The sequence below is a fragment of the Rhodococcus sp. KRD175 genome, assembly GCF_017168275.1.
Classification (GTDB): domain Bacteria; phylum Actinomycetota; class Actinomycetes; order Mycobacteriales; family Mycobacteriaceae; genus Rhodococcoides; species Rhodococcoides fascians.
The window spans coordinates 168,195-222,244 of sequence record NZ_JABFAQ010000011.1; the positions used below are offsets into that span (position 1 = coordinate 168,195).

Below are 54,050 nucleotides of genomic sequence, written 5' to 3' on the forward strand. Positions count from 1 at the left end.
GTGCAGGGGGCGGGGTGGGAGCCGGCGCGTCGTCCACGGAGACACCGTGATCGGTCACCAGTGCAGCGAAACCACCCGCGTAGCCCTGCCCCACGGCGCGCACTTTCCAGCTCCCCTGGCGGCGGTAGATCTCCAGCGCGATGACGATGGATTCGGAGCTCAAGCCGTCGATCGTGTACTCGTACAACACGTTTCCCGCTGTGTCGCTGACTCGTGCGACCGGGGGTGCCGATCGGCCGAAGTTGCTCGACGCGTCGTCGAGGGTGATGACCGCACGGATCTGCTCGATGTCGGACGGAACGGCGCCGAGCGAGACGGCGAGCCGCGCCGGCCCGCCCTGCCCGGGTTCGAGGCGGACACCGGGACCGGTCGGCTGATTGAAGAACACGAAATCGGCGTCCGTGCGCACCTTTCCGGCGTCGGTGACCAGAAGTGCAGACAGGTCGGCCGGCACCGCCAGGGCGATGGACACGACGACGTCGCCGACGGTGAGGGGGCCGTTCTGACCCTTGGACAACGGTTGACCGGCCGGAGCAGACAATGTGGTGGACTCTCTCTCGAAGTGCTGGTTACCGTTATCCAATGTACTTGGTCGATTTGTCCGGCTGATGTGACCGCGAAGGCCTATCGGTCAGATCTGACGGAGGGTGAACAGGTCGCCAGGGGTGCAGCCGAGCACCCGGCATACGGCGGTCAAGGTGGAGAATCGGATGGCCTTGGCGCGGTCGTTCTTGAGTACCGACAGATTCACGACGCTGACCCCCGCCAGACGCGACAGCTCGGCGAGCGTCATGCCGCGGGCTTCGAGGATCTCGCCGAGATGACACACGACGAGATGGTCGACGAATTCCTCGGCCATCAGACCAGACCATCGGCGTCGCGAGCAAGCTTGGAGCCCTGACGGAGCACTGCGTAGACGAACTGCAGGACCACTGCGACGATCACGGCAAGCCAGAATGCGCCGAGGCTCCCTGCGGTATCGGTGACATCGGTCGTTTCGAGCGCGCTCTGAATGGCATTGGTACTCATCACCCGTAGGCCCCCGGTAATGACCGGGTACAGAACCAGGCAGACGGCAACCACAACCAGGTCGATGCTGGCGCGGGTGCTGAACGGAGTCTCCTCGATCACGTTGAGAAAGAACCGGTACGCGAAGAAGATCCCTATCAGAATGACGATTCCGCCGGCCACGATCTCGCCGTATCGCATGAAGTCGATCATCCCGATGAGCCTCTGGACATCGCTCTTGGCAACAGCGAGTTCGACGGCGTTGCCCGGCTGCAGCCGGCCGCCGAGCAACTCGATGGTCGGCGAGTTGTAGCGCGGCGTGACCACTGCGCTGACGTAATCCGAGGAGTGGTATTCCCAGGCCTTCCAGCCGGACCAGACCACTGCCGCCCCTGCGTAGAACACCATTGCCCATTTGTTGGCTCGTGCCGAACCCAGTCCGTATGCCATCCCGCCGCCTCCATATCGATAGTCGATAACAACGAATATCGATAACCTATCGAAAATCGATACGGTGTCAAGGGGTGGGCTGTGTCATCGGCGTAAGGCCGACTCCAACTGTCGCCCAATCTCGGCAACCAATCGGGTGGAATCGGCGGGCACGACGTCGATCGACGCGTGGGACCGAACGAGGTAGCGGCCGTCCCCGTCGAAGTCCATCCAGAAGAACGAGACGGCATCGGTATCGCGGCGGTGGTCGTAGGTGGCGCCGCGCGCGACGATCACCTCGCCGACTGCCGATCGCGGTCGGGCGAAGAACGCCTCGAATTTCTCGTCCGCAGTCGCGTTTCGAGTGGCCGTGGACAGTATTGCTCCGCTCGATGTGGTTGCAGTGCAGGGATGTTCGAGGGTGGCTGCCGCACGGCGTCCGGCCTGCACGGTCGGCACGGACTCGGCGATCCGTACGGGGGCAGATGCCGGGGTCGCCGTGTCGATCGTGACCGAACAGTCCGGCCCAGGTCGTTGGGTGAGGACAACCGCGAGATCGTGGGTCACCGCTGCATGAACGCGCACCGGGCTCTGCCCGAGAGCGTGTGTGTCGCTTCGGCATTCGATGCGTACAGCGGGGTCGATCACCACTCCGATGGCCGCCTCGAGCCGCTCGTCCACCAGCGCGTCGATCCTCGCCGACGCTTCGCGCCGCAGCCGTCGGAGCTGATCCTCGGTATCGACGTCGACGGTGACGGCCAGAGGGTAGGGCAGCCGATCCCGTCCGAAACGACTGCAGAGCATCGCGAAATCCATGCCGCGCACGGTCCATTGCGTCACCGTCAGCCGCCGAGCACAGGGGGTGCGACGAGTGGCAGGTCGCCGATCAGTTCGCTGCCGTTGCCGACGTCGATCAAATAGCCGGGGGTGGTGTGTTCTCCGTCGTTGTCGCCGGTGCCACGACCTCCCGCCGCGCCCATACCGCCCACTCCGGGCATACCGTGAGCCCCTGCTCGACCGGCCGCCGCCGCACTCGCGCCGCCCGGGCCGCCGCTGGAACCGCCGGAACCGATCGGAGACCCGAGAACAGATCCGCCGTAACCTGCACCGGAGCCCACACCGCCACCGGATCCGTTGTAGCCCGAGCCGCCGTAGTTGGAGCCGCTGTAGCCCGAGCCGCCGTAGCCGGAGCCCGGGGAGCCTGTCCCCGAGGAACCGCCGCCTCCCACGTTGCTTCCGAGTCCCCCGGGAGCATTTCCGGGGCCACCGGCTGCGGCGGCCCGGGTTTCCCCGGACCGATCTGCAGGCGGCAGCGGTCCGGATGGACTCGAACCCGGTTGCCCGCGGCCCGATTGTCCAGGCGTCGCGGTGCCGGCATCGGTCTGCTGCGCAGCCGACTGCGCTGCGGGATCGACGGCTCCTGCCGAGCCTGCGCCCCCACCGGACGTCGCACCGCCGCTCCCACTGGCGGCCGGGAAACTGCCCGGCGGGAAACCGCCTGCCCAGCCGCCGGTGGAACCACCGCCTCCGCCGTCGACGGGATTGTGCGCCGTCGGCAGCACCGGAACGTTGGTGTCAGACAGCACCACGCCCGGTACGTACACCGATCGCATGATGCGACGTGCTTCGTTCTGCTGCTCCTCCTGCACTGCCGTCGCCGTTTTGGTAGCGAACGGAACGGGGAGCAGGGAACCGATCAGGGTGTTGGCCTCGGACGCGACCACCGGCGGCATTCTCGACTTGGTCTGCTCGAATCCCGCGTGTGCTTCGAGCAGCTTGTTCCCGATCAGGCTCATCGACGTGGCCAGCGCGGACGCCGACGAGACGTAATCGCCTACGCCGCCGCGCACGGCGTCGGACATCGGCCCGGACCAGCCCGACGCCATGGCCGCCTCGATTCCCGTTCGGAAGCCGTCGGATCCGGAGCCGGCGGCGGCCGAGAGGTCGTTCCAGTTCTTCGACGAAGTCGCAATGGGACCGATGGCCAACGACCCGACCATGCCCGCGATGTCCTCGTGTGACATCACCTCGAACGGTTCGGTGATCGTCACTTCGTTGGGTTCGTAGTCACCGCGGTAGTCGAATGCCCCGTTCGCTTTCTCGAACGCCTCCCCGAGCATGGTGCCGACCAGCTCGGGCCCCACCGGGGTCACGAATATGTTGGTGACTATCCCGTCGATCGTCGCTTCGAGTTCCTCGTACGGATTCGCCATGCCCACCCCTTGCCACGCGCCTGTCCCCCCGACGAACTGTTAGACGCGGTGCGCTGTGGTTCGGTTCCGCAGCCACTCGAGAATTTCCTCGCTGGCCCGCACGCCGGAGGAATCGGTGACGGTCAACCCGGGGCGGGTGAACCCCAGCAGTTCGAGCTCGCCGTGCCGCGGCCGAACGGCCTCGTCGGCGGCCATGAGCATCTCGGCGTCGAGCGCGCCGTCACCGGCAGCGAACACGCCGGCCTCGGCATCCAGGGAACCGTCCTGAACCAGCCTGGAACGGACCTCGGCCACGGCGGAGCTCTTGCACACCGCGTTGGGCATCGTGTAGATCTTGCGGCCTTGCTGGGACACGTTCCAGTCGCGTGCCGCGCACCACTGCGACCAGTCCGAGACGAAGTCCGGCGGTACGGCGGTGACGTCGACGACGAGGTAGCAGAACAGGCCGTCGGCCTCGCGGTACTTCAGTACCCAGTCTTCGGAGACCCTCGATCTCAACTCTGCGCCGATGCCGGCCAGGTCCAGATCGAAGCCCTTGCGCCAGGCCGTATCCGGCTCACCGTCGACGAGAATGTTGCCACCGTTGCTGGTGATGGCGTACCGCCACGGGGCACCCGGCAGGTCGATACGCTGGAACTGTTCGATGGTCCGCGTCGTCGTCGGAACCACGGTGACTCTCTCGCTCAACCCGCGGAGCAGCGACATCGACCGAATGCTCATGTACGACAACGGTTTACCCTCGTACACCTCCACGCACTCGAACGTCTCGTCCAGGGGCACACCGAGCGCGCCTTCGGAGAAGATTATCGTGCGATCGAGGTCGACGGCGACGAGGGCGCTCACGAGGCATCCTCGGTCGAGACGTTCTTGATCAGACCCATGCACGAGTAGGCGAGGTCGGGTACCACGTCGACCGGTACTCCCCTGGCCTCGGCGAGCATCCGAATATGTTGGTGCTCCGGAGCATTCGCGTCGCGCACCAACACGCGCCACGGTACTCGGCGTAGCAGCACCCGCGTGGTCTCGCCGACGCCGGGCTTGACGAAGTTGACGTGCGAGATGCCGTACTCCTGGCGGACCTTCTCCACCGATGCCCATCCCGACCAGGTGGGAGTTCTGTCGGACGCGAGCACCGCCGACACAGTCTCCGCGACCTCGTCACGCACGTCGTCGAATCGAGCTGCCACCGCGTCGAGTAGATGCCGTGAGACATCGTCGGGGGCGAGGTCCGAGTAGTACTTCGCGCCGTGGAAGTCACCCGGCCGGATGAGACTCTCGTTGAGGACTGTTCGCGAAACAAGGCCCGAGACGGTCGAATTCAGGCAGGCCGACGCAATGAGAAAGTCGTCTCGGGTGCCGTAGGTGCGAGCGCAGTGTCCGGGATCGGCGAGCACGGCCAGATCGTCGTCGAAGTCCGCCCCAGGGAAGTCGCGCAGTGCCGCTGTGAGTTCGCGTGCGATGGCACCTTTGCCGGTCCAGCCGTCCACGAACACCACCGAGCGTGAATCGTGGTGCTCGGCGAGGTAGCGCAAAGCGACGCTGTCGATACCCCGATCACGCACGATCGATACGGCGTAATGCGGTATCTCGATGCCGTGGGCGGCGAAAGCCCAGCGCCGCATCAGAATTCCCACCGGAGTACCGGCCCGGGCCAGTGACGCGAGCACGATGTCGTGTCCGCGCTCGGCGAGCACCACCTCGGTGACGGTTCCGACGGCGACCGCGAGCCGCGCCGCACTCTCGTGCAGTACCTTCTCGAACAGTTCGCGATACGCAAGATCGGGTTGGTATTCCACCGGCAGCGATTCGGCATAGTGTGCCGTGCCGGCCTGAATCGCCTTCTCGCGCTCTGCCGTTGCCGCTTCCAGCGAGATCCCCGACAGATCTCTGAGTAGCCAGGTCACCTCGTCCGGCGCGTACGAGCCGAACTCGGGCCCACGCAGTGGACGGGCGCGTCTGGCGATCTCGAGCGCCTGCGGATCGGCACCGGTCACGACCACGACCAGCACGTCGGTGCCCGCCGCCGCGAGTTTCTCTGCCGCGGCGGTGAGTGCGTCGGTATCCGCGGGGGCATCGGCGACGAACACCAGGGTCGAGCCGGCCGGCGCGTCGGCGTTGTAGAGGTAGCGCAGAGAGGATTCGTCCTCGGGCGCTGCGAATTCGAAGCCCCGGCGCAGTGGGTAGCCCGCCACGTCGAGTACGTAGGCGGGCGAGCGGGTGGTCGTCTGGAACAGGGCGCTGTGTCCGCGTCGTTGCAGCGCTGCCGCCAGGCGTAACGGCAGGTACATCAGCTCCTCGTGGCCGACGACCACGACGGCACCCGAGTCGGGGAGCGACGCGTCGACGGTGGCCGCGACTGCTTCGATAGCGTCGGCGAACCCGGGTGCATCGGACCCGAGGAAGCCGTGGCGGCCGCCCTCGGGTAGAGCTGCGGGCCAGGGCGCGTCGATGCGGCGTACCGAACCGGGTTGTGTAGCAACCGGATTGAACGTCGGATCGGGGAGGCTCAGTACCGTCTCCACGAGCCCGGGTTCCAGCTCGACCGATCCCTGAGCGAGGCTGACGTTGTCGATCACGACGCCCAGTTCGGTGGCCGTTGCTGCGGTCGCGTCGAGATGCTCGGCGGTACGCATGTCCACCAGGGATGCGATGACGTAGTGGGAACGCGCAGCCGTGGAATGGATCTGGCGGAGCGCATCGAGCGCGGTGGCTCCGGTCGAGATCTCGTCGTCGACGAGAACGAGGGGTAGTTCGCCGCCGAGCAGGTCCGCCGAGGTCGGCATCAGCAGATGGTCGGTGGCGTGCGAGTGCCCTTCCTCGAACTCACCGTGCACCGTCATGCCCGGTACCGTGCGGCGGGTCGAGTGCACATAGCAGCGCGCATCGAGGGCGGTTGCCACCGTGTGACCCAATCCCGTTGCCGTCTCCGCGAATCCGAGAACATCGACGTCGGAGCCGCCGACCGCCGCAGCGACCAGGCTGGCCAATTCATCGCCGGCACCGATGACGACGTCCGGATCCACGGGTATGTGTTTGCCGAGCACAGTGGACACCAACAGGTGTGCCCGTCGGGGATTGCGACGTAGGCCGGGACGCACCAGTTGTCGTGCCGTCCACGACGACGAGGAGCCGGTGTCGGTCAGGACGATGCCGTCGGCCGGGTTGTCGGTCATCGCTGAGCCAGCGCCGTCAGGAGGTCCACGAACGTGATCCCTTCGTTGGTGACCCCGAATGCCCGGGCGCGAACCATCGTCTGTTTCGCCCAATTGCGATGTGGTCCCAGCTCGTTCATCTTGTTCCGGTATCCGGAGGCCTGCGCGCCGCCCTGGTCGGAGGCCAGAATGTCGAGGGCGTCGTGGTATTCCTCGTGCGTCACTGCGGACAATGCGTGCACGGCAGGAACGTGGGATGGATGGATGACCGTCTTGCCCTGGATACCGTTGGCGCGGTCGAGGGCGACCTCGCGCAGCAGTGCGTCCAAGTCGCTGCTGACCAGTTGCTGCCGGAAGCGCACGGCCTCCTGGTCGACGAACGGCGTCTGGCGCAGCAATGGCCGGAACATGCGTTCGTGGTCTGCGAAGTACTCCCACACCGGCCCGGTGATGACGAATCCCGATCCGTCGTTGCGGCCCAGATGATTGACGATCGCGCTGATCACGTCGGCTACGACGCGGACGTCGTAGATCGTCAGGTCACGGTCGCGGCGAATGCCGAAGGTGCCGCACATGTCGGTGGCTCCGATGCGGACTGCCAGCACGATGTCTCGGTATTTTCCCAGTAGTTCTCGGATGGCAACGAGTTCGGTGTCGCGTGTTTCGCGGTGGACCACCTCGGCCGACTCGAGAACCGGCATCGCCAACAAGCGGGTGTCGTGCGCGGTGGACGCGGCGAGAATCTCGTCGAGGTACTCGGCTCCGGTTGCCGAGGTGAACTTCGGTACGACGAATCCGGCAAGTCCAGCGGCCCCAGGAGTCAGACCGGCGCAGACCGTCCGAATCTGTTGGGCCGTGCGGGCTCGGACGAACACCAGTGCATTCGAACCCGAGAGTTCGTTCAGAGTTCGGATGGTGTTCTCCACCGCGTACTGCAGATCATGATCTGCGACTGCATCTTCGAGATCGATCACGATCGATCGAACGCCCTCGTCGGTGCGCTTGTGCACCGTCGCGGTCAGGTCCGCACGGGTCGCGGGAATGTACAGCGTCGCACCGAGTGCTGTTGCTACGACGTTGTTTCCGTCACTGACCGCGATGTCCTCCGGTTGCAGGAAGAACATGCGTTCGCGGGTGTCGGCGTCGAGATGGCGAAAGTGTTGCACCATGATCCTTCGTGTGAATGCGGTCGGTGCTAGCTGCGCATGCGTTCGATCACGCCTGCGATGAAGTCCGAAATGGTAGCCAGATCCTGCAGATATGACCAGTAGTCGGGATGGGTACCCGTCAGTGCGTTGCTCGCCCTGTCGATCCGGGCGAGCTGAGCATCCAGCACCGAGCCCCATTCGGCAACCAGACCGCGATTGATCGCGAGTTGTTGAGCGTCACGAAGTTTGAACCGGACCTTGTTCTCGGTCTCGCTCGGATCGGCTTTGACTGCGCGCAGCAGGCGAACTCGATCGGTGACGGCGTCGACCAGGTGCTCGGCATCGGTCAGGTGCGACCGGGCCTGGGCGACGAGATCCAAGGCCTGCTCGGGGTTGCCCGTGTCGAGCGCCGAACGGGCCGCTCGTAGATCCTCGTCGGCCTGTTCGATGTGGCGTGTGCTCGATCGTTCGTTGTGCGATAGATCTGCCGAGCTCTTGGCATTGAATTCGCGGAGCAGACTCGAGAAGGCCGGCGCGATCCCCTCGGATCTCGTTCGTACGGCTTCGATTCGGGTCCGCACCGAGACCACTGCGGTCCGGGCCTCCTGCTGGCGTCCGGGAGCCGAGCGAACCGCCTCGCGCAACGCAGTGGATCTGTCCCGGACGACGGTGGCCTGCTCTCGCGCACGCAGCGGATCCCGTCGAACATCGTTCAATTGTGTTGTGGCGGCATCCAGTTCGTTCCAGGCCTGCCGCAGTGATGGATAGGTGGCGTACTGCTCGTCGACGGTGGACCGCGCAGCGTCCGCCTCGGCCAGTGCGTCCTGCACCAGGCGCGGGGTGGCCGCGAACTGTGCCGAGGCGTGCTCGAGAGTGCTGCGATGAGCCTCGTAGAAACGATCGACGGCGACACTGGCGTCGTGGAGCAGTCGCGTCGCGTTGTCGAATGCCGACCTCGCGGCGGCAGTGGTGATTCCGTCGAACTGTTCGACGGCAGCGAGATACGCCGCTCCCGCGTCGAAACACAGCTTCTCGGTATCGAACCATCGGCGGGCGAGTCCGTCCTCCGGACGCAGCGCGGTGGATGCCTCGACGCCGGCGGATGCGATGGACTGTCGCTTGTCCATGTCGAGAAAGGCGGCGACAGCGGCGTCCTGGGAACGACGCGCGGCGGCGTCCGATTCGGAACCTCGGCGAAACACCCCAGGCCAGCGACTTGTCACCTGTTCGATACTACCGACGGGAACCTCCGCATCACCGCGCTCGTTGGTCGAGTACGTCCAGAAACCGGACATTCCCACTACGGTTGTACCCGTAACGGGAAACCAATTGCGAAAGGACCTCTCAATGGGCGTCAGCCTCAGCAAGGGTGGCAATGTCTCGCTCACCAAGGCAGCACCGAACCTGACCGCGGTCGTGGTCGGCCTCGGTTGGGACATCCGCACGACGACGGGCACCGACTTCGACCTCGATGCCAGCGCCATCGCATTGAACTCGACGAAGAAGGCCCTGAGCGACGGGCACTTCGTGTTCTTCAACAACTTGAAGTCTCCCGACGGCTCCATCGAGCACACCGGGGACAACACGACCGGTGAAGGTGACGGAGACGACGAGCAGATCAAGGTCGATCTCGCCGCTGTGCCGCCGGAGATCGAGACCATCACGTTCCCCGTGTCGATCTACGATGCGGACGCTCGCTCGCAGTCGTTCGGTCAGGTGCGCAACGCGTTCATCCGCGTCATCAACCAGGCCGACAACTCCGAGCTTGCTCGCTACGACCTCAGCGAGGATGCCTCGACCGAGACCGCGATGGTCTTCGGCGAGCTGTACCGCAACGGCGCGGAGTGGAAGTTCCGCGCAGTCGGCCAGGGCTACGCGTCCGGACTCGCAGGCATCGCCCGGGACTTCGGAGTAAACGTCTAGTAAAGGCACTCCCAAGATTGGGGATACCCCCGCCTCGTCATTCATGATGGGCGGGGGTTTTTCCGTTTCGTCCCCCAACTTGGTCGCGCCTGCGGGCTCTGCTCCTAGCCAGAAAGGCCACTGACGTGGTTATGAGAATCTTCGGCTGGTCGATTGCGGTCACCATCGTGTCCGTCATCGTGGCCTTCTTGTACGGCGGACTCGAGGCGATGATTCTCGTCCTCATCCTCGGTGTGCTCGAAGTGTCCCTGTCTTTCGACAACGCCGTCATCAACGCCACCGTGTTGCGACGGATGAGTGAGTTCTGGCAGAAGATCTTCCTCACCATCGGCATCGTCATCGCCGTGTTCGGCATGCGGTTGCTGTTCCCGCTGGTCATCGTCTGGGCCGCGTCGGGCCTCGGTCCGGTCGCCGCCATCGACCTGGCACTCAACCCGCCCGCCGACGGTGCCGCGACCTTCCCGGACGGTTCGCCCAGTTACGAAACGCTCCTCACCGACGCACATCCACAGATCGCAGCCTTCGGCGGCATGTTCCTGCTGATGCTCTTCCTCGGCTTCATCTTCGAGGATCGCGAGATCACGTGGCTGAGCTGGCTGGAGAAGCCTCTCGCCCGGATCGGTCGCCTCGATCAGCTGTCCGTTGTCGTCGCGGGCCTGCTGCTCGTGCTCAGCGCCGAATTCCTCGCCGACGACGACAAGATTTCCACCGTCATGGTCTCCGGTGTGCTCGGCATGATCACGTACATTGCCGTCAACGGTCTCGGCGAACTGTTCCACATCGAGGAAGAGGGCGAAGAGTCCTCCGGCGGCCCGAGCGAACTGGCGAAGGCGACCGGCAAGGCCGGTTTCTTCCTGTTCCTCTACCTCGAGGTCCTCGACGCGTCGTTCTCGTTCGACGGTGTCATCGGAGCCTTCGCCATCACCGCGGACCCGATCATCATCGCGCTCGGCCTCGGCTTCATCGGTGCCATGTTCGTTCGCTCGATCACGGTGTTCCTCGTTCGCAAGGGAACGTTGTCGGACTACGTCTACCTCGAGCACGGCGCGCACTGGGCCATCGGTGCCTTGGCCCTCATCCTGCTCGTGTCGATCGGCGTTCACATCAACGAACTGATCACCGGCTTCGTCGGAATCCTCTTCATCGGTGCCGCACTGATCAGCAGCATCCGACGCAACAAGCGTCTCGAGAGCGAAGGCGTGGACACCGAAGTCCACGTCTGACCTACGCTCTCGAACCGCAACAGCTCGAAGACTTACAGCTCCGAGATGTCGACGAGTCCGTCCTGCAGGGCCCGGGCCACCAGGGCGGCCTTGGTCGGGGCGGACCGTCCGACAGAGGTGTATTTCGCGCGGATGCGCGTCAAGTGGGTGTTGACGGTTCCCAGTGACAGGAACAGTGCCTTGGCGACCTCGGTCTTGGAGTCGAGGCGAATCCAGCAGAGCAGTACCTCGATCTCACGGTCGGTCAGGCCGGGCCGCGTGGGGAACGTGTCCAGCTGCTCAGTGGGCGGCACCAGGCTGATCAGTCCGCGAGCGAGCGGTGCGGCAGAGATGGAGTCGCTGTGTTCCGAGGGCATGGGATCGAGCAGTGCGGACATCAGTTCTCCCGAGGGCCGAGGCAGGTTGAGACGGTCTAAACCTGAGCCAACTCATTCTCACAGGTCGATCACAGACTCGCTGCCCTGATTTCTATGGGCATTTGAACCGTCAACTCTGACGATGCGTCATGAGTCGCGCTCCAACCGGTCATCAGTCCTGCGAGGGGAGCTCGGGCATCGGGAGCCACCCGTCTTCGACCGCGCGTTTGTACAGATCGGTTTTGGTCGGTGCCGGACGCCCGGCCTCGGCGTATTTGTTGCGGATACGCACGAGATAGTCGTTCACGGTCTGTTCCGACAGTGCGGCCAGGCGGGCGACGCGTCCTGCCTTCTCGCCCGACGCGTAGAGGGCAAGTACCTCGCGTTGACGTGGGCTCAGACCGACGTCGGGCAGTTGTGGATCGCCGTCGATCGCCGCGGCCCAGTCCGTGGTGACCACCTGCCCGCCGCTCGCGGCTCGCCGGATCGCGGACACGATGGCCGATGCGGGCGCGGACTTGCGCACCACGCCGAGCACTCCCGCGCGTGCAGCGGACCGAACCAGGAATGCGTTCTCGGCACCGGTGTACACCAGCACTCGTGATCCCGCGGCGTGTAGCTGTTCCACGTTCGAGCGCGGAGAAGATCCGTCGCCGAGGCGCAGATCGAGTACCACCAGGTCGAGCTGCTCTCGGTGGGCGAGCAATTCGTCCACGGTGGAGGCCATGATCACGAGATCGAGATCGGGTTCGTCCGCCAGCATGGCCTTGAGGCCGAGCGCGACGGATTCGTGGTCCTCGATCAAACCGATCCGACGTACCGCGGCAGTGCCGTCCTCGGTACTTCCCTGAGATTGCGACACCTGTGCCATGTTCCCGCCCCGCTCTGCGCGCTATTTCCCCAGCGCCCTGTTTCCCGAAGCGCTAGTGCCTCGGTGATGCCGTCACAGATGTCGTCGACGAACGAGGCGACGTTACCGACTCCGAGTCGGTTTCGCCCGGTTGGGCAAACCGCAGGCGAGCGCGGGCGAACATCACGAACAGCACCACCAGCAGCAGCGCTCGCCCCCACACTCCGACGAGTACGAAGAATTCCTCGTCGTTGGCGTCGACGCCGGAGGCCAGCGCAGCGAAGTACTTGAACACGCCGATTCCCATCGACAGATCGACCACCAAGTAAGCGACGACGATTCCCCAGGGGACCCGAAGCAACACGAGGAAGGGAAGCAGCCACAGCGTGTACTGAGGCGAGTGCACCTTGTGCAGCAGCATGAAGCCGCACAGCATCGACCCGCTCACGGCGACCCAGGGATAGGTGCCGATCACGTTCGCGCGCCGGAAGCCGAGCCACAGCGCGATCGCGAACGCGACGAACACCAGGAGCGGCGAGGCCACGTCGACGACTTTCTGGAACGACGCTTCGGCGTCGTTGTACGCGTCGGGCGTCATGCGGTCGTTGACGTAGAGGTGACGCAGCCCCCAGTACCAGATGGAGTTGGTCGTCAGGTCCGCCTGGCGCAGCGACTGGAAGGTGAAGGACGCGCGCCAGCCCTCGTAACCGATGACGGCGAACGGCAGGTTGACCGCGACCACGGTGGCGATCGCGGCTCCGGCGACCTGCAGGCCGCCGCGTATGTCGTAGCGGCCACGGACGGTCTCCGGTTTTTCTCGACCGTTCGTTCCGCCGGTGACGACATAGGCAATGAGCGGGAGCACGAATGCGCCCGGATAGATCTTGAGGCAGAAGCCGATCGCCAGCAGTATGGAAGCCACGATTGCCTTGCGCCGCAATGCAATCGGCATTGTCATGACGAAGATCGCACCTACCGCAGAGGCGACGACCGGTAGTTCCCAGTTGTGGAAGGCGTACATCACCAGGGGTGGGGAGATGGACCACAGCAGCGCCGGCCAGCCGGCCATCCGCCCGAGCATCCAGGCGGTGAGAAGCCCGAACGGTGCAAGGATCAGTGCCGAGGTCAACAGGAACTGCGCGTCGGTGTGGGCCGGGATCGCGCCGAGCCACATCAGCAGACCGCTCAGAACCGGATACTCGACCGTCCCTCCGGTGAGGATTCCATCGCTCGTGATGGCCCCGTGGATGTAGGGAAATATGTGATTGTCGATATCGCGACCGAGCCACAGGAACTGGATGTCGGAGTAGCAGACGGACGAGTCCTTGATGACGTCGAACACCGTGCTGCGTCCGGACTCGTCGAACGGTGCGACGGCGCAGCGGGCCTTGTTCAGATATCCCAGAATCAACCCGATTGCTGCCATCGCGACGACCACGACAACCGTCGTCGGACTGGCGCGGACCCCGGATCGCATGGTGCAAGAGTATGACGAGCGAATGCCCGACTGTGCGCCCAGAGGGAATTAGCAGGTCAGGGCCCTGTCGTGTATCTTCGAGGGGTTGCTGACGCAACGACCCTCCTGCCACGGATAGTCCGTGGCCGTTTTCACTAGTCCACAGGAGGTGATGAGGTCTTATGCGTCATTACGAATTGATGGTCATTCTCGACCCCAATCTGGACGAGCGCACTGTCGCTCCGTCGCTCGATACGTTCCTCAACGTCGTTCGCAAGGATGGCGGCACCGTCGACAAGGTCGATGTATGGGGCAAGCGTCGTCTGGCTTACGAGATCCTCAAGCATGCCGAGGGCATCTACGCCGTTGTGAACCTCAACGCCGAGCCTGCCACCGTCAGCGAGCTGGATCGTCAGCTCGGACTCAACGAGTCCGTGTTGCGTACGAAGGTCCTGCGACAGGGCAAGTAATTGTCGGTGTCCGGCCCTAGGCTGGCACTCACAACGCTTACTACTGAAAGAGGAACCATGGCAGGCGAGACCGTCATCACCGTCATCGGAAACTTGACGGCTGATCCAGAACTTCGATTCACCCCCGCCGGTGCGGCAGTTGCCAACTTCACGGTTGCATCCACCCCGCGCACATTCGATCGTCAGACGAACGAATGGAAAGACGGCGACGCGCTCTTCATGCGCTGCAACATCTGGCGCGAGGCAGCGGAGAACGTTGCCGAGAGTCTGACCCGAGGCTCACGAGTGATCGTGAGCGGACGGCTGCGGCAGCGTTCGTACGAGACGCGCGAGGGTGAGAAGCGGACAGTCGTCGAGCTCGAAGTCGACGAGATCGGACCTTCACTTCGCTACGCCACCGCAAAGGTCAACAAGGCCAATCGCGGTGGAGGTGGCGGCGGAGGCGGCTTCAACTCCGGCTCGGGTTCCTCCGGCGGATCGGGCGGCGGCCGCTCGAACTCCTCGTCCAACTCCGGTTCCGGTGGAGACGATCCCTGGGGCAGTGCCCCGGCGGCGTCGGGCTCCTTCGGCGGACGTGGCGGAGACGAAGAGCCACCGTTCTAGATCCTTCGATCGAGAACAACCAGATGTAACGGAGAAAGACCCATGCCCAAACCGCCATTGCGCGACAAGGTGCTCAAGAAGAAGGCGTGTTCCTTCTGCAAGGAAAAGAACACGGCGATCGATTACAAGGACACGACGTTGCTGCGTAAGTACGTCAGCGATCGCGGAAAGATCCGTGCTCGCCGTGTCACCGGCAACTGCGTCCAGCATCAGCGTGACGTGGCCGTTGCCGTGAAGAACTCGCGTGAGGTAGCACTGCTGCCTTACGCCGCGACGGCTCGATAGAAAGGGGCGATTGGTATGAAACTGATCCTCACCGCTGATGTGGACAACCTCGGTGCGCCTGGCGACACCGTAGAGGTCAAGGACGGCTACGGCCGTAACTTCCTGCTGCCCCGCGGATTGGCCATCCAGGCCACCCGTGGAGCTCAGAAGCAGGTCGACGGCATTCGCCGCGCTCAGGAAGCTCGGGCCGTTCGCGGCCTCGAGCACGCCAACGAGCTGAAGCAGGCCATCGAGGGCCTCGAGTCCGTCACGCTGTCTGTCAAGACTGCCGGCGACTCGGGCAAGCTGTTCGGCTCGGTCACCGCGTCGGACGTCGCTTCTGCACTCAAGGCTGCCGGTGGACCGGTCGTCGACAAGCGCAGCATCGATCTGCCGAAGGCTCACGTCAAGAGCACGGGCAAGCACGACATCGTCGTGAACCTGCATCCCGACGTGACCGCCAAGTTCAAGCTGGAGGTCGTCGGAAGCTGATTTTCAGCTTTCGGCCCGAAACGGCTGCAAGAAACCCCACGAACTTCGGTTCGTGGGGTTTTTTCGTGCCATCTCACAAAATTCAACTGTCACAACGGTTTCCAAATTGTGAAGGATCTCTCTCGGTGCCACCTTCGGCCGAGGTTTGCGTACCCTTTACTTGGGGGCGACATTCCAAGCCGGAACACGATCGACCGACCTGACGCCTAGACGCCCGGAGGAACTGCCGTGACAACGACAGCAGAGCACGATTCAGAACCCAGTCCGAAGACCCGATCCGAGCCGCCGTCTCGGGTCGGGTCGATAATCAAGTACGACCTACCGGCCTCGCTGGTCGTTTTCCTTGTGGCAGTGCCACTTTCGATCGGTATCGCTGTCGCCTCCGGCGCTCCCATCATGGCCGGCCTCATCGCCGCTGTGGTCGGCGGCATTCTCGCCGGTATTCTCGGCGGATCGCCGTTGCAGGTCAGTGGTCCGGCTGCGGGTCTGACTGTGGTGGTCGCCGAGTTGGTCAATCAATTCGGTTGGGCCACAACATGTGCCATCACGGTGTTGGCCGGCCTCGTCCAGGTTCTTCTGGGCATGAGCCGCATTGCTCGTAGTGCACTTGCCATTTCGCCGGTGGTCGTTCACGCGATGCTCGCCGGCATCGGTATAACCATTGCGCTGCAACAGATTCACGTGCTGCTCGGTGGAGAATCCGAAAGCTCCGCGGTGCAGAACCTCCTCGCCATTCCGCGTTCCGTGGCCGACGGCCAATGGCCGTCCATCGTCGTCGGCGGCATCGTCGTCGTGCTGATGTTCTCGTGGCCGCGACTGGCCGGCGTGTCCAGTGTGATGGCCAAGGTTTCCAAAGTGCCTGCGGCACTGGTTGCAGTGGTCACTGCAACCGCGGTCTCGATCTTCTTCTCGCTCGACGTCGAGCGAATCGAGTTGCCGGGCAACCTCATCGAGTCTCTGAGCTTCCCGATCATGCCCGACGGTCAGTGGGGTGCATTCGCCACCGGTGTCATCACCATCGCGCTGATCGCCAGCGTCGAGAGCCTGCTGTCCGCTGTGGCCGTCGACAAGATGCACAGCGGTGAGCGCACCAACTTCGACCGCGAATTGATGGCTCAGGGTGCGGGCAACATGGCCTCCGGTGCCATCGGTGGCCTGCCGATCACCGGCGTCATCGTGCGTAGCGCGACAAATGTCAAGGTCGGTGCCAAGTCTCGTGCGTCGGCGATTCTGCACGGCGTGTGGATCCTGATCTTCTCGGTGCTGTTCATTTCGATCGTCGAGCTCGTACCCTTCGCGGCGCTCGCCGGGTTGCTCGTGATGATCGGTGTGCAGCTCATCAAACTGGCCGACATCAAGATCGCCAACAAGACCGGTGATATCGCTGTCTACGCAGTCACGGTGCTGGGTGTCGTGGCGCTCAACCTGCTCGAGGGAGTGCTGATCGGCCTGGCGCTCTCGATCATCCTGGTTCTGCGACGCGTGGTGCTGGCGAAGATTCGGGCCGAGGAAACGGTCGACGGAACCTGGCGGGTGACGATGGAGGGCTCGCTGAGCTTCCTCGCGCTGCCGCGACTGACTCGTGTGTTGGCCACGGTGCCCGCAGGCACGTCTGTCACCGTCCATCTCGGAGTCGACTTCCTCGACCATGCTGTGCACGACGCGTTGAACGAGTGGGTCCGCCAACACGAAGCGACCGGTGGTTCCGTGCGCGTCGAGGAGGTGGGCACGGCGTCGATGGCTGCGGCCACCGAAGGACCACCGCGGCGCGGATCTGCCACGGTGCGCAGCTCGTTGGCACCGTGGCGGGCATGGCAGCTCAAGAGCGACGACACGCAGGAAGATTCGCCTGCCGCTCTGCGTCCGGTGTTGAGCGGAGTGGCCGAGTACCACCGCACTCATGCCCCCAACATTCGTCCGCACCTGGAAGGTCTGACCGAGTCCCAGGACCCGGACACGCTGTTCCTCTGCTGCGTCGACTCACGCGTCATGCCGAACACGATCACCAGCAGCGGCCCCGGTGATCTGTTCACCGTGCGCAACGTCGGCAACATGATCCCCACTCAAGGTCAGGATTGCTCGGTGGAGGCAGCCCTTGCCTTCGGCGTCGACGAAGTGGGTACGTCGTCGGTCGTCGTGTGTGGCCATTCCGGTTGCGGTGCCATGAAGGCGATTCTCGGCGGGGCGGAGAACGCCGCCGACCCGTCGGTGGCCGAGTGGCTCGGGCACGGGAGAGCCAGCCTGGACGCGTTCCGCAGTGGGCACGCGGTGGGCCGTCAAGCGGCGGAGTTGGGCTTCGGCGAGGCCGACCAGCTCGCGATGGTCAATGTGGCGGTGCAGCTGCAGACGTTGACCCGCCACCGGGTGGTGGGACGCGCGAACGCGGAGGGTCGTCTGCGGATCACCGGTCTCTTCTTCGACATCCCGTCGGCCCGGGTGCTGCAGATCGGTACGAAGGAGATCACTGTTCTCGACCCGGCGCTGTGCCCGCAGAAGGCCGATCTCTGACGGCCTGTTCGAGCGAAGTACGAGGGCCCGATTCCCGACGGGGATCGGGCCCTTCGGCTCGAAAACCAGCTTTAAGACTTTTTCGGTGCCAATTTCGAGCCGGTGTGACGTACTTCACCACGGAGTTCACTTGGCATTTACTCAACACGCCCGAGTTGTCAATTCGGCCGACACGCCGCCCCCAGAACGATGCACAGGCAAAAAACTTTATGTACACGCCTTGACGTGCGGAAATGGTTCAAAGTCCAAAAGTTATACCCAGGTTATCCCCAGACGGTCAACACCGTTGTTCAACCTCGTCCACATTTCATCCACAGATCCATCCACAGCCTGTGTTGTGACTCCTGGCGATACCGCTTAACGTCCCTCCAGCGTCTCTCTCGATGCCGTCGAACGGTGCCGGGGCAGCGCGGATCCGGTACCGAACAGGACCTGTCGGTGCCCGGGGGTAGAACTTGCTTGACCGCACGTCCGGGTGTTATCCGGCCGTGCTCGGACTATGGGGAGAGGACGGCCGGTTCGCGTGGCAGTTGTGGACGATCGAGGACAGTCCGACTACTCCGGCTCCTCCTCCAGCGAAGGTCCGGGCGAAGACTTCGGGCGACAGCCGCCACAGGACATGGCCGCCGAACAGTCCGTGTTGGGCGGCATGCTGCTGAGCAAGGATGCCATCGCCGACGTGCTCGAGGTGCTCCGTCCGGGCGACTTCTACCGGCCGGCACACCAGAACGTCTACGACGCCATTCTCGACCTCTACAGCCGCGGTGAGCCTGCCGACCCGGTGACCGTCTCGGCCGAGCTGGATCGCCGCGGAGAGCTCAAGCGCATCGGCGGCCCGCCGTACCTGATCACGCTGACTCAGACGACGCCCACCGCCGCCAACGCCGGGTACTACGCCGAGATCGTGGCGGAGAAGTCCATTCTCCGGCGGCTCGTGCAAGCCGGTACCCGCATCGTGCAGTTCGGTTACGCCGGAGCCGACGGTCAGGACGTCGCCGAGGTCGTCGACCGCGCACAGGCAGAGGTGTACGAGGTCACCGAGCGACGCACCTCCGAGGACTTCCTCCCCCTCGAAGAGCTGCTGCAGCCCACGATGGACGAAATCGACTCCATCGCCAGCCGCGGCGGCATCTCCCTCGGCGTGCCGACGGGATTCGCCGAACTCGACGAGATCACGAACGGTCTTCACCCTGGTCAGATGATTATCGTCGCGGCGAGGCCCGGCGTTGGTAAGTCTACCCTAAGTATGGATTTCATGCGTTCGTGCTCCATCAAGCACGGCATGCCCAGTGTCATCTTCTCTCTGGAGATGAGTCGCACAGAGATCGTCATGCGTCTGCTGTCCGCGGAAGCGAAGATCAAGCTCGGCGACATGCGTTCCGGAAAGATGACCGACGACGACTGGACCAAGCTGGCCCGTCGCATGAGCGAGATCAGCGAAGCACCGCTTTTCGTCGACGATTCGCCCAACCTGACGATGATGGAGATTCGAGCCAAGGCGCGACGCCTCAAGCAGCGCAACGGCCTGAAACTCATTGTGGTGGACTACCTTCAGCTGATGTCGTCCGGCAAGAAGGTCGAGTCGCGTCAGCAAGAGGTCTCGGACTTCTCCCGTCAGCTCAAGCTGTTGGCCAAGGAACTCGAATGCCCGGTGGTCGCGGTCTGCCAGCTCAACCGTGGTCCTGAGCAGCGAACCGACAAGAAGCCGATGGTCTCGGACCTCCGTGAGTCCGGCTCACTGGAGCAGGACGCCGACATGGTGATTCTGTTGCACCGCCCCGACGCCATCGAGCGAGACGATCCCCGCGGCGGCGAGGCCGACCTGATCCTCGGCAAGCACCGTAACGGTCCAACGGCGACAATTACTGTCGCGCACCAGCTGCACCTGTCCCGATTCGTGGACATGGCACGGGGCTAGGGACAGCGGCGCTGGTCCAACGCTACGTCGCGTATTCTTCATGGGGTTCAGACCCCAGCACCCAACGCAGCACATCGACGAAAGTAATCATGCCCGAGGACCAGAACGCAGACGTTCCACCGAATCATCTCTCGATCGATCCGAGCAGCCGCTTCTACAACGAAGAGGTTCTTCGCCGCGACGTGGGCATTCGCTTCAACGGCGTCGAGAAGACGAGCATTCGCGAATACAACGTGTCCGAGGGTTGGGTGCGTGTCGAGGTCCCGACCGCGAAGGATCGCTACGGAAACCCCATGCTCGTCAAGCTCAAGGGCACGGTCGAACCGTACTTCCGCGACGCAAAATAGCGAAGTAGGTACCGGACACCTCGCCCTGGCGTTCGGTACCTACTGATCAGAGTCGGTATCGGATCAATCGCGAACTGTTGCCGACCACCGCGACCGACGAGGCGTTGTGCAAGATTGCCGCCAGCACTGGGGACAGCGCACCACCGGCGCTGACCGCCAAGCCGAGAGCGTTGACGGCGATGGACATTCCGTAGTTCTGACGGATGACCGACACCGAGTGCCGGCCGAGGTCACGTACGTCGAGCAGACGCGACAAGTCGTCGCTTGCCAGTGCCACGTCCGCGGTCTCGACGGCAACGTCGGTGCCCGCCAATCCCATTGCGATTCCGATATCGGCGACGGCCAACGCAGGAGCATCGTTGGTGCCGTCACCGACCATCGCCACGACGTAACCTGCGTCCTGCAGTTCTCGGACGGCTTCGAGCTTTTCGTCGGGCATCACTTCGGCCCGCCACTCGGTGATGCCGAGTTCCGCGGCGACCGCCGCCGCTGTCTTCGGGTGGTCGCCGGTGAGCATGATGATGCGTTCGACACCATCGGCTCGAAGCGCGTTCAGAACGGCGGATGCGTTGGTACGGACTTCGTCGCGGAGACTGATCAAGCCGACGAGTACGCCGTCGACGGCCAACAGCAGCGGAGTCTCGGCCTCGTCCTGCAGCCGCGAAACCCATTGCTGCGCATCCTCGGACACCGCGACGTTCTCGCTGCGCAGCAGGGATGGACTGCCCAGGAGCAGCGTCCGTCCGTCTGCGACCGTCCGCATGCCGAGTCCGACGATCACCTCGCACTCCTCGTGCGGCGGGATGACGATGTGTCGTTCCTCGGTACTCCGAATGACAGCTTCTGCCAAAGGATGTCGCGAGTGGATCTCGGAGCTCGCCGCGTAGGCCAGCACCTGCTCCGGTTCCCAGTCGTCCTGGAAGGACACGACATTGGTCACCACGGGCCGTCCCACCGTCAGGGTTCCGGTCTTGTCGAACACGAAGGCGTCGACCCTGCCGGCCTGTTCGAGGTGAGATCCGCCCTTGATGAGAATGCCTCTGCGAGCACCGTTTCCGATGGCTGCGCTGATGGCGGTCGGCGTGGACAACCCCACCGCGCACGGGCACGCCACGAGCAGCATCGTCATGGCACGTCGTACATCCCGGGTGACGACGAGAGTCAGCGCCGACAGGATGAAGGACGCGGGGACGAAGCGTCGTGAAAAGTTCTCTCCTACAGTCTGAATCGGTGCACGATCTTCCTGCGCCTCCTCGACGCGAGAGATGATGCGGCCGATCGTGGTGTCGCGACCGACGGCGGAGGCACGCACGACGAGGCGGCCACGGACGACGACGGATCCCGCATGAATACGGTCTCCGGCGACGATCGATACCGGCAAGGTTTCGCCGGTGATCGCGGACTGATCCACCACTGCGTCACCGTCGACCACGGTGCCGTCGACGGGAACGCCCACGTGGTCGTGCACGACGACCTCGTCGCCGATCTCGAGTCGATCGACGTCGACGGAGATCTCGGAGCCGTCGGGCAGCCTGATCCAGGCGGTGTCCTGTGTGCCGGTCAGCAAATCGGAGATCGCGCGTCGAGTTCGCTTGAGGGTCAATTCCTGCAGGTACTCGCCGATGTTCAGGAGCCACAGCACGGTGAGGGCGACGACGTTCTCGCGCAGCACGAGGCTGGCCACGGTTGCGGCGCTGACGAGCGCGTCGGTTCCTGCCGTCCTGTTGCCGGCAAGCGAGCGCACGGCTCCCTTGAGAAACGGGTAGCCGGTGAAGATCGTTGCGCCGGTGGCAACGAGACGGCTGGTGGGGCCGAGGATGGGCGGCCGACGGAACGCGTAGCGGCGAAGACCGAGAAGGACCAGTGCCGCGCCGCCGATAGTCATCCGCAGCACGTCGCCGCTGGTGACGTCAGCTGAGCGCGGACTACGGACCGGTACCAGGGCCCAATTCGTCGAGCGCCCCGCATTCACCGCGTCGAAGAGTTCGGCCCTGTCGATGCGTGTGCGGGAGTACCAGATGACGACCGACGCCGTCCGCGGGTACGCATGAACGGCGCGCACTCCGCGGATCTTGTCCACGTGGTCCTCGACCGCAACGGCACGGCCCGGGCTCGAGCGGAGCCAGTCGACGCGGAGGCGCATACGGCCGGCGGCGTCTGAGAGGATCTCGATGCCGTCTGCCTGCGTCGCGTCGATGTCGAGGGGGCGTTGGGCGAGGGTCGTCATAATCGGAAGCAGTCCCGGTCAGTGCGCGTGGCCGTGGCCTGCATCGGAGGCCGTGGGCGGCTGAACCTCTTCACCGATCCGGTCCCGGGCCTCGGCGACGACGTCGGACACGGCCAGTCGGGCCGATTCCGCGTGAACCTCGGCCTTGCGCGCTGCGCGCAGACCGAGTTCGGTGGCCGACACCGCAGCCTTGCGGACGGGGGCCTTCTCGTACAGCTTCTTGGCACCGTTGTATGCGGCGACGCCGACTGCACCCGTCACGACCGTCGATACTGCCTTCGCGACGATGATCGGAAACGCCATGATTGAACTCCTCGGGATCGATCGGGACCGCTGTTATTGGCAATCGTATTCGTTTTCTCGGGCTGTGGCGATTCCTGGACGTTTCGGACTTCTTCTACGACAACCGATCATTCGAGTTCGAGTTCGAGTTCGTAGTACAGAGCCTTGGGGCCGCTTCCGCGTCCCTCGTGGCAGTCGAATCCGCGTTTCTCGTACACGTGTCGAGCTGCCTCGTCGTCCTCCGAGGTGTTCAGATCGAGGTAGGTCGCGCCACGGCTGCGGACGTGCTCGATGACGTCGTCGAGAAACGTCGTGCCGTAGCCCTTTCCGCGCTGGCTGGGCTGAACGTAGAACTCGGCCAGGTAAGCCTCGATGTTCGAGCTCCACGTTCCGATGCGAAATCGAAGGACCGCCACCCCGATCGCGGGAGACCCGAACGTCAGCACGCTGGTATCACCGGACTGCACCAGTCGATCGAGATGCGTTGCAAGCCAATTCGGTTCGGGTGCAGGGTCGTCGTATTCGCGATTGAAGTCGACCAGCAGTGTTGCGGCCTCGTCGAAGCCGTCCCGGTCACGAACTACGTGTGTACCGTCCATGTCCATCATCGCCCGTTCCTTCGTCAGAGTTCAGGTCGAACCAGGTTCTTCGCGTCACCCAAGCCGAGGCCGGGATGTAGTTCACGCAGCGAGCGAATGGCCTTGACGGTGCGCCCGTGTTCGTCGACAACGGCGTCGACGTCCTCGGCGGGTACGGACTCGGGGCCGATCTTTTGTACGGTGCAGACAGGCGCGGGACGCCAATACCGGTACAGGAACCAGGGCACGGCCATGGCCAGTAGAGCCAACTTGATCCAGGTCCAGATGGACGGCTCGGTCAACACGTCGGAAATGACCAGGAAGGAGATGCACGTAAGCCAGATGACCAACAGATATCGAGTCCACGGTCGCTGACGGGCGTTCATCGGTCCATCGTGTCATCGCAGCCCTGTTCGGACAATGCGTCAGCGTCTCCGTCGTCCCAGACTTCCGTGGTGATGCAGAAGGGATGACCGGCCGGGTCCAGCAGCACCCTCCATCGGAGATCGGGCTGGTCGAGCGCTTCCGTCGCGCCGCAGTCCAGTGCGTATGCGACGGCTTCGGAGAGACGTCCGCCGGCGTCCAAGTCGAGGTGCACGATCGCCGCCGAGGGCCAGACGGGTGGTCGATAACTCTCGACTTTCTGCGCGACGATGCGAACACCTGACATCGTTTGTACTGCGGCACTGTCGTCGTTGTCCCACAGCACCTCGCCTCCAAGGAGCGCCAGGTAGAACTGTGCAAGTTCTCCTGGGTCTGCGCAGTCGACGGATGTCCCTGCGACAGCGAGATGTGAAATCGGCATGTCAGGAGAATACGGACGTGCTGGAATCCTCACCTGTACAGCTCGTAGGTCTCGAATGCCCGAGCAGCTAGTTCCTCCCGGATTGCTGTGGGCTGCAGAACTTCTACGCCGGGTCCGCAGTTCCACAGTGCACCGAGGGCGTGATTGTGTCCGGAGAACACGATCACTACCAGTCGCTTTCCGTCGTTCCGGATCCTCTCGTCAATGACTCGTACTACGTTCTTGGACAACGAAAGCCACGCTGATTCCTCGACTGTGCAGGTGATTTCGGTCTCGACCAAACTCGCACGGAACGACTTCCAGTGTGCGGTAAAGGCGGCCTCCAGGTCCACGGTGGAAGCGCGGTGAGCCTGCTCGTCGAGCACGGTCAGTTCGTCGATCCGCGATACCCGGTAGACACGTTCGGTGCCGTCACGCCCGGCGAGTAGGTACCAATGATCGCCGGCGTAGACGAGCCCGATGGGGTCCAGGATTCGATCGTTCACCGAGCCGCTGCGATCGCGATACGTGATTCTTATCCGCACACCGTCTATGACGACCCGTTGGAGTTCCACCAGATGTTCTTCCGGTTCGTGGGGATACGCGAAACCGTCGGGCCGGACCAGGATTCGTTGTGAGGCAGTGCTTGCCGCTGCTCGGTGAGCGTCGGGTATCGCGGCGATCACCTTGCGCATGGCGCTTGCGAACGCCGGGGTGGCGACGCGTCCCGCGCCGGAAGTGAGCAATGCCGTCGCCTCGGCGGCCGTCAGACCGGTCAGCTCGGTGCGATAGCCCTGCAGCAGACTGATGCCACCACCGCGACCGCGATCGGTGTAGACCGGAATGCCCGCCGAAGACAACGCTTCGATGTCACGCAACACGGTGCGCGTGGATACTTCGAGCTGGGCGGCAATGTCGGCAGCGTTCAGTCTGCCCCGATGTTGGAGCAGCATGACGATGGACAACAACCGGTCTGCGCGCACCCGAAAAGTCTCTCACCAATACATGACAGAAGATGTCATGTTCACCCGATCTACTTCTACCCAGCAGGCCACACCCGGTGGCCGCGAAACGGAAGGATCGACAATGAACACCATCGAGACCACGCAGCAGACGGATCCGCGCGAGGTGTACTTCACGTCCGCCGCATGGGTGAGCGGTCTGCTCACAGGCGTGCGCGCAGACCAACTGGACCTTCCCACTCCGTGCGACGAGTTCGATGTCCGGACGCTCGCAGGGCATCTCGTTGCCACGGTCCGAAGGCTGATTGCGATCGCCGAACTCGGGAGTCCGGACTCTGTGTCGCCCTTGTGCTCCGATCATGACGCCGCATCCTTCGACACGTCGGTGACGCAAGCCCGTGCCGCGTGGGCCGACGATGAATTGCTCGATGCCCCGGTCGCGGTCCCGTGGGGTGAAGTACCGGGGCGATCGGCTGTGTGGGGATACACGCGCGAGCTACTACTGCACGGCTGGGACCTCGCGGTGGCGACTGGCCAGCCCGCAGAAGTGGACGACACTCTCGTCGAGCCGGTAGCAGTGGAATTCCATGCAATGCTTCCAGCGGATGCGCGGGTTCCGGGAGTGCCGTTCGGCCCCGTCGTGGAACCGAGGCCGGAAGCGGGTTCACTCGAACGCCTGGCGAATTTTTCCGGACGGTCGTCGGACGGCTGGGTGTAGTCACGAGTATTGGCTCATGCAAATGACTTTCGACGAGACGCCGCGACATATGGCAATGCGCTGACTCACCGCCGATCTGCAACTGCCCTGAGCGTCCACAATTCGGCTCTGGAATCGGGATCGCGTCGATGCCTGCGAATTGTGGGCGCTCACCTCACCTGTGGCGGCGCTCGAATCGTGTTTTCGCGGTCTCGTAGGCCGATCGAAGCAACTCCTCGACTTGTGGCTGCGTTCCAGATGCCGGATTGACGATCGATATCCATCCGGCAGTGCCGTATTGCGGATGCGCTGCGAGCGTGTCGTCGGCATCGGCTCGAGGCGCACGGTCAGCCTCGCGTGGCACTACACCCAACAGCCTCTCGAATTCTGCTTTCGCTACAGGGACATTGACGCGGAAGGCGTCGGGACGATCCAGCCGAGACAGTTCGTCGCCTGGGTAATTCTTGGTCACGACGGTGGCGAACGGCTGAGTACCGGTCGGGATGGTCCCGTCGGGTGAGTAGTAGAAGAACACGTCGCCCCAGGCGAGTTCGGGGGTTCCGTCGCCCTCGCTGGGACGCTGCGCCACTGTTCCGTCGAAGCTGCCGACCAGGTCGACGATGTCGTCGAGAGTCATGTTCTTCACCTCGTCGAAGTAGCTGTTGCGCGATGGATGATCTGTTCGATTCGATCTGCGTCGTCGGAGTCTCTCGGTGCGTAGAGGAAGACGTAGGTTTCGGGAAGTCCGAGGCCAGGGCGTCCGGCGAGGGGGTGTAGCTCACCCCAGCCCGCGGAGATGACGGTCTGAGCATCGTCGGGCTGCATGACGACGTGCATCGATCCTTCGGTCTCGTGGACGTGGAGTATCTCGCCGTTGGTTCGCGAAATCCACGGTGCAGCAGTGGTGACATCCGTCAGATACAGCGCGTCCCCTCGCCTCTCGAAGTGGCTGCGCGCCAGGTGGTATCGATTGTTCGTGCGCGCTTCGGTAGTAACTGCGCCGGTGATCCTGTCTGTCAGTACGGGCGTAGCACGGTCGGTGAGCTGGCGATGTGGAATCGGGTACGGGGCGATCGTCGGCCGTGGTCCTCGGCGCGGTTCGAGGTGCCAGTGCCGGCCTGCGGGCGACGCGCCGGCGACGGTCATAAGGTCACGTCTGGACAACGGTCGTAGCGCGGTGGCGATCAACCACCCACCGACGTTGGCCGGTAAGCCGCCCGGCCCCAGGGCCCTCCACGTCGTGTAGTCGTTCTTGACGGTCTGCACAAGTCCCCCCAGGTCGGATATGTCCGCACCACGGTAACTGCGCGACGACTCCGGCGGTAGGCCTACATCGTCCGATGTACGACGAGATACACGTGCAGACCGATGTGCAGGAACGTTCGGGTCCATAGCGTTGTGGTCGTCAACGAAACAGCGAAGAACAAGCACAGCAGAGGAACCGTCATGCACGCCGCAGTACTACTTTCACAACAACACTCGACCACCGAGCAGGTACTCGGGTTCGGGCTGGGAACCATCGTCTTGGTGGCAGTGCTCGGCGCGGTCGTTCTGTTCGTCGCCGCGCTCGTCAGCATCCTTCGCTCACCCAATTACAGTGTCGCAGGCCGTGCGGTGTGGATCTTCGTCGTGCTCGCGTTTCCGTTTCTCGGGCCTCTGGTCTGGTTCGTATGGGGCCGCACCTCGACGTTCGCCGTCGAAGCGTCGAACAGTCTCAGATGACCGATCCGATCGTGCGTGCCGCATCCGGGAACTCACCGGCGTTCGAGCCCGCGTAGTTCAACCGCAGGAACTTGCCGGTGGGTTCGGCCGGGAAGTAATCGTCTCCCGCACCGACGATGACACCCGCCGATTTGCATTTGTGCACAACGTCTTCCAGGTCGATGTCGTCACGCAGGCGCATCCACAGATTGAGTCCGCCCCGGGGGATCCGGTCGAGATGCCCGCGAGGAGCGAACTCGATCAGGCTGTGGGCCAATAGGTCTCGACGAGCTTCGAGTTGCGTGCGTAGGCGTCGTAGGTGTGTGCGCCAGGCGGGTTGGGTGACGACATCGAGAGCGACGGTTTGCAGGATGCCGCTGACGTACATCGATTCGGCTCCCGTGTCGGCGAGGATACGTTCGTGGGCCGGGCCACGAGCGATCAAGCCTGCCAATCGAATCGACGGTGATACGACCTTGGTCAGCGAACGCAGGTACACCACATGTCCGCCGTCGTCTCGTGCGGCCAATGGGCTGGGTTCGGCGGTGATGCCGAAATCGTGGGCGGAGTCGTCCTCGATCAGGAACGCGCCGTGTCGTCGAACGATGTCGAGCACACGTTCGGACAGGTCCGGAGACCACTGCGCTCCGGTGGGGCTGGCGAAGGTCGGTTGAGCGTAGAACGCCCGCGCGCCGGACTCGGCGAATGCCTGCTCCAGCGCGTCCGGGTCGGGTCCGTCGACCCCGGTGGGGACCGGGACCACGCGAACGCCCGCCTGCGTTGCCGCCAGAATTGCTCCCCAGTACGTCGGTGATTCCATGAGAAGTGGGCGTCCCGCACCGACGAGCGCTCGAAAGGCCGTGCTCAGGCCGGTCTGGCTGCCCGGGATGATGACCACGTCGCTGGCCGAGGGCGGTGTGATACCCAGCGGGGTGGAAGCGCCCAGTTCCGCGGCGAACCAAGCTCGAAGCTCGGGCAGACCTGCGGTGGGCGGCCGGGCAACCACTGCGTCGGTGCGTGAGGCTCGGGTGAAAGCAGCGTGAACGAGTCGCTCCGGCAACAGCTCTCGGGCCGGGTAACCGGAATGCAGAGCGATCACGTCACTCGACGTGGACTGCAGTGCGGCGGGGAGTTGCAATCTGTTTCCGGGTGCACCGAGCGCGGCAGTCTGCCACCCGTAGTCGTTCGGGCGGGCCGTGTGCACGGTCTTGACGAATGTTCCGACGCCAGGCCGTGTTTCGATGACACCCTGCGACATGAGAGTGCGCAGTGCTTTCTGCACCGTCACAGGGCTGGCCGAATGCTGGGCCACCAGCGCCCGAGTGGATGGCAGCTTCGCCTCGGGCGGGGCGGTTGCGATCCAGGTTCGCAGTGCAGACACGATCCGGGAACTGCTATCGTCGGACATGACACAGCATAGTAGCGCTACCCAGCCTGCGCCGGGACTGCTATCCCGAGCCGGCCTCTTGTGGGGACTGGCGGGTGTCACGGCGTTCTCGTTCACCGTGCCGCTGACTCGGATCGCCGTGACCGGTGGCCTGTCGCCGCTGTTCGTCGGGTCCGGACGCGCCGTCGTCGCCGCGGCCCTCGCTGCTGCCGCCCTGGCCCTGACCTCGCAACGGTTGCCACGCGGACGGCAATGGGTTCGACTGGGTGTCATCGCGGCCGGGGTCGTCATCGGTTTCCCCGTGCTCACGTCGTTCGCTCTGACCACCGCCTCCGCCGGCCACAGTGCCGTCGTCATCGCGCTTCTGCCGGCTGCGACCGCGGCCTTCGCCGTCGTCCGCGAGCGGCAACGCGTCCGGCCGATGTTCTGGTTGGTTGCGGCCATGGGTGCTGCGGTCGCTGTCGGATTCGCGGCCGTGCAGGGCGGCGAGGTCGCCGGACTGGGGTGGTCGGATCTGCTTCTCCTCGGAGCCGTCGTGGCGGCCGCGGTGGGATACGCGGAGGGCGGGCTGCTTGCGCGTGAACTGGGAGCGTGGCAGACGGTCTCGTGGGCGCTTGTCGTCTCCGTTCCGGTGACCGGAGCGATGACGGCGTTCGCGTGGTGGCATCAACCCACGAGCGGAGGCGTCTCGGAGTGGGCTGCGTTCGCCTATCTGGCCGTCGTGAGTATGTATCTGGGGTTCTTCGCCTGGTATCGGGGGTTGGCCATCGGTCCGATGTCGAGCGTGAGCCAGGTGCAGCTCGTTCAGCCGGTGCTGACGATCTGCTGGGCCGCGATCCTGCTCCACGAGGGACTGACGTGGCCGGTGGTCGTGGGTGGAGCAGCGGTCATCGTATGTGCAACAGTGGCGGTCCGAACTCGGATGTCGCCGTCCGTTCGACAGGAGGAACTTTCGTCATGACGCGATCGATCGATCAGGCACGCAAGCTCGAGAATGTTCGCTACGACATTCGTGGCCGCATCCTGGACAAGACCGAGGAACTCGAGGAGCAGGGGCACAAGATCCTGCGCCTCAACGTGGGTAACCCGGCCCCGTTCGGTTTCGAGGCACCCGACGAGATCATGATGGCGATGATTCGCAATCTGCCTACCGCGCAGGGATATTCCGACTCGCGGGGCCTGTTCTCGGCGCGCACCGCGGTGGTGCAGTACTACCAGACCAAGGGCCTGAGCGACCTCGACGTCGGCGACGTCTACCTGGGCAACGGGGTCTCCGAGCTGATCACCATGACGATGCAGGCGCTGTGCAACCCCGAGGACGAGGTGCTGATCCCCTCCCCCGACTACCCGCTGTGGACGGGTTCGGTTGCGCTCGCCGGAGGCAGTCCGGTCCACTACTTGGCAGACGAGACTCAGGACTGGGCTCCGGACTTCGAGGATCTGGAATCGAAGATCACCACCCGTACCCGGGCCATCGTCGTGATCAATCCCAACAACCCCACTGGTGCGGTGTACTCACGCGACGTTCTGCAGCGTTTCGTCGACCTCGCGCGCGAGCACGATCTGATTCTGCTCGCCGACGAGATCTACGAGAAGATCGTGTACGACGGTTCCGAGATGACCAATCTCGCAACTCTCACCGGCAAAGATGTGCTGTGCCTGACCTATTCGGGGTTGTCGAAGGCCTACCGAGTGTGTGGATTCCGTGCCGGGTGGCTGGCGATCACCGGTCCACGACGCCGTGCTGCGAGCTTCATCGAGGGCATCACGTTGCTGTCCAACATGCGCATGTGCGCGAATGTGCCTGCACAACATGCAATACAGACGGCGCTCGGCGGCCGTCAATCGATCGAGGACCTCCTGCTGCCGACGGGTCGGTTGACCGCGCAGCGGGATCTGGCGCATCGAATGCTGAACTCCATCGACGGGATCAGCTGTGTGCAGGCTGCGGGCGCGCTGTACATGTTCCCCAAGCTCGACACCGACCGTTTCGGCATCGTCGACGACGAGAAGTTCGTCCTCGACCTGCTCGAATCCGAGAAAATCCTGGTCAGTCACGGTCGAGCGTTCAATTGGGATGTGCCCGACCACTTCCGGCTCGTCACCCTGCCCAACGTGGACGATCTCTCGACTGCACTCGAGCGGCTCGGCAACTTCATGAGTTCGTACACGCAGTAGAACCGATTCTGCTCGAGCTGATTTTAAGTCCGTGCGGGCGCTCGGCAAGGGCGTATTCGCGCAGATGAACCCGCGTATCGCTCTGCTGCACGGCCTTTGGCGAACCCGCATTTCCCCGACGCCCCGGGGAAATGCGGGTTACGCTCGTCGTCCGATCTGCCGGGCGAGAGGGAATTCGTGGATCTATGGGGCTATTTGCAGGGGCGGGGTGAATCCCTCGCGTTTCTGACCTATCAACATGCGTCGCTGGCGTTTCAGACGGTTCTGGTGGGCACGGTCGTGGCCGTGCTCATCGCGATCGCAGTCCATCGTCTGCCTCTCTTCTCGGCACTGACGCTGACGACCAGTCGAGTAGCGCTGACGATTCCGTCTCTGGCGTTGCTCGCGCTGCTCATCGTCCCGTTCGGCTTGGGTGTGGTGCCCTCGTTCATCATGCTCGCGTTATTCGCCGCCATGCCCGTGATCGGCAACGCCATCGTCGGACTGCGTGGAGTTCCCGACACCGTGATCGAGTCGGCGAAAGGAATCGGGTTCTCGCGCAGCCGCATCCTCGTCTCCGTCTCGCTGCCCATGGCATGGCCGGTCATTCTCACCGGAATCCGCGTCTCGACTCAGATGGTTGTCGGCGTCGCGGCCATCGTCGCGTACGTACTCGGGCCGGGCCTCGGGTCGCTCATCTTCAATGGCCTGTCGAGACTGGGCGGGACCAATTCCGTCGAGATGGCAGTGACCGGCACAGTGCTCATCGTCGTCATCGCCCTGGTGTTCGACGGCCTGCTCGTCCTTCTCGGGCGCCTCACCATCTCGAAGGGATTGTCATGACGGACAACACAACCGGCGAGCGAACGGTCACCGGCGCCTCGATTCGCCTCGACGGTGTGGTCAAGCAGTACAAGGGCCAGAACAAGGCGGCGGTGCAGAAGATCGATCTCGATATCGAGGCCGGCCACATCGTCGCGTTTGTCGGTCCGTCGGGTTGCGGTAAGACGACCACTCTCAAGATGATCAACCGTCTGATCGAACCGACAGAGGGCCGAATCTTCATTGGAGACCGCGACGTCACCGGCGAGGATCCGGACAAGCTGCGGCAGTCGATCGGCTACGTCATCCAGTCCGGTGGCCTGTTTCCACACTGGTCGGTCGCCAAGAACATCGGAGCCATTCCCCGGGTACTGGGCTGGGAGGCAAAGAAGATCGACGAGCGAACCGATTACCTGCTGGATCTGGTGGGACTCGACGTCGCCGACTTCCGCGATCGTCTCCCCAAGGACATGTCGGGAGGACAGCAACAGCGAGTGGGTGTGGCGCGAGCGCTCGCCGCCGATCCACCGGTGTTGCTGATGGACGAACCGTTCGGTGCCGTCGACCCGATCACCAGGGTTCGGCTGCAGGACAGCCTCATCGCCATCCAGCACGAGCTGGCGAAGACCATCGTCATCGTCACCCACGATTTCGAGGAAGCGACGAAGCTCGGCGACAAGGTATTGATTCTGTCCGAGGGCGGCCACATCGAGCAGTACGCGACGCCGGAAGAGATCTTGGCCAAGCCTGCGAGCCCGTTCGTCGAGGAGTTCATCGGATCCGGTGCCACGCTGGCACATTTGACGCTGTCCCGCGTCAAGGACGTCGACCACGACCCAGTCGTCACCGCCGAGGTGGGCGATGCGTCGCAGGAGGTCATCGCTCGTGCGCGGGCTCAGGGTGCCACCTGGATCGTCGTCATCAACGAACACGGTCGGCCTCGCGCCTGGCCGTCGCTCGACGAAGTCGCCACCAAGGAACGCATCACCGATTACGTCGACGACCGATTGCCCACCGTCGCACCGTCATCCACGCTCAACGACGCACTGGACACGATGCTTGCCGCCAGTCAGGGCGGCGTACTCGTCACCGACGGCCGCGGTGCCGTTACTGGCGCACTGACGATCGCGACCGTGATGGCCGTGATTCGTGGTCAACTCTCGGATGCTCGCTCCGGTGACGGTCACGTCTCGTATTCGGCCCATACCGAGGGCGCAGCAACATGAATCGACTTCGTCGCGCACCGTTGGACGTGTGGTTCGAGCCGCTCCTCATCGTCGTGCTCGGGGTCGGTTACATCCTGTGGTACCGCTCCACGACGCTGACGACTACCGAGCAGGCATCACTGGGCTGGGACAATTTGAAGACGACGATCGTCGACCACATCGTGTTGACGTTGACCGCGACCGTGATCGTCGTCGCCATCGCAATTCCGTTGGGCATCCTGCTCACTCGCGACAGGGCGAAGAATTTCCGACCGGTGGCCGTCAACTTCGCCAACATCGGCCAGGCCGCTCCGGCGGTGGGTCTGATCGTGTTGCTGACGATGTGGCTCGGAACCGGGTTCCGCACCGCCGTCATCGGATTGGTGGTCTACGCGATACTGCCGATTCTGCAGAATACGATCGTCGGAATCCAACAGGTCGATCAGCGGACCATCGAAGCGGCCCGGGGAATCGGGTTCTCCGGCCTCCGCACGCTGGTGCAGGTGGAGTTGCCGCTCGCGGTGCCTGTGATCCTGAACGGCGTACGTACCGCGTTGGTCATTCTCGTCGGCACCGCGACACTGAGCACCTTCATCGGGGCGTCCAGCCTCGGCACGCTCATCACCACGGGTACCACGCTGTTCCTACCGAAGTTACTCATCTCCGGTGCCGTTCTCGTCGCGCTGCTCGCACTGATCATCGACTGGCTCGGCCGTGTGGTCGAACTGATCGCGACCCCACGAGGAGTGGCATGATTCGCCGACTGTCCACGGCAGCAACCGCTCTCGCGCTGACGGCAGCACTCGCCGGTTGCGGGTTGGTCAGCTCGTCGGGAACGTTCGAGAGCACGTCACTTCCGGACGGTGCGACCCCGTTGGACGGCGCATCGCTGGTGGTGACGAGCAAGAGCTTCACCGAGGGCGTATTGCTCGGAAAGATCACGGCCACATACCTTGCCGCTGCCGGCGCGAAAGTCACCGACCTGACCGGAGCACCGGGGTCGGCGTCGTCGAGACAGGCACAGCTCAACGGTGACGCAGACATCCTCTGGGAATACACCGGTACCGGGTGGGTCAACTACCACAGCCAGACCGAGACGATCAGTGATCCGCAGGAGCTGTGGGAGCGCGTCCGCGACATCGAGAAGAGTGAGCACAACCTCGATTGGCTACCGCCCGCGAATTTCAACGACACGTATGCGTTCGCCGCCTCGGCCGAGACGGCACAGCGTCTGGGTGTCGCATCTTTGTCGGATGTAGCGAAGCTCCCCGTGGCCGACAGGACGTTCTGCGTCGACGACGAGTTCTTCTCTCGCTCGGACGGTTTCGGCCCGATGCTCGACACCTACGGCATCGGACTGAACGCACCCGACGGCGTACCGTCGGGCAACGTCACGCGGATGGATGCGGGTGTCGTCTACACCTCGACCGCCGACAGCTCACCGTGCAACTTCGGCATGGTCTACACCACCGACGGCAGAATCAAGAACTTGAATCTGACTGTGTTGCAGGATGACAGGGCCTTCTTCCTGCCTTACAGCGGGACCGCGGTGGTGCGCGACGCGGTGCTCGAACAGCATCCCGAGATCGCCGATCTTTTGGCCGTCGTATCCGAGCGATTGACCGACGACCTGATGCAGGAGTTGAACGGGCGGGTCGACATCGAGGGCGAAGACCCATCCGATGTCGCCTACGAGTGGTTGAAGAGCGAAGACCTGGTGACGTGAGGTCCGGTCAATTCGTATCCGGCTCGAACAACTCCTCGATCGTGCAGTCGAATGCTGCGGCAAGGCGGAAGGCGACAGGCAGGCTCGGGTCGAACCGCTCCTTCTCGATGGAGATGATCGTCAGTCGGGTGACGTCGATTCGCTCGGCCAATTCGCTCTGAGACCACCGCTTCTCGGTGCGGCGCCGTCGAACATCGTTCTTCACTCGGACAGGGCCCGGTAGCGCGCGAACGCGTACCGCGCGGTGAACGATGCGAATGCCGCCAGCAGCAAGCCCGTCAGCAGCAGCGTGGCCGGGGGATCGACGCGGGCGATGGACACCACCGCAAGAGTCAGACCCAGCACGGTCACCAGATCGGTGGCCGTACCGCTGGACGCGGATGTCGTCCAATGGCTTTCGACGCTGTCGCCCGAGGTGTAGGTCTGGTCGGCGGTGACCGGTGCGACGAACAGTATCCAGCCCAGCATTGCACCGAACGGGAGTGCGGTGAACCCGAACACCACCGCCGCGACCCCTGGGGCGACGGGTGAGACCAGCCAGGCCAGCAATGCCGTCGCCGAGGCGGTAGCGAGACCGACGGCGCCGACCGACAACCATCTGAGTGTCATGAGCAACTCCCGTTCTACGTATAGTTCACTGTACGTATAGGAGACCATACATCAAGCTGGGTCGTCAGAAGTCAGATCCCGGGCTCCTCGCTGATGTGCTCGATGTACCCATGAATGCGATGTGCGTCGGCAAATGTTGCAGTCCGACTTCCCCCGTCTGCCAGGTCGTCGATGATCGCCAGATATTGCGATGCGATATTGGTTGCTGCTGGATTGCCGGGAAGATGGATTGTGGGCATGGAGGACGGCAACGTGAGGGGTTCGGGTTGTCCGTTCGGGTGGAATGTCGCCGCGAGCGGTGCCATCTGGACCTGACGCATGATCGGCGTCGGTACTGGAAGGGTGAACAGGGAAGCCCGACCGCGTGATCCCTGTATGTCGATGACTGTCTGCGCGTTGTCGTCCCCGTCCCAAATCAGTGCGGAACCGAGCGCTCCACCCGCGTCGAATTGGACCCGGACGGTATCCGGCGCAGTCGCAGCCACAGGCAGGGCTTGTCCCGCCACGCGATAGTCGCGCCTGTGAATTCTCGACGTTCCACCGGTAACGGCGATCCCGCCGAGTACCTGATCGAGGAGGTCGAGTACGTGGCCAGTGTGTACCTCCCTCGTGCCGGCGGCGCTGGTGCGATCGAGCGTGTACGCGGACTGCGCAGATATGGTCTCGGCTCCTTTGGCTCGTGACGATCGCGCGTTCACGGCCTGAATGTCACCCAGTTCTCCGGCCGCGATCATCTCGCGAAGCGCGATCGCAGAGGGGTCGAACCGTGATTGAAGGCCGACGAAGCCACGGTGCTGTGAAGTCGCTCGAACACTCATCGAATGGGCCTCGGCCGCGTCGAGGCCGAGTGGCCATTCGCAGAGCACGTGTTTTCCGGCAGCCTGCGCTGCGCTGACCAACTCGGAGTGTGCCTGCACTTTGACTGTCACTACGACAAGGTCGACAGCCTCGAACCTGGCCAATGCGCTGGCCGAGGTAAATGGTTCGGCTCCGGTGGCGGCCGCGGCTGCATGCGCAGATTCGGTGCGTGACGTACTCACCGCACTGATCGAAATATCCGTGCCGAGAACAGTGCGCAGAAATTCTATTGCGGGAACGTGCGCACGGAACGCCCACCCGTGTTCGATATTTGCTCCGACCAGTCCTATGCGCATCGGCAGTCCCCTTCGGATCGGCAGGTTCGAATTATTCGAACCAGTACGCGTGACGGTATCATCGAGTTCGGAAAGTTCGAACCCGGAGGTCTGGATGAGCGACATGTCCGTGTCGGCGATACTTCATGCGCTGTCCGACGAGACTCGGCTCGACATGGTGCGTCGATTGGCAGACTCGAAAGTCGATATGGCGTGTGGGCAGCTATACGAAGACCTGGCAAAGTCTTCGGCGTCATACCATTTCTCGATACTCAGAAACTCGGGAATCATCGAGCAGTACGAGCAGTCGGGACGCAAGTTCAACAAACTCCGATCGGCTCACATCGAGGCCGCGGCACCTGGGGTACTGAAACTGGTGCTCGAAGCGTTCCGCCGCGAACATGCCGGCCGTTGACCGACGCTTTACTCCGAGCTTCACGCTGACGGCCGGGGCGGTAGGGTTCACCTGATCCGACGTCGGTTCGTAGCCTAGGAGTCTCACAGTGCAATCGTCTTCACTCGGAGGTCTGTGATGGCAGGCGGACTCGTAGCTCTGCTCGACGACGTGGCAGCGCTGGCTCGTTTGGCCGCGGCATCCATCGACGATGTCGGTGCGGCTACCGGCAAAGCGACGGCCAAGGCCGCCGGTGTCGTGATCGACGACGCAGCGGTGACCCCGCAGTACGTTCGCGGTCTCGCGGCCGAACGTGAACTGCCCATCATCAAGCGCATCGCCGTCGGCTCGCTTCGGAACAAGCTGCTGATCATTCTGCCGATCGCCCTGCTGCTCAGTCAGTTCCTCCCATGGCTTCTGACGCCCATTCTGATGCTCGGTGGCTGCTACCTCAGCTACGAGGCAGCGCACAAGATCTGGGGAGCGCTGTTCGGCCACGGCGATCATCACGCCGAGGCAGAGGACGAGCCGCGGGACGAGGACAGCGTGGTGTCGGGTGCCGTTCGGACCGACCTGATTCTCTCCGCCGAGATCATGGTCATCGCTCTCGACACCATTGCGAGCGAGGGCTTCTGGAGTCGCCTCATCATCTTGGCGGTAGTCGCGGTGGTCATCACCATCGTCGTCTACGGCGTCGTCGCACTCATCGTCAAAATGGACGACATCGGTCTGAAGCTGGCCGAGGGCTCGTCCGGGTTCGTCGAGAAGTTCGGCCGCGGACTGGTCAAGGGCATGCCGAAGGTGATGGCAGTGCTATCGGTCGTCGGCACCGCAGCCATGCTGTGGGTCGGTGGGCACATCCTTCTCGTGGGCATCGACGAGCTCGGTTTCCACCCCATCTACGAGCTGGTGCACCACGGTGAGGATGCGGTGCGTGGGGTCGCGGGTGTCGGCGGAGTGCTGGCGTGGATCGTCAACACTCTCGCGTCGGCAGTCATCGGTGCGATCGTCGGCTGCATCATCGTTGTTGCGCAGCTCGGGATCTCGAAGGTGCTCGCCAGACGGGCCGCCGCGAAGTAGTGCCTGTATCGGCGACGTTCGCTGTCGTTCATCCCTCCTCGGAGCCGGCGCTCGACATCCTGTTTCGCTACAACGTCGATATCGTCGGACGCCTCTACGGCCGCGAGGCGTCGGACGAGGAAGTACGACGAGTCATGGTCGACGAGCCGAGTGACGATCTCGTGGGTGATTCGGGCCTGTTCGTTGTCGCATACCTGGGCTCGACGCTGGTCGGTTGCGGTGGTGCTCGTTTCGTCTCCGACGACATCGCAGAACTGACTCGGGTCTTCGTCGACGCGCGCGCCCGTGGAAACGGCGTCGGGTCGTCGGTCGTCGAGTTCGTCGAAGGTTCGGTCCGCCAATCGCGCCGTACGACAATGCGATTGGATACGCGAGCGGACCTCGTCGAGGCCCGGGGCCTGTACTCCAAGCTCGGCTATCGGGAGGTGCCGGCATTCAACGCCGAGCCGTACGCCGAGGTGTGGTTGGAAAAGCGACTGCTTTGAACAGCTTTCGTCACCGACGAGCCAGCTCGAGGACCCGTCGCTCGGAAAGGGAGACATCGGCGAGCGATGCGGTCAACTCGTCCCACGCCTTCTGAACGCGGAGTTCATCTCGGCGGAGGCGCTTCTGCGCAGCAGCGAGTCTGCGCCGCTCAGCCAGAAGCACATGCCGATCGCGATCTTGCTCGGCCAAGAAGAGGTACGTGTGCGGATCGAACGGATACATGCCAACTCCTAAGGTGTAGTGGGGAATCCATGCATCAGCACCATCACGTGTTCACGCTCCCCCGAGGTCGCGTTCTCGCCGCGTCGACGCCATTTGTCGATGACGGCGCGCATCTCCGTGCCCATCTCCTTCGTCTCCTCGGCGGTGAGCCGCAGGACGTCGTCGGAGCTGAAGGCCGCCGATACCCACTCATGCCCCCACGACTCGGAAGTCCGGTCGAAATCACGCAGCCGAGACCACTGGTGCGCCAACCAGGAGTCCTTGGACGCCTTGGCAACCGACAGTGACTCGGGCGAGTCGGAGAAGTCGTTCTCGGACCAGCTGAAGCCCTCCTCATTGGCCTCCGACCACCAACGTTGGCGCTTGTCCGAGCCGTTCTCTACCTCCTTTACGAACCCGTGCTCGGCGAGTTTGCGCAGGTGATAGCTCACCGAGGCGGGTGACTCGTCCACGAGATCGCCGAGCTGGGTCGCCGTCATCGACTTGTTGGCGCGGAGTGCATAGAGCAGACGTAACCGGATGGGATGCGTCAGCGCTTTCAGCTCGGACATGTCTGTCAGCTTGCGCGGCGTCCTACCGGGAGGTGGTGGGCTCATGCAACAACCATAACCCGAAAGAAATATTTCGCAATAGTTCTTTCGGATCCGCGGTTGGGGTATCAGTCCCGCCAGATGGCCGAGAATTCGTACCAGGGACCGTCCAGGTGCGTGGCGGTGAAGTCGTCGAATCCCGCGGGCGGCCCACCTGGTGCATACGCCCAGCCCGAGGCGCTCATGAGGGAGAAGCCGCTGTCTTCGGCGAAGTAGACCTCGCCACCAGATGTGGCGCGTGCCGAGCTGATGTCGAACGGGCCAATCTCGATGTGTTCGCGGCTATTCGAGGGCTGTGCACTCAATTCTCGCGCAACGGCCTCGAATTCGTCGCGATGGTCCAGCATATTGTCCGGTGGCAGCAGTACCAGAACAGCCGCTGCCAAGCCCACCACCACCGGAGCCGGCGCTATCCACCACGACCATCTTCGATCCTGGCCGACGACGTGGAGGGTGCGAATTGCCCAGATGAGCCCGACGATCAGCAGCACCAGGATCGATGACGCGCCGGCGAGGAGCGGATCGAACCAGGCGAACTGTCCGTAGGGCGAGGCCACCAGTTCCTGGACACGCATGCCCACGTGACGGCGGCGATCGTGGTAAATACCAGCAGGATTGGCCCGGGCGGTTTCGCGGCTTTTCGAGGTGCGTTCGCCGACTCGATGAGGCGGTTCTTCAGGCGCTCGATGATGGTCGTGTTCCCTACGCGTCGGAGGTGGCATCCGCGCTCAGGGTCCCACATTTGTCGATGACTTCGGGGCTAACTGCTGTGCACGGTGACGGCGTATCCGTCGGGGTCACGTAGGACGAAGGTCTTTCCGAAGGGGCCGTCGAAGGGGGCGGTCACGATCGTGACGCCGGCGGCGACGAGATTTTCGTGGAGCGCTTCGGCGTCGTCGCACACCAGCCAGAGGGCAACTCCGAGTCCTGGCTGACCACTGTCGAGATCCGTTTCGGGAGCGGGGTTTCGGACAGCGAACGGTATCGGTGAGGTGGTGAACACCACTGCGCCGGGTGGTGCCTGGGGTGCCCGGACGAGGCCCAGCTGCGATTCGTAGAAGTCTGCACTGACGGCGAGGTCGCGTACCTGGAGGGAGAGGAAGCTCGGTCCGGAAACGGTTGCAACGGTCATGTCGTGTCCTTTCGGTAGTTCGTCAAGTTCTTGACGAGATGAATGTATGTCAAGATGTTGACATGAGTCAAGTGGATGTCGACACCTCGATCGGTTACGCCCTCAAGCGGGCCACGTCCGCCCTGCGTTCGGCGATGGACGAGTGCCTACGCGATCTCGGTATCACCGTCTCGCAGTACTCGAGCCTCGAACTCCTCGCGCACAAACCGGGACTGTCCAACGCCGAACTCGCGCGCGCGGTATTCGTCAGCAGGCAGGCAACCCATCAACTGCTGGCCGGGCTCACACGCGGCGGTCTGGTGGAGATCGAGGGGGTAGGTCGAGACCAGCGTCTGTACGTGACGACCCTGGGCAGGGAGCGCCTGCGGCAAGCGTCGGCCGCTGTCGCTGCGGTGGAACACGCCATGATTGCGTCGCTGTCGAAGAGCGAGCGAGAAGTGCTGCACCGCAACCTTGTTACGTGTGCCGAGGCTCTGGATGGGCGCGAGCAGTCGTAACCTCAGTCGATCGAGTCGAGGAATTCCAGCATCGCCGCATTGAACTCGTTCGGCCGGTCCATGTTGGCAGCGTGACCGCAGTTCTCCAAGACCACAGATCGACCACCCGAATTGAGCTTCGCGGACTCGGAAGCATGTGCAGCAGGCCAGAACTGGCTGTCGCGTCCGGCGATCATGAGGTACGGCCTATCGGTACCGGACATGGTTGCGCGCCAGTCCTGCGCCGCATGATCGGCCAGTAGCGCCTTCATCGGGGCCGTGTCGGGTGATGCCATCTTCGGCATCGCGCGCAATGCAAACGCGAGTTTCAGTAGTGCAGGCACCGACTTCCACTGCGGTCGGCCGTGGCCCGTGTCGGGTATTCCGCTGTCGAAGAACGACGTTCGATTGCTGTCGGTCAGACCGTAGAAGCCGTTCGACCAATCGTCGCTGTTCGCCATCTTCGGTGTCTGATCCACCGACACGATGGCTCGAACGCGGTCGGTGCCGAACTGCGAGACGTAAGACCAGATGGTGTTGGCCCCCATGGAACCTCCGATCAAGACGGCTTCGTCGACGCCCACCTCCGAGAGGAAATTCGCGATATCGCGTCCGTGCCGCTCCATCGACGCTCCGTGTGTCGGTGCATCGGAGGTGCCGTGACCCCGTCGATTGAGGGCCAGAACACGGTATCCGGCTCGCACCAACGCTTTCTGCTGCAACATCCAGGTGGTCGCCGGTGCGCAGAAGCCGGCGAGGAGAACCACGGCCGGGCCGGTGCCTTCGTCGAGATAGTTCAGGGAGACGGCATCGTCGGTGACAACGGTTGGCATGGTGAATCTCCCTGTGTCAGAAGAACTCGGTCAGGCGAAGCCGGCGTGCATTTCCCAGATCAAGATCTCGCTCGCCGTCGATGCTGTCACACGGTGACCTCCGGTGGCGGTGAGTCGGACCGCGTCGCCTTGGGCAACGTCTCCGACGGTCTCGAACACTGCGGAACCGTCGGCGACGAAGACGTGACCGTACGGCGCGTCAGGGACGGTGACGGACTCCCCCGGTGCGAGTCGGGCGGCATGCAGCGTCGCGTAGCGGTTGCCGATCCGAACGCCGCCGCGCCCCGACATGCCGGATGCCACCGGAACCAGCTCGCCGCTCGCCAGCTGGTCCTGCACTTCCAGCTCTTCGTACGAGGGATCGGTTCCATCGGTGTCGGGTGGGATCCACATCTGCACCACGCGCAGCTTTTCGCGGCTGGTCCGGCTCGACGCATTGGTCTCGGTGTGCCGGATTCCGGTTCCGGCACTCATGCGTTGAACGAGGCCGGGGTAGATCAACCCCGAATTACCCTCGGAGTCAGTATGTTTCAGCGTCCCTTCCAGCACCCACGTGACGATCTCCATGTTCTCGTGCTGATGGGAGTCGAACCCTTCGCCGGGAAACACCGTGTCCTCGTTGTGCACCATCAGTAGCCCGTGCGCATTGGCCGCCAGGTCGTAATTGCCGGTGGCGGGAAACGACTGCTTCGAGTCGAGCCACTCGTTCCACCAGTGATGGCGTTGCGTACCGGGTATGTGAGTCACCGTCACGATGCGTGATTCCGCATCGCCGTGAAAGTTCGGGTCAGAGCCGCGAGATCGTTCGGGTCAACCAGGTCGAACATTTTCCCTCGTACTGCTTCGACGTGTCCCGGGCTGGCGGCGGCGAGGGTGTTCATGCCTGCTTCGGTGAGTTCGGCGGACATTCCTCGCTTGTCGTCGTCGCATTTGACGCGTGTGACCCAGCCGTTGTCGACGAGTCGGCTGATGGCTCTGGTGACGCCGCTACGAGTCGTGGTGACGGCGTCGGCCAGTTCGCTCATTCGTCGGCGACGGTCGGGTGCCTCGGACAGTACGACCAGCAGCTCGAAGTCGGTGAAGGAGATCCCGGAGTCGCGTGTGAGTTGATTGTCGAGGTCGCGAAGCAGCAGCCGCGTCGCATCGAGGTATGCGCGCCAGGCCTGCTGTTCGTCGGCATCGAGCCACCGTGGTGAGTCCATGCCCCCATGCTAGTTGACAACGCAACTAACCGGTGTACTGTTCTCGGTAGTTGACGAAGCAACTACCTGACCGGAGGCCGAAGCGATGACCGAGACCAACGAACTGACTGCAGACGAGACACGCCGCGCGCAGGAGCACGCCGAACAGCGGGATCGCATTCGTCAGCAGTACATGAAGCCTGCAGGCGAGCGTCCGGCATCGTCTGCCCGCGGACTTCATCACACGGCATTGGTCAGCAGCGATGTCGAGGCGACCGTGCGGTTCTATCAAGACCTGCTCGAGTTCCCTCTGACCGAGCTCATCGAGAACCGTGACTACCCGGGTTCGTCGCACTTCTTCTTCGACATCGGCAACAGCAACCTGCTGGCCTTCTTCGACTTCCCCGGACTCGACGTCGGCCCGTACGCGGAGGTGCTGGGCGGTCTGCATCACGTGGCCATCAGTGTCGAGCCCACCCGCTGGGAGCACCTGCGCACCAAGCTGATCGACGCGGGAATCGAATTGATCGAGCACAGCGAGGTCTCGCTCTACTTCCGCGACCCCGACGGTGCACGGCTCGAACTGATCGCCGATCCGCTCGGTGAAATGTACGGCTCGCACGTTCTCTGAGAACACACCTACTTTCGAGATTCGAGGCAATGACATGACCTCTGCAGCAACCACACTCGACCTCCGCCGCGCCGACGACCGATTCAAGACCAAGATCGGCTGGCTGGACTCCAAGCATTCCTTCTCGTTCGGCAACCACTTCGATCGCGGTAACACCCACCACGGCGTGCTCATGGTCAACAACGACGACATCGTCACCCCGGGAATGGGATTCGATACCCACCCGCACCGCGACATGGAGATCATCACCTGGGTTCTGCAGGGATCGCTGGTGCACCAGGATTCGATGGGCCACTCCGGAGTCATCTACCCCGGCCTCGCACAGCGCATGAGTGCGGGCACCGGAATTCTGCACTCCGAGAAGAACGATTCGTGGCGACTCGGCGATACTGCCGGCTCGTACTCGGGCAAGCACGGCGATCCTGTTCGCTTCGTCCAGATGTGGGTCGTGCCCGACGAGCAGGGCATCACCCCGGGCTACGAACAGCTCGAGATCGACAACGAATTGCTCAGCGGTGGAATGGTTCCCGTCGCATCCGGCATGCCCGACCATGCCGATCACGCCGCCATTCGCATCAAGAACAAGTACGCCGCCATGCACGTGGCGCGCCTACAGCCCGGGCAGGCTCCGGTGGAGATTCCCGATGCACCGTTCGTGCACATCTTCGTGGCCGAGGGTGAGGCGATGCTCGAGGGAGTCGGACCCCTCGCGCAGGGCGACGCCGTGCGCGTCAGCGGAGGTGGCGGTCAGAAACTGAGCACTGCCAGTGGCGCCGAAGTGATCGTCTGGGAGATGCACGCCGCGATCGCCGGTTAATCGGTCTCTCGGTGTGGGCGGAACGAATGCTCCTCGTGGTCGAGTTCGTGTTCGAGGCTGCGCATGCTGTTGTCCGGTAGCCGGCCGGCATCGCGCCAGCAGAGCAACTCTTCTCGCTCCACATCGAGGATTCGGCGGCGCGTACTCATCGCAGCAATCTGTTCCGGTGAGATGACCGCGTCGCCGACGTCCGTCTCGTCGAGATGATCGAGTCGACGGTGGTAGCGGTCGATGCGATGCTCGAGCTCGCTCCGCAGGATCTCCCGGCCCTCGTCGTCGAGGTTCTCTTCGTCGGCGATGCGATCGAGCTGTGACAGTGCAGCTTTGGCCGATCCCTCACGTGCTTCGTTTCGCAGACGCGCCTCTGCGGCGGGGTCCGCGACGACGTTCAGCTTGCGGACCAGTGGAGCGAACGTGAGGCCCTGTCCAACGACCGTCACCAGCACGACGAGAAATGCGCAGAACAGCAACAGGTCTCGGCTCTCGAAAGGCTCGCCCGAGTCGATCGTCAGAGGGAGCGTGAACACCGCGGCGACGGTGATGACGCCGCGGGTGCCGGCCCAGCTCATCACCACCGCCTCGCGTGGGGACAGCCCGGTCGTGAGCAACCACAGCGGGCGCAGCAGGAGCACGCCGACCAGAGTGACCGTGACCGCGAGAGCGATGGTCGTTCCCGAGTAGGCCGAGACACCGCCGACCACGGTGGGCAACTGCTCACCGATGAGCAGAAAAACGAATCCCTCCAGCAGCAGATCGATCAGTCGCCACACAGCGCTGGTCTGCAGTCGGCTGGCCCCGGAGATGGCGTGGCGGGTGTGGTGCCCGATCACCAGAGCCGCGACGACCACGGCGAGAACACCCGAGGCGTGAACTTCCTCTGCCGCCAGGTACGCCACGAACGGCGTCGCCAGCGACACGATGTTGAGCAGCAGCGAATCGTGAACGTAGCGCTGTACGAGGCGAATCAGCAGGGCGACGACCAATCCGACGACGATTCCGCCGGCCGCAGCCAACACGAACAACCCACCCGCGTGGACGAAGGTCATGTCCTGACTGGATATTGCGGCGATCGCGACGGTCAGCATCGTCAGCGCCGTCGCGTCGTTCAGCAGTCCCTCACCTTCGATGAGGGTGACGAGTTTCGGTGGGATACCGGCGCGACGACCCACCGCAAGGGCGGCGACCGGGTCCGGCGGCGCAACAGCGGCACCGAGCGCCATACCGGCGGCCAGGGTGATGCCCGGAACGAGCAACCACATGCCGACGCCCACGAGGGCAGCGGTCGCCACCACGAGGGCGACCGACAGACTCAGGATCGTCCAGACGTTGCGGCGGATCGCGATCAGCGAGGAGTTAAGCGCGGCGCTGTAGAGCAGCGGCGGAATCACCAGAGTAAGCACGACTTCGGGGTCGAGAACGATGTCGGGCAACGCCGACGCCGAGACGGCCAGGCCGGCCAAGGTCAACAACGCTGCCGCGGGCAGCGCCGTCTTCTTCGAGATCACCTGGGCGGCGACGATCAGACCCGTCGCCGCCAGGACCAGGCCCAGAGTTTCTATCACCCGGCTGTATTCCACCAGGTCAGGGGTTCAAACTATCTCTTCAACCCGAACATCTTCGCAATCGTCTTCTCCATGAATGTCGCCGGCAGCAACCGTCGCGCCAGAAACACGACCGGTGCGTTGCTTCCCCTGGCGTACAGGGGTTTCGGCTTGTCGGCCTCGATGGCCTTCAGTACTACTTCGGCGACGTCCTCGGCGGAGATTCCGGTTCCCTCCTTACGGTCCAGTGACGAGATCGCTGTGTGGAAGTCGTCACGGTGGACCGAATCCGCTGCGATGTACTTGGTGCGGCGTTCGCTGATTCCGGTGTTGATCGATCCCGGCTCCACGGTGGTCATCCACACGCCGAACGGAGAGAGTTCCAGCCGCGCTGCGTCGGAGAAGCCCTTGATGGCTGCTTTCGTCGACGCGTACGAGGAGCGGTAGGCGAGCGGAAAGCTCGCCAGCATCGACCCGACCATGACGATGCGGCCGTACCCGCGCTCACGCATGCCGGGAATGACGTTCTGCGACAGCGTCACTGCGCCGAACACGTTCAATTGGAACAATCGCTCGATGGCGTCGGTCGGCAGTTCCTCGAAGGGCCCGGACTGGCTCTCGCCCGCGTTGTTGACCAGAACGTCGACGGCGCCCAGCTCGGCAACGAATGCGCCGATCGACGTGGTGTCGGTCAGGTCCAGAGCTCGATACTCGACGCCTGCTGCCCGTTGATCGGAGGTCATCGAATCCGGATTCCGAGAAGTGCCGATAACTCGGTAGCCGCGGGCAACCAGCGCCGACGCGACGGCCCTTCCGATGCCCGACGAAGCTCCGGTGACCACTGCGGTGCGATTCATGCCCAGATGGTACCGGTGCAGTCGGTTCGTAGCGCATGACGAAAACGCCCATACCGGTTAGTCTGTTACCCGTGCAAACGAATCCTCCCGCTTTGCTGCTCGAGCACATGTGCATGGCCTTCGGCCCGAAGATTGCGGTCGACGACCTGTCATTGATGGTTCCGCCCGGGTCGATGTTCGGGTTGGTCGGCCCCAACGGTGCTGGTAAGACGACATGTCTGTCCATGGCGGTCGGGCTGCTCAGACCGCAGTACGGCCGAAGCCTCGTTTTCGGGCGTGACGTCTGGGCCGATCCGATCGCGGCGAAGGAGCTGCTCGGCGTGCTACCCGACGGACTGACATTGCCTTCCCAGTTCACCGGCCACGAGCTCCTGACCTATATCGGTCGACTGCGCGCGATGCCGGAGGACGTCATCGCGCAACGTCGCGACGAGCTACTGAACGCGTTGGGTCTCGCCGATGCCGGCGGAACCGTCATCGCCGACTATTCCGCCGGAATGACCAAGAAGATCGGACTGGCGTCGGCGCTGTTGCACGGGCCTCGCCTCTTGGTGTTGGACGAGCCCTTCGAAGCCGTCGATCCCATCTCGTCCACGACGATCCGCAACATCCTGATTCAGTTCGTTCGCTCCGGTGGCTCGGTGATCCTGTCCAGTCATGTCATGGCCCTCGTGGAACGGCTGTGCTCCCACGTCGGTGTCATCACCGGTGGTCGAGTCGTGGCGGCGGGAACGGTCGACGACGTCCGCGCCGGTGGCACCCTCGACGACGCCTTCGTGCGCCTCGTCGGATCCCGAGACCAGAACCCGGACGGCTTGTCCTGGATGCGCTCGTGAAGTCGGTCGGTCGCACCGTCCTGCAGATGCGAATCACGCTCTACCGCAGGCAGTTCAAGGGCGGACAAGCAGTGGTCAAGACCGTGTTCGGGTTGCTGGGGCTGGCCCTCGCGGTTCTCGCATGCGTGATGGCGGCCCGAACCGGCGCGTCGCAGGTATTGGTGGGCGGCACCGCAAGCCTCGGACTGACCCTGACGGGCCTGAGTTGGGTGCTCTTCCCGGTGCTGTCGGGTATCTCCGACGACAACATCCAGCCCCGCCACTTCCAATTGCTGTCCGTCGATCCTGCGCGACTGGCCCGTGCGCTGCTGACCACGTCGGTGATCGGCATGGTGGTTCCGCTGACGATCGTCGCGACGGCGTCCATTCCGATCTACGCTCTGTCGCGGTCGGCTGCCGCAGTACCTCTGGCGCTCGTGGCCTGGCCCGCGACGGTGGTGTTCTTCGTGACGTTGTCACGGGTGGTGACGCTGGCCATGTCGCAACTACTCAAGAGTCGCCGCAGCCGCGAATTCGCGTTGCTGGCGTTCGGCGCTGTCTTCGGAGGCCTGTACTTCCTGCAGTTCCCCATCACGCAGAATCTCGATCGTGTGCTGTCGGGTGAGGTGACGTGGCCGCTCACACTGGCCCATTCGATTCCCTTCGGCTGGGGCATCACCGGCGTCGATGCTGTGCTGGAGGGCAAGTGGCTGTTGGCGATCGGCGCGGTGGTGGGATTGCTGCTGCTGGACGTCGCACTGGTGTGGGCCTGGCAGCGACTGGTTCTACGCCACTTCGAGGGACGTGTCTCGACGTCGTCGGGATCAACCCGTAAGCAGACGGCAGAGAAGGGGCGCGACGGTGCAACAGGGTGGCGGGCAACGCGCGTCGGGGCGGTAGTGACGCGAGAGCTGTCTCTGTGGCGCGGTGACATGCGTCGTCGGAGTCAGCTGCTGTCGGTGCTGATTTTCGCAGTGCTGGCCGGCATCGGCCCGCTGGTGACCGACTCGATTCCGTTCAGCGCAGCCTGGGGCGCCTGGATCGCGATCTTCATGGCGATGGGTGCGGGATCGAATTCGTACGGTCTCGACGGCGGTTCGATGTGGCACCTGGTGATGATTCCGCAGGCTCTCCCCGACGACATCCGTGGTCGGCAGATCGCCTGGTTGCTGGTCGCGACCCCCTTCGCGATCGTGCCGGTCGTGGTGGTTCGAGTGTTTGGAGATCTCGGGCTCGACCGATGGGAGATCCCTGTCGCCGTGACGATCTCGATGCTCGGAGTCAGCGCCGGTCTGACCGCCGTGAACTCCGTACGCGGTGCCTACCCGGTGCCCGAAGCTACGAAGTCGTTCTCGATGAACACACGGGGGTCGTTCACCGGAAATGCATTCGTCTTCCTCATCCTCGGGATAGTGGTCCTGGCCGTGTCGGTCGTGCCCGCACTGCTTCTCGCACTGCTCCTTCCGGGAGCGTGGGCGTATCTGTCCATCCTGGTGGCCGCAGCGATCGGCTGGCTGGGGATGTGGTGGGGCGCGCGGATGGCAGTCGGCACGCTGGTTCGTGACTCCGACAGAATCCTGAACTCGGTGATCTCACGGTAGTGCGCGGATCGCCCGACACGGGTTGCCTGCAGCGAACGTATGCGGCGGTACGTCGCGGGTGACGACACTTCCGGCTCCGATCACCGAGTTCTCTCCGATCGTGACTCCGGGACAGACGATAACGCCTCCGCCGAGCCAGACATTGTCTCCGATAGTGATGGGAAGGGCGCTCTCCCAACGAGATCGACGAGCATCGTGGTCCTCCATGGGATGCAGCGCAGTCAGTAGTTGCGCACGTGGACCGGTCGAGACGTCGTTCCCGATGGTGATGGGCGCGCAGTCCAACAGAATGGCGTCGTAGTTCAGAAAGCTGTTGGACCCGATGGAAATGTATGTGCCGTAGTCGCATTGGAAGCGCGGCATGATCCACGAGTCTGATCCGATGGAACCGAGTAGCTCGCCGAGCAGTTCACGTCTTGCTTCGTCCTGGTCTGCCTCGGTCGCGTTGAATCTGTCGAGCAACTTTCCACACGACACCCGAGAGGCCACCAGGTCAGGATCGCCGTCTCGGTAGAGTTCGCCGCGCAGCATCCGATCTCGGTTCTCGCCCATGGGGGACACGCTACAAGCAGGTCGGCTTCTCGAACAGCGCCACGCTGAACCACGAACTGCCACCGTCGAAGTCGCGACGGCCGACGTACTGGAAACCCTGCCGAAGGTAGTAGTTGCGAAGAGCGGTGTTGGTTTCGGCGCAGTCCAGCCGTAGCAGCCCTCGCCCTTCCTGTCGGGTCCGCTGCGTCGCCCACTCGAGCAACGAGGTGCCCAGTCCCGTTCCGGCTTCGCTTCTGTCGATCACCAATCCGTGCACATAGCCTGCGTCGTCGTCTGGCTCCGGCCAGACGGCAGGATCGGCCCAAATCAGTCGCAGGGCTCCGACGATCGGGCCACCGGCGTGACGTCGAGCGATGTAGAACTCCCCTGCGTCTATCTGGGCCGCAACAGTCGACAGAGGTACCTCGCGCGGTGCCCACTGATCGATGCTGCGGGCGGCCAACCAGTCCTCGGCGGCGTGCCGGAGGTCGAGTATCGTTGCTGTGTCGGCGGCAGACGCGAGTTCTACGGTGAGCACCCTGCCATCGTACGGAGGTGACGAGTCCTGTGGTGAACGTGCTTGTGGTCGAGAGTGATTCGGACCGAAAAGCCTTCCCGTCGATCGATGGAGTTCAGCTCCGGAGCTGCGCGATCACCGAACTCGTCGACGCTGTGTCGTGGGCGGAGGTTCTGCTGTTTCGCACGTTCGAGACGGTCGACCTGCGCAACGTGTGGCCGCACGCCGACAAGCTCCGATGGATTCATGTGTCGAGCGCTGGGGTCGATCGGGTTCTGGATCCGGTTCTGCGGGAAACTCCCTGGGTGCTGACCAACTCCGGCGGCATTCTCGACCGTGCAATTGCCGAATACGTCGCTGCGGGCGTTCTGGCGTCGATGAAGAAGCTGCCCGAAGCGCTTCGGCGACAACGTGAACGGGTCTGGGAGCATCGCCTCACCAGTGGAATCCACAATCGGAGAGTGCTGGTCGTCGGTCCGGGTTCGATCGGCCGCGCCATCGGTCGCGTTCTCGGGGCACTCGGTATGCGTGTCGACGCGGCCGGCACATCCGAGCGGCCGGGAGACGCGGAGTTCGGGAGAATTCGTTCGGTGGACGAGTTACCCGCCTACGCAGGTGAATACGACGTGGTGGTGCTGTCCGCGCCGCTGACCGAGAAGACCCGGGGGCTCGTGAATGCAGAGGTCCTCGGGGCGATGCGTCACGACGCGGGGCTGGTCAACATCGCCCGTGGGCCCGTTGTCGACGAACAGGCCTTGTGTGAGGCGTTGGATTCCGGGGCGATCGGATGGGCCGTGTTGGATGTCTTCGAGGTCGAGCCACTTCCGGCGTCGAGTCCGCTGTGGGAGATGGACAACGTGATTCTGACGGCGCATCTGGCCGGTGACGCCGACGACTTCGCCGATCGGCTGTGGACGCTGTTCGAGGACAATCTCGATAGGTATCGGCGGAACGAGTCCCTGGTCAATGTGGTGGACAAGCAGGCGGGCTACGTCCGCCGGTAGAGGCCGACGCCAATCTATGTGTAACACGCCGTCGCGTGTATTAGTGTCGGTGGAATGCGTGAGATAAACCATTCGGCGGTCGCGTCGACACCCCGCGATGTGGCGTTCGCCTACCTCGACGACTATCGAAACGTCCCGCGGTGGATGTTCGGGATCACGCGGTTCGAGCCGAGGAGTGAGACCACCTCCGGTCTCGGGGCGACGTACGACGCAACCATGCAGATTGGCCCCAAGTCGTTGAATTCGATCGTGCGCGTCACCGAATGGGTCGAGAACGAGCGACTCACGCTCGAATCGGTCGAAGGCCTGTCCAACTCCTCGACCTGGTCGTTCACGGACCTGGATGAGGGCCGGACCCGTCTCGACGTCATCTTCCGTTACAGCCTGCCCGGGGGCATCGCCGGAAAGGTTCTCGGGGCCGTCGTGGAGCCCGTCGTCGGGCAGGCAATTCGGCACACCGAGTCCACTCTCCGATCGCAGCTGGAAGCGGCCGAACATCGGTAGTCCCGAATAATCGGTACTCTGGCTAACGTGACGGACGAGCCGGAACGACCCCGCGGTTTGACCTTCGGCCGAGTCGCCGAGGAGTACGACCGCGCTCGTCCTGGATACCCGGCGGCGCTGTACACGGATGTTCTTGCCGGCGGTGCGACCCGCGTGTTGGAAGCGGGAGCCGGCACCGGCAAAGCCACCGTTGCGTTGGCTGAACGCGGCGCTTCTGTGGTTGCGGTCGAGCCGGATTCAGCTATGGCCGAGGTGATCCGACACCGAACCGAGAACATGGACGTCGATGTTCAGGTCACCCGGTTCGAGGACTACGTCGGCGCGCGCTCATCGTTCGATGTCGTCGTGGCCGCTCAGGCGTGGCACTGGGTCGATCCCGATCGAGGAGCCGCGGTGGCGGCTCGTGCATTGGTCCCCGGGGGATCACTTCGGCTGTGGTGGAACATGCCCGGTCAGCTTGACGGGCCGGTGTGGGAGTCGGTGCGGGCTGCGTACATCGCCACCGAGCCGGAAGCCGCACCGCTGTTGGCGCACTCTCTCGGCGTGCAATCCGAGACCGCGGTACCCCGCGCGGCCGGCTTCGGCCCATGGTCCACGTCGACCTACGAGTGGGTTCAGCGTTACACCGCGGACGAATTCTGCGCCATGGCCGCGACGTACTCGAGTCACCAGATTCTCACCGACACACGTCGGCAGGAAGTGCTCCGAGCGGTCCATGCGGCTATCGACAGCCACGGCCACCTGGACTATCACTACGTCACGCAGATGATGACGGCGAATCCAGGCTAGGACATCGTTGTGGTGCAGACGACGAATTGCCGTGCTTCGTAGGCGAATCCGCCTTCGGGGCAGTCGTTGGGGTCGGCGGTTCCGGTCTTGATCTCGGTGACCTTCTCCACGCTCGTCGCGCTGGGGTCTGCGCAATCGACTCGGGCGGGCTCGTCCATTCCGGTACTCGGCACGCTCATGCAGCCGTCGATCACCCAGTCGACGTCGAGGCACAATGCACCCTGCTCGACACCGTTCAGAGTCTCGTAATACGTCTGGTTGACGTCGGTGGGGCACTGCTCGTTCTCTTCGGCTTTGGCGATGACCTTGTAGTTGGACTCCATGCTGCCGCACTCGGCGTTGTCGATCTCGGCGGCAGTCATCGTGCCACCGAGCTTGACGCACTGGCCGATCTCGACGTCGATGTCGGTGGAGCCACCGGCGTCGATGCCTTCCTGGCCGGACACGTTGTCGGTGGTGGTGGGGGCTGCGGAACTGCTGGAGGCGGTGGTGTCTGCGGCAACGGCAGTGCCGGCGTCGGACGACGAACAGCCCGCGGCGAGCATCAGCGTGAGGGCTGCACCCGCGGCGAGAAGGCCTCGAGATAGTGCGTGCATCGTGGCATGACCTTTTGGACTCGTCCAGACGAAGGAGTAATCCTTCGTCGGCAGCCCCGCGGGCCACCGATGAAAGATTCTCGACTATCCGGGTGGTTTTGCAAAGTCACGAACGGAACACGATGCGCGCCACCCACTTGGTGTTGTGCACACCGGGAAGCGCGGGAACGATGACACGTGCCGGGTAGCCGTGATCGAGCGAGAGATCGACGCCGTTGACTTTCAATGCCAACAGCGAATCGGGATGGAGCGCTTGATTGCCCTGCAGCACAGCACGACCGAATGGGCCACCCTGTTCTATCGAGATGATTTCCGCGGACCTGGGTGCGGGTACCCCTGCCAATGCTGCGAGTTCGGCCAACGGAACTCCCGTCCAACTCTGCGTGGTCGACCATCCTTCGACACAGGCGATGGGAAGTTCGGCGGTGTGCTGAGTCATGGACAGCAGCCTGCCGCGGGAGAGAACCACGGGTTCCGAGTTCTCCGAAGCGCTCTCGACGGACAGAGTCCAGTCTGCGCCCGTCTGTTCTTCGGTGACACCGGCCGCCTCGGCGGTGCGGTTGATTTGAAAGTCGTTGGGCCCGTCGCCGTACGAACGCCCCCGCGGAAGCAGAATTGCTGCCTTGCGTAGGACGCCTCCGACGGTTTGCCCCACCGTCAACACGGCTACGAATCCCATTCCGGCGGCGACCAATCCGATCGCACCTCGTCGGCTCATGGTTTCGTGTGGCCGGCTCGGCGCTTCGTTGCGGGCGCGCAGGACGTCCATCAACGATTCCGATCGAAGGGTCCGCCACATCAGCGGCACTTTGAGACCGAGGTG

General features: G+C 63.6%; 65 protein-coding genes (1 of these 65 only partly in view). 28 read left to right on the forward strand and 37 right to left on the reverse strand.

Annotation, left to right across the window (positions count from 1 at the left end):
- From J1M81_RS17320 to J1M81_RS17360, 9 genes are all read right to left on the reverse strand, one after another.
- Window positions 1-517, reverse strand: a 517-nt coding sequence (locus tag J1M81_RS17320; protein ID WP_167325728.1) for a TerD family protein, incomplete at its 3' end; no start/stop codon positions are given.
- 114 nt (window positions 518-631) lie between these two features.
- A complete protein-coding gene (locus J1M81_RS17325; RefSeq protein ID WP_027495068.1) occupies window positions 632-859 on the reverse strand; it encodes a helix-turn-helix transcriptional regulator in 228 nt (75 codons plus the stop codon).
- Window positions 859-1,458: a DUF2975 domain-containing protein gene (locus J1M81_RS17330; RefSeq protein WP_241258202.1), complete on the reverse strand. Its 600-nt coding sequence runs from the start codon at window positions 1,456-1,458 to the stop codon at window positions 859-861. Before J1M81_RS17330 ends, J1M81_RS17325 begins: the two co-directional genes overlap by 1 nt.
- A gap of 84 nt (window positions 1,459-1,542) precedes the next feature.
- Window positions 1,543-2,277, reverse strand: coding sequence for an ESX secretion-associated protein EspG (locus tag J1M81_RS17335; protein WP_206498464.1), 735 nt, complete (start codon window positions 2,275-2,277; stop codon window positions 1,543-1,545).
- Between the two features lie 2 nt (window positions 2,278-2,279).
- A complete protein-coding gene (locus J1M81_RS17340) occupies window positions 2,280-3,650 on the reverse strand; it encodes a PPE domain-containing protein (RefSeq protein ID WP_206498465.1) in 1,371 nt (456 codons plus the stop codon).
- A gap of 39 nt (window positions 3,651-3,689) precedes the next feature.
- Window positions 3,690-4,493 carry an HAD family hydrolase gene (locus J1M81_RS17345; RefSeq protein ID WP_206498466.1) on the reverse strand — a complete coding sequence of 268 codons (804 nt, stop codon included), beginning with the start codon at window positions 4,491-4,493 and terminating at the stop codon, window positions 3,690-3,692.
- A complete protein-coding gene (locus tag J1M81_RS17350) occupies window positions 4,490-6,823 on the reverse strand; it encodes a phosphoribosyltransferase (RefSeq protein ID WP_206498467.1) in 2,334 nt (777 codons plus the stop codon). Before J1M81_RS17350 ends, J1M81_RS17345 begins: the two co-directional genes overlap by 4 nt.
- The gene (locus tag J1M81_RS17355) at window positions 6,820-7,968 is read right to left on the reverse strand and encodes an HpcH/HpaI aldolase/citrate lyase family protein (RefSeq protein WP_032382656.1); all 1,149 of its coding nucleotides are present in this window, start codon (window positions 7,966-7,968) and stop codon (window positions 6,820-6,822) included. The genes J1M81_RS17350 and J1M81_RS17355 overlap by 4 nt, the downstream gene beginning before the upstream one ends.
- A gap of 29 nt (window positions 7,969-7,997) precedes the next feature.
- Window positions 7,998-9,077 carry a hypothetical protein gene (locus J1M81_RS17360; protein WP_206498513.1) on the reverse strand — a complete coding sequence of 360 codons (1,080 nt, stop codon included), beginning with the start codon at window positions 9,075-9,077 and terminating at the stop codon, window positions 7,998-8,000.
- 220 nt (window positions 9,078-9,297) lie between these two features.
- Here J1M81_RS17360 and J1M81_RS17365 point away from each other — a divergent pair, with 220 nt between their 5' ends.
- Both J1M81_RS17365 and J1M81_RS17370 read left to right on the forward strand, forming a co-directional pair.
- Window positions 9,298-9,873 carry a TerD family protein gene (locus J1M81_RS17365; RefSeq protein WP_027495074.1) on the forward strand — a complete coding sequence of 192 codons (576 nt, stop codon included), beginning with the start codon at window positions 9,298-9,300 and terminating at the stop codon, window positions 9,871-9,873.
- Window positions 9,874-9,998: 125 nt separating this feature from the next.
- Window positions 9,999-11,096, forward strand: a complete 1,098-nt coding sequence (locus J1M81_RS17370) for a DUF475 domain-containing protein (RefSeq protein ID WP_032373439.1) — start codon at window positions 9,999-10,001, stop codon at window positions 11,094-11,096.
- Window positions 11,097-11,128: 32 nt separating this feature from the next.
- Here J1M81_RS17370 and J1M81_RS17375 read toward each other — a convergent pair whose 3' ends face one another.
- The 3 genes from J1M81_RS17375 to J1M81_RS17385 all read right to left on the reverse strand — a co-directional run bounded on the left by J1M81_RS17375 (window position 11,129) and on the right by J1M81_RS17385 (window position 13,779).
- Window positions 11,129-11,473, reverse strand: a complete 345-nt coding sequence (locus tag J1M81_RS17375; RefSeq protein WP_032382644.1) for a response regulator transcription factor — start codon at window positions 11,471-11,473, stop codon at window positions 11,129-11,131.
- Between the two features lie 151 nt (window positions 11,474-11,624).
- Window positions 11,625-12,323, reverse strand: coding sequence for a response regulator (locus J1M81_RS17380; protein WP_206498468.1), 699 nt, complete (start codon window positions 12,321-12,323; stop codon window positions 11,625-11,627).
- A gap of 52 nt (window positions 12,324-12,375) precedes the next feature.
- Window positions 12,376-13,779 carry a glycosyltransferase family 87 protein gene (locus J1M81_RS17385; protein WP_206498469.1) on the reverse strand — a complete coding sequence of 468 codons (1,404 nt, stop codon included), beginning with the start codon at window positions 13,777-13,779 and terminating at the stop codon, window positions 12,376-12,378.
- Between the two features lie 161 nt (window positions 13,780-13,940).
- Between J1M81_RS17385 and rpsF the strand changes: the two genes are divergently transcribed.
- The 7 genes from rpsF (at window position 13,941) to J1M81_RS17420 (ending at window position 20,360) form a co-directional block, all read left to right on the forward strand.
- Window positions 13,941-14,228, forward strand: a complete 288-nt coding sequence (rpsF, locus tag J1M81_RS17390; RefSeq protein WP_008711385.1) for a 30S ribosomal protein S6 — start codon at window positions 13,941-13,943, stop codon at window positions 14,226-14,228.
- A gap of 57 nt (window positions 14,229-14,285) precedes the next feature.
- Window positions 14,286-14,831 (forward strand): single-stranded DNA-binding protein, encoded by a 546-nt coding sequence (locus J1M81_RS17395; protein WP_027495079.1) that lies wholly within the window; start codon window positions 14,286-14,288, stop codon window positions 14,829-14,831.
- Between the two features lie 42 nt (window positions 14,832-14,873).
- Window positions 14,874-15,116 carry a 30S ribosomal protein S18 gene (rpsR, locus tag J1M81_RS17400; protein WP_027495080.1) on the forward strand — a complete coding sequence of 81 codons (243 nt, stop codon included), beginning with the start codon at window positions 14,874-14,876 and terminating at the stop codon, window positions 15,114-15,116.
- 15 nt (window positions 15,117-15,131) lie between these two features.
- Window positions 15,132-15,587, forward strand: a complete 456-nt coding sequence (rplI, locus tag J1M81_RS17405) for a 50S ribosomal protein L9 (RefSeq protein WP_027495081.1) — start codon at window positions 15,132-15,134, stop codon at window positions 15,585-15,587.
- Window positions 15,588-15,815: 228 nt separating this feature from the next.
- Window positions 15,816-18,095, forward strand: a complete 2,280-nt coding sequence (locus J1M81_RS17410; protein ID WP_032399387.1) for a bifunctional SulP family inorganic anion transporter/carbonic anhydrase — start codon at window positions 15,816-15,818, stop codon at window positions 18,093-18,095.
- Window positions 18,096-18,618: 523 nt separating this feature from the next.
- Window positions 18,619-20,013 carry a replicative DNA helicase gene (dnaB, locus tag J1M81_RS17415; RefSeq protein ID WP_027495083.1) on the forward strand — a complete coding sequence of 465 codons (1,395 nt, stop codon included), beginning with the start codon at window positions 18,619-18,621 and terminating at the stop codon, window positions 20,011-20,013.
- An 89-nt stretch (window positions 20,014-20,102) separates the two neighbouring features.
- Entirely contained in the window at window positions 20,103-20,360 is a 258-nt protein-coding gene (locus J1M81_RS17420; protein ID WP_094716203.1) for a DUF3297 family protein, read from the forward strand.
- A 46-nt stretch (window positions 20,361-20,406) separates the two neighbouring features.
- Here the strand turns inward: J1M81_RS17420 and J1M81_RS17425 are convergent, their stop codons facing one another.
- The 6 genes from J1M81_RS17425 to J1M81_RS17450 all read right to left on the reverse strand — a co-directional run bounded on the left by J1M81_RS17425 (window position 20,407) and on the right by J1M81_RS17450 (window position 25,214).
- Complete coding sequence (locus tag J1M81_RS17425) at window positions 20,407-22,587, reverse strand: cation-translocating P-type ATPase (protein WP_052061294.1); 2,181 nt, start codon at window positions 22,585-22,587, stop codon at window positions 20,407-20,409.
- An 18-nt stretch (window positions 22,588-22,605) separates the two neighbouring features.
- Complete coding sequence (locus J1M81_RS17430) at window positions 22,606-22,890, reverse strand: DUF1490 family protein (protein ID WP_027495086.1); 285 nt, start codon at window positions 22,888-22,890, stop codon at window positions 22,606-22,608.
- 107 nt (window positions 22,891-22,997) lie between these two features.
- On the reverse strand, window positions 22,998-23,477 hold the full coding sequence (locus tag J1M81_RS17435) for a GNAT family N-acetyltransferase (protein WP_206498470.1): 480 nt from the start codon (window positions 23,475-23,477) through the stop codon (window positions 22,998-23,000).
- A gap of 14 nt (window positions 23,478-23,491) precedes the next feature.
- Window positions 23,492-23,833 (reverse strand): hypothetical protein, encoded by a 342-nt coding sequence (locus tag J1M81_RS17440; protein ID WP_032407926.1) that lies wholly within the window; start codon window positions 23,831-23,833, stop codon window positions 23,492-23,494.
- Window positions 23,830-24,252: a VOC family protein gene (locus J1M81_RS17445; RefSeq protein ID WP_052061295.1), complete on the reverse strand. Its 423-nt coding sequence runs from the start codon at window positions 24,250-24,252 to the stop codon at window positions 23,830-23,832. The genes J1M81_RS17440 and J1M81_RS17445 overlap by 4 nt, the downstream gene beginning before the upstream one ends.
- 29 nt (window positions 24,253-24,281) lie before the next feature.
- The gene (locus J1M81_RS17450; RefSeq protein ID WP_206498471.1) at window positions 24,282-25,214 is read right to left on the reverse strand and encodes a YafY family protein; all 933 of its coding nucleotides are present in this window, start codon (window positions 25,212-25,214) and stop codon (window positions 24,282-24,284) included.
- Window positions 25,215-25,317: 103 nt separating this feature from the next.
- Between J1M81_RS17450 and J1M81_RS17455 the strand changes: the two genes are divergently transcribed.
- Window positions 25,318-25,911: a TIGR03086 family metal-binding protein gene (locus tag J1M81_RS17455; protein ID WP_032399392.1), complete on the forward strand. Its 594-nt coding sequence runs from the start codon at window positions 25,318-25,320 to the stop codon at window positions 25,909-25,911.
- A gap of 154 nt (window positions 25,912-26,065) precedes the next feature.
- Here J1M81_RS17455 and J1M81_RS17460 read toward each other — a convergent pair whose 3' ends face one another.
- Both J1M81_RS17460 and J1M81_RS17465 read right to left on the reverse strand, forming a co-directional pair.
- Window positions 26,066-26,527: a DUF6194 family protein gene (locus J1M81_RS17460; RefSeq protein WP_032401029.1), complete on the reverse strand. Its 462-nt coding sequence runs from the start codon at window positions 26,525-26,527 to the stop codon at window positions 26,066-26,068.
- Window positions 26,528-26,532: 5 nt separating this feature from the next.
- Complete coding sequence (locus J1M81_RS17465; RefSeq protein ID WP_206498472.1) at window positions 26,533-27,156, reverse strand: hypothetical protein; 624 nt, start codon at window positions 27,154-27,156, stop codon at window positions 26,533-26,535.
- Window positions 27,157-27,336: 180 nt separating this feature from the next.
- On the opposite strand from J1M81_RS17465, the gene J1M81_RS17470 reads away from it, so the two are divergent.
- The gene (locus J1M81_RS17470) at window positions 27,337-27,612 is read left to right on the forward strand and encodes a PLD nuclease N-terminal domain-containing protein (protein WP_027495096.1); all 276 of its coding nucleotides are present in this window, start codon (window positions 27,337-27,339) and stop codon (window positions 27,610-27,612) included.
- On the opposite strand, the gene J1M81_RS17475 is transcribed toward J1M81_RS17470, so the two are convergent.
- A complete protein-coding gene (locus tag J1M81_RS17475) occupies window positions 27,605-28,999 on the reverse strand; it encodes a PLP-dependent aminotransferase family protein (RefSeq protein ID WP_206498473.1) in 1,395 nt (464 codons plus the stop codon). The genes J1M81_RS17470 and J1M81_RS17475 overlap by 8 nt on opposite strands.
- Here J1M81_RS17475 and J1M81_RS17480 point away from each other — a divergent pair.
- The 6 genes from J1M81_RS17480 (at window position 28,998) to J1M81_RS17505 (ending at window position 34,888) form a co-directional block, all read left to right on the forward strand.
- Complete coding sequence (locus tag J1M81_RS17480; protein ID WP_032400974.1) at window positions 28,998-29,939, forward strand: DMT family transporter; 942 nt, start codon at window positions 28,998-29,000, stop codon at window positions 29,937-29,939. The genes J1M81_RS17475 and J1M81_RS17480 overlap by 2 nt on opposite strands.
- Window positions 29,936-31,156: a pyridoxal phosphate-dependent aminotransferase gene (locus tag J1M81_RS17485; protein ID WP_206498474.1), complete on the forward strand. Its 1,221-nt coding sequence runs from the start codon at window positions 29,936-29,938 to the stop codon at window positions 31,154-31,156. The genes J1M81_RS17480 and J1M81_RS17485 overlap by 4 nt, the downstream gene beginning before the upstream one ends.
- A 177-nt stretch (window positions 31,157-31,333) precedes the next feature.
- Complete coding sequence (locus J1M81_RS17490) at window positions 31,334-31,978, forward strand: ABC transporter permease (protein WP_206498475.1); 645 nt, start codon at window positions 31,334-31,336, stop codon at window positions 31,976-31,978.
- Complete coding sequence (locus J1M81_RS17495; protein ID WP_206498476.1) at window positions 31,975-33,183, forward strand: ATP-binding cassette domain-containing protein; 1,209 nt, start codon at window positions 31,975-31,977, stop codon at window positions 33,181-33,183. Before J1M81_RS17490 ends, J1M81_RS17495 begins: the two co-directional genes overlap by 4 nt.
- Window positions 33,180-33,917 carry an ABC transporter permease gene (locus tag J1M81_RS17500; protein WP_179274294.1) on the forward strand — a complete coding sequence of 246 codons (738 nt, stop codon included), beginning with the start codon at window positions 33,180-33,182 and terminating at the stop codon, window positions 33,915-33,917. Before J1M81_RS17495 ends, J1M81_RS17500 begins: the two co-directional genes overlap by 4 nt.
- The gene (locus tag J1M81_RS17505) at window positions 33,914-34,888 is read left to right on the forward strand and encodes a glycine betaine ABC transporter substrate-binding protein (protein ID WP_032373453.1); all 975 of its coding nucleotides are present in this window, start codon (window positions 33,914-33,916) and stop codon (window positions 34,886-34,888) included. Before J1M81_RS17500 ends, J1M81_RS17505 begins: the two co-directional genes overlap by 4 nt.
- A gap of 7 nt (window positions 34,889-34,895) precedes the next feature.
- On the opposite strand, the gene J1M81_RS17510 is transcribed toward J1M81_RS17505, so the two are convergent.
- The 3 genes from J1M81_RS17510 to J1M81_RS17520 form a co-directional block, all read right to left on the reverse strand.
- Window positions 34,896-35,093 (reverse strand): helix-turn-helix transcriptional regulator, encoded by a 198-nt coding sequence (locus J1M81_RS17510; protein WP_032373454.1) that lies wholly within the window; start codon window positions 35,091-35,093, stop codon window positions 34,896-34,898.
- On the reverse strand, window positions 35,090-35,497 hold the full coding sequence (locus J1M81_RS17515; RefSeq protein ID WP_230593518.1) for a hypothetical protein: 408 nt from the start codon (window positions 35,495-35,497) through the stop codon (window positions 35,090-35,092). Before J1M81_RS17515 ends, J1M81_RS17510 begins: the two co-directional genes overlap by 4 nt.
- A 71-nt stretch (window positions 35,498-35,568) precedes the next feature.
- The gene (locus J1M81_RS17520; protein WP_196251043.1) at window positions 35,569-36,651 is read right to left on the reverse strand and encodes a Gfo/Idh/MocA family protein; all 1,083 of its coding nucleotides are present in this window, start codon (window positions 36,649-36,651) and stop codon (window positions 35,569-35,571) included.
- 94 nt (window positions 36,652-36,745) lie between these two features.
- Between J1M81_RS17520 and J1M81_RS17525 the strand changes: the two genes are divergently transcribed.
- From J1M81_RS17525 to J1M81_RS17535, 3 genes are all read left to right on the forward strand, one after another.
- The gene (locus J1M81_RS17525) at window positions 36,746-37,045 is read left to right on the forward strand and encodes a helix-turn-helix transcriptional regulator (protein WP_052061623.1); all 300 of its coding nucleotides are present in this window, start codon (window positions 36,746-36,748) and stop codon (window positions 37,043-37,045) included.
- Window positions 37,046-37,162: 117 nt separating this feature from the next.
- Window positions 37,163-38,104, forward strand: a complete 942-nt coding sequence (locus tag J1M81_RS17530; RefSeq protein WP_206498477.1) for a DUF808 domain-containing protein — start codon at window positions 37,163-37,165, stop codon at window positions 38,102-38,104.
- Window positions 38,104-38,589, forward strand: a complete 486-nt coding sequence (locus J1M81_RS17535; RefSeq protein WP_206498478.1) for a GNAT family N-acetyltransferase — start codon at window positions 38,104-38,106, stop codon at window positions 38,587-38,589. Before J1M81_RS17530 ends, J1M81_RS17535 begins: the two co-directional genes overlap by 1 nt.
- A 10-nt stretch (window positions 38,590-38,599) precedes the next feature.
- Here the strand turns inward: J1M81_RS17535 and J1M81_RS17540 are convergent, their stop codons facing one another.
- The 4 genes from J1M81_RS17540 to J1M81_RS17555 form a co-directional block, all read right to left on the reverse strand.
- Complete coding sequence (locus tag J1M81_RS17540) at window positions 38,600-38,812, reverse strand: hypothetical protein (RefSeq protein ID WP_027495104.1); 213 nt, start codon at window positions 38,810-38,812, stop codon at window positions 38,600-38,602.
- A gap of 8 nt (window positions 38,813-38,820) precedes the next feature.
- Window positions 38,821-39,408 (reverse strand): transcriptional regulator, encoded by a 588-nt coding sequence (locus J1M81_RS17545; RefSeq protein WP_241258204.1) that lies wholly within the window; start codon window positions 39,406-39,408, stop codon window positions 38,821-38,823.
- 62 nt (window positions 39,409-39,470) lie between these two features.
- A complete protein-coding gene (locus J1M81_RS17550; RefSeq protein WP_241258205.1) occupies window positions 39,471-39,977 on the reverse strand; it encodes a DUF1109 domain-containing protein in 507 nt (168 codons plus the stop codon).
- Window positions 39,978-40,162: 185 nt separating this feature from the next.
- A complete protein-coding gene (locus J1M81_RS17555) occupies window positions 40,163-40,534 on the reverse strand; it encodes a VOC family protein (protein ID WP_032367695.1) in 372 nt (123 codons plus the stop codon).
- A 62-nt stretch (window positions 40,535-40,596) separates the two neighbouring features.
- Between J1M81_RS17555 and J1M81_RS17560 the strand changes: the two genes are divergently transcribed.
- Complete coding sequence (locus J1M81_RS17560; RefSeq protein WP_206498479.1) at window positions 40,597-41,031, forward strand: MarR family winged helix-turn-helix transcriptional regulator; 435 nt, start codon at window positions 40,597-40,599, stop codon at window positions 41,029-41,031.
- Window positions 41,032-41,033: 2 nt separating this feature from the next.
- On the opposite strand, the gene J1M81_RS17565 is transcribed toward J1M81_RS17560, so the two are convergent.
- Genes J1M81_RS17565 through J1M81_RS17575 form a run of 3 tightly spaced genes read right to left on the reverse strand, consistent with a single transcriptional unit; the run spans window position 41,034 to window position 43,045 of the window.
- Complete coding sequence (locus J1M81_RS17565) at window positions 41,034-41,843, reverse strand: alpha/beta fold hydrolase (RefSeq protein ID WP_206498480.1); 810 nt, start codon at window positions 41,841-41,843, stop codon at window positions 41,034-41,036.
- A 30-nt stretch (window positions 41,844-41,873) separates the two neighbouring features.
- Complete coding sequence (locus J1M81_RS17570; protein WP_206498481.1) at window positions 41,874-42,596, reverse strand: pirin family protein; 723 nt, start codon at window positions 42,594-42,596, stop codon at window positions 41,874-41,876.
- Complete coding sequence (locus J1M81_RS17575) at window positions 42,593-43,045, reverse strand: MarR family winged helix-turn-helix transcriptional regulator (protein ID WP_032382398.1); 453 nt, start codon at window positions 43,043-43,045, stop codon at window positions 42,593-42,595. Before J1M81_RS17575 ends, J1M81_RS17570 begins: the two co-directional genes overlap by 4 nt.
- Before the next feature lie 85 nt (window positions 43,046-43,130).
- Here J1M81_RS17575 and J1M81_RS17580 point away from each other — a divergent pair, with 85 nt between their 5' ends.
- Together J1M81_RS17580 and J1M81_RS17585 are read left to right on the forward strand one after the other, a co-directional pair.
- The gene (locus tag J1M81_RS17580) at window positions 43,131-43,655 is read left to right on the forward strand and encodes a VOC family protein (protein ID WP_027495111.1); all 525 of its coding nucleotides are present in this window, start codon (window positions 43,131-43,133) and stop codon (window positions 43,653-43,655) included.
- Window positions 43,656-43,689: 34 nt separating this feature from the next.
- Entirely contained in the window at window positions 43,690-44,472 is a 783-nt protein-coding gene (locus J1M81_RS17585; RefSeq protein WP_206498482.1) for a pirin-like bicupin family protein, read from the forward strand.
- Here J1M81_RS17585 and J1M81_RS17590 read toward each other — a convergent pair.
- Together J1M81_RS17590 and J1M81_RS17595 are read right to left on the reverse strand one after the other, a co-directional pair.
- The gene (locus tag J1M81_RS17590; RefSeq protein ID WP_206498483.1) at window positions 44,469-46,034 is read right to left on the reverse strand and encodes a Na+/H+ antiporter; all 1,566 of its coding nucleotides are present in this window, start codon (window positions 46,032-46,034) and stop codon (window positions 44,469-44,471) included. The genes J1M81_RS17585 and J1M81_RS17590 overlap by 4 nt on opposite strands.
- 32 nt (window positions 46,035-46,066) lie before the next feature.
- Window positions 46,067-46,870 (reverse strand): SDR family oxidoreductase, encoded by an 804-nt coding sequence (locus tag J1M81_RS17595; protein ID WP_032407909.1) that lies wholly within the window; start codon window positions 46,868-46,870, stop codon window positions 46,067-46,069.
- Window positions 46,871-46,905: 35 nt separating this feature from the next.
- Between J1M81_RS17595 and J1M81_RS17600 the strand changes: the two genes are divergently transcribed.
- Together J1M81_RS17600 and J1M81_RS17605 are read left to right on the forward strand one after the other, a co-directional pair.
- Window positions 46,906-47,706 carry an ABC transporter ATP-binding protein gene (locus J1M81_RS17600; RefSeq protein WP_052056565.1) on the forward strand — a complete coding sequence of 267 codons (801 nt, stop codon included), beginning with the start codon at window positions 46,906-46,908 and terminating at the stop codon, window positions 47,704-47,706.
- Complete coding sequence (locus J1M81_RS17605; protein WP_206498484.1) at window positions 47,703-49,286, forward strand: ABC transporter permease; 1,584 nt, start codon at window positions 47,703-47,705, stop codon at window positions 49,284-49,286. Before J1M81_RS17600 ends, J1M81_RS17605 begins: the two co-directional genes overlap by 4 nt.
- Here the strand turns inward: J1M81_RS17605 and J1M81_RS17610 are convergent.
- Both J1M81_RS17610 and J1M81_RS17615 read right to left on the reverse strand, forming a co-directional pair.
- Entirely contained in the window at window positions 49,278-49,838 is a 561-nt protein-coding gene (locus J1M81_RS17610; RefSeq protein WP_206498485.1) for a sugar O-acetyltransferase, read from the reverse strand. The genes J1M81_RS17605 and J1M81_RS17610 overlap by 9 nt on opposite strands.
- A gap of 10 nt (window positions 49,839-49,848) precedes the next feature.
- Window positions 49,849-50,355 carry a GNAT family N-acetyltransferase gene (locus J1M81_RS17615; RefSeq protein WP_032373465.1) on the reverse strand — a complete coding sequence of 169 codons (507 nt, stop codon included), beginning with the start codon at window positions 50,353-50,355 and terminating at the stop codon, window positions 49,849-49,851.
- Between the two features lie 17 nt (window positions 50,356-50,372).
- Here J1M81_RS17615 and J1M81_RS26870 point away from each other — a divergent pair, with 17 nt between their 5' ends.
- From J1M81_RS26870 to J1M81_RS17630, 3 genes are read left to right on the forward strand one after another with little or no spacing between them, the layout of a single operon-like run.
- Window positions 50,373-51,338 carry a D-2-hydroxyacid dehydrogenase gene (locus J1M81_RS26870; RefSeq protein WP_206498486.1) on the forward strand — a complete coding sequence of 322 codons (966 nt, stop codon included), beginning with the start codon at window positions 50,373-50,375 and terminating at the stop codon, window positions 51,336-51,338.
- 54 nt (window positions 51,339-51,392) lie between these two features.
- Window positions 51,393-51,842: an SRPBCC family protein gene (locus J1M81_RS17625; RefSeq protein WP_032373467.1), complete on the forward strand. Its 450-nt coding sequence runs from the start codon at window positions 51,393-51,395 to the stop codon at window positions 51,840-51,842.
- Between the two features lie 27 nt (window positions 51,843-51,869).
- Window positions 51,870-52,631 (forward strand): class I SAM-dependent methyltransferase, encoded by a 762-nt coding sequence (locus J1M81_RS17630; protein ID WP_052061624.1) that lies wholly within the window; start codon window positions 51,870-51,872, stop codon window positions 52,629-52,631.
- Here the strand turns inward: J1M81_RS17630 and J1M81_RS17635 are convergent.
- Together J1M81_RS17635 and J1M81_RS17640 are read right to left on the reverse strand one after the other, a co-directional pair.
- Window positions 52,628-53,227, reverse strand: coding sequence for a hypothetical protein (locus J1M81_RS17635; RefSeq protein ID WP_032373468.1), 600 nt, complete (start codon window positions 53,225-53,227; stop codon window positions 52,628-52,630). The two genes, J1M81_RS17630 and J1M81_RS17635, sit on opposite strands and share 4 nt — an antisense overlap.
- A gap of 106 nt (window positions 53,228-53,333) precedes the next feature.
- On the reverse strand, window positions 53,334-54,050 hold the 3' portion of the coding sequence (locus J1M81_RS17640; RefSeq protein ID WP_052061640.1) for a molybdopterin-dependent oxidoreductase. It continues 513 nt past the right edge of the window; the window shows 717 of its 1,230 coding nt (coding positions 514-1,230); its start codon lies beyond the right edge, outside the window; it ends in the stop codon at window positions 53,334-53,336.

Excerpts from the sequence above, each read along its gene's own strand:
- J1M81_RS17380 (WP_206498468.1), bottom strand. The coding sequence starts at position 12,323 with ATGGCACAGGTGTCGCAATCTCAGGGAAGTACCGAGGACGGCACTGCC.
- J1M81_RS17515 (WP_230593518.1), bottom strand. The coding sequence starts at position 35,497 with ATGACACTCAGATGGTTGTCGGTCGGCGCCGTCGGTCTCGCTACCGCC.
- rplI (WP_027495081.1), top strand. The coding sequence starts at position 15,132 with ATGAAACTGATCCTCACCGCTGATGTGGACAACCTCGGTGCGCCTGGC.
- J1M81_RS17500 (WP_179274294.1), top strand. The coding sequence starts at position 33,180 with ATGAATCGACTTCGTCGCGCACCGTTGGACGTGTGGTTCGAGCCGCTC.
- J1M81_RS17555 (WP_032367695.1), bottom strand. The coding sequence starts at position 40,534 with ATGACCGTTGCAACCGTTTCCGGACCGAGCTTCCTCTCCCTCCAGGTA.
- J1M81_RS17545 (WP_241258204.1), bottom strand. The coding sequence starts at position 39,408 with ATGAGCCCACCACCTCCCGGTAGGACGCCGCGCAAGCTGACAGACATG.
- J1M81_RS17625 (WP_032373467.1), top strand. The coding sequence starts at position 51,393 with ATGCGTGAGATAAACCATTCGGCGGTCGCGTCGACACCCCGCGATGTG.
- J1M81_RS17635 (WP_032373468.1), bottom strand. The coding sequence starts at position 53,227 with ATGCACGCACTATCTCGAGGCCTTCTCGCCGCGGGTGCAGCCCTCACG.
- J1M81_RS17585 (WP_206498482.1), top strand. The coding sequence starts at position 43,690 with ATGACCTCTGCAGCAACCACACTCGACCTCCGCCGCGCCGACGACCGA.
- J1M81_RS17575 (WP_032382398.1), bottom strand. The coding sequence starts at position 43,045 with ATGGACTCACCACGGTGGCTCGATGCCGACGAACAGCAGGCCTGGCGC.
- J1M81_RS17325 (WP_027495068.1), bottom strand. The coding sequence starts at position 859 with ATGGCCGAGGAATTCGTCGACCATCTCGTCGTGTGTCATCTCGGCGAG.
- J1M81_RS17395 (WP_027495079.1), top strand. The coding sequence starts at position 14,286 with ATGGCAGGCGAGACCGTCATCACCGTCATCGGAAACTTGACGGCTGAT.
- J1M81_RS17540 (WP_027495104.1), bottom strand. The coding sequence starts at position 38,812 with ATGTATCCGTTCGATCCGCACACGTACCTCTTCTTGGCCGAGCAAGAT.
- J1M81_RS17420 (WP_094716203.1), top strand. The coding sequence starts at position 20,103 with ATGCCCGAGGACCAGAACGCAGACGTTCCACCGAATCATCTCTCGATC.
- J1M81_RS17425 (WP_052061294.1), bottom strand. The coding sequence starts at position 22,587 with ATGACGACCCTCGCCCAACGCCCCCTCGACATCGACGCGACGCAGGCA.
- J1M81_RS17455 (WP_032399392.1), top strand. The coding sequence starts at position 25,318 with ATGAACACCATCGAGACCACGCAGCAGACGGATCCGCGCGAGGTGTAC.
- J1M81_RS17550 (WP_241258205.1), bottom strand. The coding sequence starts at position 39,977 with ATGCGTGTCCAGGAACTGGTGGCCTCGCCCTACGGACAGTTCGCCTGG.
- J1M81_RS17580 (WP_027495111.1), top strand. The coding sequence starts at position 43,131 with ATGACCGAGACCAACGAACTGACTGCAGACGAGACACGCCGCGCGCAG.
- J1M81_RS17610 (WP_206498485.1), bottom strand. The coding sequence starts at position 49,838 with ATGGGCGAGAACCGAGATCGGATGCTGCGCGGCGAACTCTACCGAGAC.
- J1M81_RS17445 (WP_052061295.1), bottom strand. The coding sequence starts at position 24,252 with ATGCCGATTTCACATCTCGCTGTCGCAGGGACATCCGTCGACTGCGCA.
- J1M81_RS17350 (WP_206498467.1), bottom strand. The coding sequence starts at position 6,823 with ATGACCGACAACCCGGCCGACGGCATCGTCCTGACCGACACCGGCTCC.
- J1M81_RS17495 (WP_206498476.1), top strand. The coding sequence starts at position 31,975 with ATGACGGACAACACAACCGGCGAGCGAACGGTCACCGGCGCCTCGATT.
- J1M81_RS17480 (WP_032400974.1), top strand. The coding sequence starts at position 28,998 with ATGACACAGCATAGTAGCGCTACCCAGCCTGCGCCGGGACTGCTATCC.
- J1M81_RS17475 (WP_206498473.1), bottom strand. The coding sequence starts at position 28,999 with ATGTCCGACGATAGCAGTTCCCGGATCGTGTCTGCACTGCGAACCTGG.
- J1M81_RS17560 (WP_206498479.1), top strand. The coding sequence starts at position 40,597 with ATGAGTCAAGTGGATGTCGACACCTCGATCGGTTACGCCCTCAAGCGG.
- J1M81_RS17470 (WP_027495096.1), top strand. The coding sequence starts at position 27,337 with ATGCACGCCGCAGTACTACTTTCACAACAACACTCGACCACCGAGCAG.
- J1M81_RS17565 (WP_206498480.1), bottom strand. The coding sequence starts at position 41,843 with ATGCCAACCGTTGTCACCGACGATGCCGTCTCCCTGAACTATCTCGAC.
- J1M81_RS17330 (WP_241258202.1), bottom strand. The coding sequence starts at position 1,458 with ATGGCATACGGACTGGGTTCGGCACGAGCCAACAAATGGGCAATGGTG.
- J1M81_RS17525 (WP_052061623.1), top strand. The coding sequence starts at position 36,746 with ATGAGCGACATGTCCGTGTCGGCGATACTTCATGCGCTGTCCGACGAG.
- J1M81_RS17340 (WP_206498465.1), bottom strand. The coding sequence starts at position 3,650 with ATGGCGAATCCGTACGAGGAACTCGAAGCGACGATCGACGGGATAGTC.
- J1M81_RS17435 (WP_206498470.1), bottom strand. The coding sequence starts at position 23,477 with ATGATGGACATGGACGGTACACACGTAGTTCGTGACCGGGACGGCTTC.
- J1M81_RS17600 (WP_052056565.1), top strand. The coding sequence starts at position 46,906 with ATGACGAAAACGCCCATACCGGTTAGTCTGTTACCCGTGCAAACGAAT.
- J1M81_RS17520 (WP_196251043.1), bottom strand. The coding sequence starts at position 36,651 with ATGCGCATAGGACTGGTCGGAGCAAATATCGAACACGGGTGGGCGTTC.
- J1M81_RS17385 (WP_206498469.1), bottom strand. The coding sequence starts at position 13,779 with ATGCGATCCGGGGTCCGCGCCAGTCCGACGACGGTTGTCGTGGTCGTC.
- J1M81_RS17485 (WP_206498474.1), top strand. The coding sequence starts at position 29,936 with ATGACGCGATCGATCGATCAGGCACGCAAGCTCGAGAATGTTCGCTAC.
- J1M81_RS17505 (WP_032373453.1), top strand. The coding sequence starts at position 33,914 with ATGATTCGCCGACTGTCCACGGCAGCAACCGCTCTCGCGCTGACGGCA.
- J1M81_RS17460 (WP_032401029.1), bottom strand. The coding sequence starts at position 26,527 with ATGACTCTCGACGACATCGTCGACCTGGTCGGCAGCTTCGACGGAACA.
- rpsR (WP_027495080.1), top strand. The coding sequence starts at position 14,874 with ATGCCCAAACCGCCATTGCGCGACAAGGTGCTCAAGAAGAAGGCGTGT.
- J1M81_RS17440 (WP_032407926.1), bottom strand. The coding sequence starts at position 23,833 with ATGAACGCCCGTCAGCGACCGTGGACTCGATATCTGTTGGTCATCTGG.
- J1M81_RS17530 (WP_206498477.1), top strand. The coding sequence starts at position 37,163 with ATGGCAGGCGGACTCGTAGCTCTGCTCGACGACGTGGCAGCGCTGGCT.
- J1M81_RS17365 (WP_027495074.1), top strand. The coding sequence starts at position 9,298 with ATGGGCGTCAGCCTCAGCAAGGGTGGCAATGTCTCGCTCACCAAGGCA.
- J1M81_RS17360 (WP_206498513.1), bottom strand. The coding sequence starts at position 9,077 with ATGGACAAGCGACAGTCCATCGCATCCGCCGGCGTCGAGGCATCCACC.
- rpsF (WP_008711385.1), top strand. The coding sequence starts at position 13,941 with ATGCGTCATTACGAATTGATGGTCATTCTCGACCCCAATCTGGACGAG.
- J1M81_RS17595 (WP_032407909.1), bottom strand. The coding sequence starts at position 46,870 with ATGAATCGCACCGCAGTGGTCACCGGAGCTTCGTCGGGCATCGGAAGG.
- J1M81_RS17375 (WP_032382644.1), bottom strand. The coding sequence starts at position 11,473 with ATGTCCGCACTGCTCGATCCCATGCCCTCGGAACACAGCGACTCCATC.
- J1M81_RS17430 (WP_027495086.1), bottom strand. The coding sequence starts at position 22,890 with ATGGCGTTTCCGATCATCGTCGCGAAGGCAGTATCGACGGTCGTGACG.